59 protein-coding genes and 1 pseudogene (1 of these 60 cut by a window edge) are annotated in these 54,990 nt (G+C 71.3%); 35 read left to right on the forward strand and 25 right to left on the reverse strand.

Annotated features, from left to right (window positions below):
* The 3 genes in view from LV457_RS18345 to LV457_RS18355 are tightly spaced (at most 3 nt apart) and all read left to right on the forward strand, a layout consistent with a single transcriptional unit that may run on beyond the window.
* Window positions 1-410, forward strand: the final stretch of a protein-coding gene (locus LV457_RS18345; protein ID WP_232172964.1) for an amidohydrolase family protein. The gene continues 742 nt to the left of window position 1, outside the view; the window shows 410 of its 1,152 coding nt (coding positions 743-1,152); its start codon lies beyond the left edge, outside the window; the stop codon is at window positions 408-410.
* 3 nt (window positions 411-413) lie between these two features.
* Window positions 414-803 (forward strand): Rieske 2Fe-2S domain-containing protein, encoded by a 390-nt coding sequence (locus LV457_RS18350; protein ID WP_232172965.1) that lies wholly within the window; start codon window positions 414-416, stop codon window positions 801-803.
* A complete protein-coding gene (locus LV457_RS18355; protein WP_232172966.1) occupies window positions 800-1,714 on the forward strand; it encodes an alpha/beta fold hydrolase in 915 nt (304 codons plus the stop codon). Before LV457_RS18350 ends, LV457_RS18355 begins: the two co-directional genes overlap by 4 nt.
* A gap of 5 nt (window positions 1,715-1,719) precedes the next feature.
* Here LV457_RS18355 and LV457_RS18360 read toward each other — a convergent pair whose 3' ends face one another.
* Entirely contained in the window at window positions 1,720-2,193 is a 474-nt protein-coding gene (locus LV457_RS18360; protein ID WP_232172967.1) for a hypothetical protein, read from the reverse strand.
* Window positions 2,194-2,229: 36 nt separating this feature from the next.
* On the opposite strand from LV457_RS18360, the gene LV457_RS18365 reads away from it, so the two are divergent.
* The 9 genes from LV457_RS18365 (at window position 2,230) to LV457_RS18405 (ending at window position 10,370) form a co-directional block, all read left to right on the forward strand.
* Window positions 2,230-3,537, forward strand: a complete 1,308-nt coding sequence (locus tag LV457_RS18365; protein ID WP_232172968.1) for an NADH-ubiquinone oxidoreductase-F iron-sulfur binding region domain-containing protein — start codon at window positions 2,230-2,232, stop codon at window positions 3,535-3,537.
* Entirely contained in the window at window positions 3,534-3,761 is a 228-nt protein-coding gene (locus LV457_RS18370; protein WP_308192224.1) for a ferredoxin, read from the forward strand. Before LV457_RS18365 ends, LV457_RS18370 begins: the two co-directional genes overlap by 4 nt.
* A 112-nt stretch (window positions 3,762-3,873) precedes the next feature.
* A complete protein-coding gene (locus LV457_RS18375; protein WP_232173024.1) occupies window positions 3,874-5,505 on the forward strand; it encodes an OB-fold domain-containing protein in 1,632 nt (543 codons plus the stop codon).
* Window positions 5,502-6,407, forward strand: coding sequence for an alpha/beta fold hydrolase (locus LV457_RS18380; protein WP_232172969.1), 906 nt, complete (start codon window positions 5,502-5,504; stop codon window positions 6,405-6,407). The genes LV457_RS18375 and LV457_RS18380 overlap by 4 nt, the downstream gene beginning before the upstream one ends.
* Complete coding sequence (locus LV457_RS18385) at window positions 6,407-7,225, forward strand: NAD(P)-dependent oxidoreductase (RefSeq protein ID WP_232172970.1); 819 nt, start codon at window positions 6,407-6,409, stop codon at window positions 7,223-7,225. Before LV457_RS18380 ends, LV457_RS18385 begins: the two co-directional genes overlap by 1 nt.
* Window positions 7,222-8,040 (forward strand): NAD(P)-dependent oxidoreductase, encoded by an 819-nt coding sequence (locus LV457_RS18390; protein ID WP_232172971.1) that lies wholly within the window; start codon window positions 7,222-7,224, stop codon window positions 8,038-8,040. Before LV457_RS18385 ends, LV457_RS18390 begins: the two co-directional genes overlap by 4 nt.
* Entirely contained in the window at window positions 8,030-8,968 is a 939-nt protein-coding gene (locus LV457_RS18395; RefSeq protein WP_232172972.1) for an alpha/beta hydrolase, read from the forward strand. Before LV457_RS18390 ends, LV457_RS18395 begins: the two co-directional genes overlap by 11 nt.
* On the forward strand, window positions 8,965-10,167 hold the full coding sequence (locus LV457_RS18400) for a cytochrome P450 (protein WP_232172973.1): 1,203 nt from the start codon (window positions 8,965-8,967) through the stop codon (window positions 10,165-10,167). The genes LV457_RS18395 and LV457_RS18400 overlap by 4 nt, the downstream gene beginning before the upstream one ends.
* A gap of 2 nt (window positions 10,168-10,169) precedes the next feature.
* The gene (locus LV457_RS18405) at window positions 10,170-10,370 is read left to right on the forward strand and encodes a ferredoxin (RefSeq protein ID WP_232172974.1); all 201 of its coding nucleotides are present in this window, start codon (window positions 10,170-10,172) and stop codon (window positions 10,368-10,370) included.
* On the opposite strand, the gene LV457_RS18410 is transcribed toward LV457_RS18405, so the two are convergent.
* Both LV457_RS18410 and LV457_RS18415 read right to left on the reverse strand, forming a co-directional pair.
* Entirely contained in the window at window positions 10,357-10,959 is a 603-nt protein-coding gene (locus LV457_RS18410; RefSeq protein ID WP_374198891.1) for a TetR/AcrR family transcriptional regulator, read from the reverse strand. The two genes, LV457_RS18405 and LV457_RS18410, sit on opposite strands and share 14 nt — an antisense overlap.
* 106 nt (window positions 10,960-11,065) lie before the next feature.
* Window positions 11,066-12,064, reverse strand: a complete 999-nt coding sequence (locus LV457_RS18415; RefSeq protein ID WP_232172976.1) for an acyl-CoA dehydrogenase family protein — start codon at window positions 12,062-12,064, stop codon at window positions 11,066-11,068.
* A 164-nt stretch (window positions 12,065-12,228) separates the two neighbouring features.
* On the opposite strand from LV457_RS18415, the gene LV457_RS18420 reads away from it, so the two are divergent.
* The 3 genes and pseudogenes from LV457_RS18420 (at window position 12,229) to LV457_RS18430 (ending at window position 14,541) form a co-directional block, all read left to right on the forward strand.
* Entirely contained in the window at window positions 12,229-12,894 is a 666-nt protein-coding gene (locus tag LV457_RS18420) for a TetR/AcrR family transcriptional regulator (protein WP_232173025.1), read from the forward strand.
* A gap of 155 nt (window positions 12,895-13,049) precedes the next feature.
* A pseudogene (locus LV457_RS18425) lies at window positions 13,050-13,813 on the forward strand (SDR family NAD(P)-dependent oxidoreductase).
* 101 nt (window positions 13,814-13,914) lie between these two features.
* Window positions 13,915-14,541 carry a TetR/AcrR family transcriptional regulator gene (locus tag LV457_RS18430; RefSeq protein ID WP_232172977.1) on the forward strand — a complete coding sequence of 209 codons (627 nt, stop codon included), beginning with the start codon at window positions 13,915-13,917 and terminating at the stop codon, window positions 14,539-14,541.
* Here the strand turns inward: LV457_RS18430 and LV457_RS18435 are convergent, their stop codons facing one another.
* The 5 genes from LV457_RS18435 to LV457_RS18455 are packed head-to-tail and all read right to left on the reverse strand — an operon-like array spanning window position 14,542 to window position 19,633.
* Window positions 14,542-14,721: a bacterioferritin-associated ferredoxin gene (locus LV457_RS18435; RefSeq protein ID WP_232172978.1), complete on the reverse strand. Its 180-nt coding sequence runs from the start codon at window positions 14,719-14,721 to the stop codon at window positions 14,542-14,544. It lies immediately after the preceding gene.
* Between the two features lie 9 nt (window positions 14,722-14,730).
* Window positions 14,731-15,378 carry a fatty-acid--CoA ligase gene (locus LV457_RS18440; protein ID WP_232172979.1) on the reverse strand — a complete coding sequence of 216 codons (648 nt, stop codon included), beginning with the start codon at window positions 15,376-15,378 and terminating at the stop codon, window positions 14,731-14,733.
* Window positions 15,379-15,385: 7 nt separating this feature from the next.
* The gene (locus LV457_RS18445; RefSeq protein WP_308192225.1) at window positions 15,386-16,834 is read right to left on the reverse strand and encodes a FadD3 family acyl-CoA ligase; all 1,449 of its coding nucleotides are present in this window, start codon (window positions 16,832-16,834) and stop codon (window positions 15,386-15,388) included.
* Window positions 16,831-18,024: an amidohydrolase family protein gene (locus tag LV457_RS18450; protein WP_232172980.1), complete on the reverse strand. Its 1,194-nt coding sequence runs from the start codon at window positions 18,022-18,024 to the stop codon at window positions 16,831-16,833. Before LV457_RS18450 ends, LV457_RS18445 begins: the two co-directional genes overlap by 4 nt.
* A gap of 40 nt (window positions 18,025-18,064) precedes the next feature.
* Complete coding sequence (locus tag LV457_RS18455; protein WP_232172981.1) at window positions 18,065-19,633, reverse strand: AMP-binding protein; 1,569 nt, start codon at window positions 19,631-19,633, stop codon at window positions 18,065-18,067.
* Window positions 19,634-19,714: 81 nt separating this feature from the next.
* Between LV457_RS18455 and LV457_RS18460 the strand changes: the two genes are divergently transcribed.
* On the forward strand, window positions 19,715-20,443 hold the full coding sequence (locus LV457_RS18460) for an enoyl-CoA hydratase/isomerase family protein (protein ID WP_374198892.1): 729 nt from the start codon (window positions 19,715-19,717) through the stop codon (window positions 20,441-20,443).
* A 31-nt stretch (window positions 20,444-20,474) separates the two neighbouring features.
* Here LV457_RS18460 and LV457_RS18465 read toward each other — a convergent pair whose 3' ends face one another.
* Entirely contained in the window at window positions 20,475-21,101 is a 627-nt protein-coding gene (locus LV457_RS18465; RefSeq protein ID WP_232172983.1) for a TetR/AcrR family transcriptional regulator, read from the reverse strand.
* A 172-nt stretch (window positions 21,102-21,273) separates the two neighbouring features.
* Between LV457_RS18465 and LV457_RS18470 the strand changes: the two genes are divergently transcribed.
* Entirely contained in the window at window positions 21,274-22,551 is a 1,278-nt protein-coding gene (locus LV457_RS18470; RefSeq protein ID WP_232172984.1) for a cytochrome P450, read from the forward strand.
* 13 nt (window positions 22,552-22,564) lie between these two features.
* Here LV457_RS18470 and LV457_RS18475 read toward each other — a convergent pair whose 3' ends face one another.
* The 6 genes from LV457_RS18475 to LV457_RS18500 all read right to left on the reverse strand — a co-directional run bounded on the left by LV457_RS18475 (window position 22,565) and on the right by LV457_RS18500 (window position 28,780).
* The gene (locus tag LV457_RS18475; protein WP_374198893.1) at window positions 22,565-23,104 is read right to left on the reverse strand and encodes a hypothetical protein; all 540 of its coding nucleotides are present in this window, start codon (window positions 23,102-23,104) and stop codon (window positions 22,565-22,567) included.
* Window positions 23,105-23,304: 200 nt separating this feature from the next.
* The gene (locus LV457_RS18480) at window positions 23,305-24,453 is read right to left on the reverse strand and encodes an acyl-CoA dehydrogenase family protein (RefSeq protein WP_232172986.1); all 1,149 of its coding nucleotides are present in this window, start codon (window positions 24,451-24,453) and stop codon (window positions 23,305-23,307) included.
* Between the two features lie 12 nt (window positions 24,454-24,465).
* A complete protein-coding gene (locus tag LV457_RS18485; RefSeq protein WP_232172987.1) occupies window positions 24,466-25,611 on the reverse strand; it encodes a thiolase family protein in 1,146 nt (381 codons plus the stop codon).
* A 19-nt stretch (window positions 25,612-25,630) separates the two neighbouring features.
* Window positions 25,631-26,842 carry a CaiB/BaiF CoA-transferase family protein gene (locus tag LV457_RS18490; protein WP_308192226.1) on the reverse strand — a complete coding sequence of 404 codons (1,212 nt, stop codon included), beginning with the start codon at window positions 26,840-26,842 and terminating at the stop codon, window positions 25,631-25,633.
* A complete protein-coding gene (locus tag LV457_RS18495; RefSeq protein ID WP_232172988.1) occupies window positions 26,839-27,600 on the reverse strand; it encodes an SDR family NAD(P)-dependent oxidoreductase in 762 nt (253 codons plus the stop codon). The genes LV457_RS18490 and LV457_RS18495 overlap by 4 nt, the downstream gene beginning before the upstream one ends.
* A 13-nt stretch (window positions 27,601-27,613) precedes the next feature.
* On the reverse strand, window positions 27,614-28,780 hold the full coding sequence (locus tag LV457_RS18500) for an acyl-CoA dehydrogenase family protein (protein ID WP_232173028.1): 1,167 nt from the start codon (window positions 28,778-28,780) through the stop codon (window positions 27,614-27,616).
* Window positions 28,781-28,998: 218 nt separating this feature from the next.
* Between LV457_RS18500 and LV457_RS18505 the strand changes: the two genes are divergently transcribed.
* From LV457_RS18505 to LV457_RS18535, 7 genes are all read left to right on the forward strand, one after another.
* Complete coding sequence (locus LV457_RS18505; RefSeq protein ID WP_232172989.1) at window positions 28,999-29,532, forward strand: carboxymuconolactone decarboxylase family protein; 534 nt, start codon at window positions 28,999-29,001, stop codon at window positions 29,530-29,532.
* A 5-nt stretch (window positions 29,533-29,537) separates the two neighbouring features.
* Window positions 29,538-30,860 carry an aromatic ring-hydroxylating dioxygenase subunit alpha gene (locus tag LV457_RS18510; protein WP_232172990.1) on the forward strand — a complete coding sequence of 441 codons (1,323 nt, stop codon included), beginning with the start codon at window positions 29,538-29,540 and terminating at the stop codon, window positions 30,858-30,860.
* Window positions 30,853-31,197, forward strand: a complete 345-nt coding sequence (locus LV457_RS18515; RefSeq protein WP_232172991.1) for a hypothetical protein — start codon at window positions 30,853-30,855, stop codon at window positions 31,195-31,197. The genes LV457_RS18510 and LV457_RS18515 overlap by 8 nt, the downstream gene beginning before the upstream one ends.
* 79 nt (window positions 31,198-31,276) lie before the next feature.
* Window positions 31,277-32,527, forward strand: a complete 1,251-nt coding sequence (locus LV457_RS18520) for an amidohydrolase family protein (protein WP_232172992.1) — start codon at window positions 31,277-31,279, stop codon at window positions 32,525-32,527.
* Window positions 32,514-32,963, forward strand: a complete 450-nt coding sequence (locus LV457_RS18525; RefSeq protein WP_232172993.1) for a nuclear transport factor 2 family protein — start codon at window positions 32,514-32,516, stop codon at window positions 32,961-32,963. The genes LV457_RS18520 and LV457_RS18525 overlap by 14 nt, the downstream gene beginning before the upstream one ends.
* The gene (locus LV457_RS18530) at window positions 32,956-34,107 is read left to right on the forward strand and encodes an acyl-CoA dehydrogenase family protein (RefSeq protein ID WP_232172994.1); all 1,152 of its coding nucleotides are present in this window, start codon (window positions 32,956-32,958) and stop codon (window positions 34,105-34,107) included. The genes LV457_RS18525 and LV457_RS18530 overlap by 8 nt, the downstream gene beginning before the upstream one ends.
* Window positions 34,108-34,158: 51 nt before the next feature.
* A complete protein-coding gene (locus tag LV457_RS18535; protein WP_232173029.1) occupies window positions 34,159-34,899 on the forward strand; it encodes an acyl-CoA dehydrogenase family protein in 741 nt (246 codons plus the stop codon).
* 8 nt (window positions 34,900-34,907) lie between these two features.
* On the opposite strand, the gene LV457_RS18540 is transcribed toward LV457_RS18535, so the two are convergent.
* Genes LV457_RS18540 through LV457_RS18560 form a run of 5 tightly spaced genes read right to left on the reverse strand, consistent with a single transcriptional unit; the run spans window position 34,908 to window position 39,969 of the window.
* Window positions 34,908-35,777: a GTP-binding protein gene (locus LV457_RS18540; RefSeq protein WP_232172995.1), complete on the reverse strand. Its 870-nt coding sequence runs from the start codon at window positions 35,775-35,777 to the stop codon at window positions 34,908-34,910.
* 7 nt (window positions 35,778-35,784) lie between these two features.
* Window positions 35,785-36,546, reverse strand: a complete 762-nt coding sequence (locus LV457_RS18545; protein WP_232172996.1) for an enoyl-CoA hydratase/isomerase family protein — start codon at window positions 36,544-36,546, stop codon at window positions 35,785-35,787.
* Between the two features lies 1 nt (window position 36,547).
* Window positions 36,548-37,639, reverse strand: coding sequence for an acyl-CoA dehydrogenase family protein (locus LV457_RS18550; protein WP_232172997.1), 1,092 nt, complete (start codon window positions 37,637-37,639; stop codon window positions 36,548-36,550).
* Window positions 37,626-38,525 (reverse strand): acyl-CoA dehydrogenase family protein, encoded by a 900-nt coding sequence (locus LV457_RS18555; protein WP_232172998.1) that lies wholly within the window; start codon window positions 38,523-38,525, stop codon window positions 37,626-37,628. The genes LV457_RS18550 and LV457_RS18555 overlap by 14 nt, the downstream gene beginning before the upstream one ends.
* The gene (locus tag LV457_RS18560; RefSeq protein ID WP_232172999.1) at window positions 38,503-39,969 is read right to left on the reverse strand and encodes a class I adenylate-forming enzyme family protein; all 1,467 of its coding nucleotides are present in this window, start codon (window positions 39,967-39,969) and stop codon (window positions 38,503-38,505) included. Before LV457_RS18560 ends, LV457_RS18555 begins: the two co-directional genes overlap by 23 nt.
* Window positions 39,970-40,037: 68 nt before the next feature.
* Between LV457_RS18560 and LV457_RS18565 the strand changes: the two genes are divergently transcribed.
* Window positions 40,038-40,373 carry a 2Fe-2S iron-sulfur cluster-binding protein gene (locus tag LV457_RS18565; RefSeq protein ID WP_232173000.1) on the forward strand — a complete coding sequence of 112 codons (336 nt, stop codon included), beginning with the start codon at window positions 40,038-40,040 and terminating at the stop codon, window positions 40,371-40,373.
* On the opposite strand, the gene LV457_RS18570 is transcribed toward LV457_RS18565, so the two are convergent.
* Genes LV457_RS18570 through LV457_RS18585 form a run of 4 tightly spaced genes read right to left on the reverse strand, consistent with a single transcriptional unit; the run spans window position 40,361 to window position 44,359 of the window.
* The gene (locus LV457_RS18570; protein ID WP_232173001.1) at window positions 40,361-41,419 is read right to left on the reverse strand and encodes a CaiB/BaiF CoA-transferase family protein; all 1,059 of its coding nucleotides are present in this window, start codon (window positions 41,417-41,419) and stop codon (window positions 40,361-40,363) included. The two genes, LV457_RS18565 and LV457_RS18570, sit on opposite strands and share 13 nt — an antisense overlap.
* On the reverse strand, window positions 41,419-42,378 hold the full coding sequence (locus tag LV457_RS18575) for an LLM class F420-dependent oxidoreductase (RefSeq protein ID WP_232173002.1): 960 nt from the start codon (window positions 42,376-42,378) through the stop codon (window positions 41,419-41,421). Before LV457_RS18575 ends, LV457_RS18570 begins: the two co-directional genes overlap by 1 nt.
* A 1-nt stretch (window position 42,379) precedes the next feature.
* Window positions 42,380-42,778 carry a cobalamin B12-binding domain-containing protein gene (locus LV457_RS18580; protein ID WP_232173003.1) on the reverse strand — a complete coding sequence of 133 codons (399 nt, stop codon included), beginning with the start codon at window positions 42,776-42,778 and terminating at the stop codon, window positions 42,380-42,382.
* On the reverse strand, window positions 42,779-44,359 hold the full coding sequence (locus LV457_RS18585) for a methylmalonyl-CoA mutase family protein (RefSeq protein ID WP_232173004.1): 1,581 nt from the start codon (window positions 44,357-44,359) through the stop codon (window positions 42,779-42,781).
* Window positions 44,360-44,433: 74 nt separating this feature from the next.
* Between LV457_RS18585 and LV457_RS18590 the strand changes: the two genes are divergently transcribed.
* The 10 genes from LV457_RS18590 (at window position 44,434) to LV457_RS18635 (ending at window position 54,728) form a co-directional block, all read left to right on the forward strand.
* Window positions 44,434-44,946: a MaoC family dehydratase gene (locus tag LV457_RS18590; RefSeq protein WP_232173005.1), complete on the forward strand. Its 513-nt coding sequence runs from the start codon at window positions 44,434-44,436 to the stop codon at window positions 44,944-44,946.
* A complete protein-coding gene (locus LV457_RS18595) occupies window positions 44,946-45,758 on the forward strand; it encodes a CoA ester lyase (RefSeq protein WP_232173006.1) in 813 nt (270 codons plus the stop codon). Before LV457_RS18590 ends, LV457_RS18595 begins: the two co-directional genes overlap by 1 nt.
* Window positions 45,755-47,689: an acetoacetate--CoA ligase gene (locus LV457_RS18600; protein ID WP_232173007.1), complete on the forward strand. Its 1,935-nt coding sequence runs from the start codon at window positions 45,755-45,757 to the stop codon at window positions 47,687-47,689. Before LV457_RS18595 ends, LV457_RS18600 begins: the two co-directional genes overlap by 4 nt.
* Window positions 47,690-47,900: 211 nt before the next feature.
* Window positions 47,901-48,800: a LysR family transcriptional regulator gene (locus LV457_RS18605; protein ID WP_232173008.1), complete on the forward strand. Its 900-nt coding sequence runs from the start codon at window positions 47,901-47,903 to the stop codon at window positions 48,798-48,800.
* Window positions 48,801-48,913: 113 nt separating this feature from the next.
* Window positions 48,914-51,127, forward strand: coding sequence for an MMPL family transporter (locus tag LV457_RS18610; protein ID WP_232173009.1), 2,214 nt, complete (start codon window positions 48,914-48,916; stop codon window positions 51,125-51,127).
* Between the two features lie 29 nt (window positions 51,128-51,156).
* Complete coding sequence (locus LV457_RS18615; RefSeq protein ID WP_232173010.1) at window positions 51,157-52,038, forward strand: oxygenase MpaB family protein; 882 nt, start codon at window positions 51,157-51,159, stop codon at window positions 52,036-52,038.
* Window positions 52,035-52,532 carry a DUF427 domain-containing protein gene (locus LV457_RS18620; protein ID WP_232173011.1) on the forward strand — a complete coding sequence of 166 codons (498 nt, stop codon included), beginning with the start codon at window positions 52,035-52,037 and terminating at the stop codon, window positions 52,530-52,532. The genes LV457_RS18615 and LV457_RS18620 overlap by 4 nt, the downstream gene beginning before the upstream one ends.
* Window positions 52,533-52,571: 39 nt before the next feature.
* Window positions 52,572-53,363, forward strand: a complete 792-nt coding sequence (locus LV457_RS18625) for an SDR family oxidoreductase (protein WP_232173012.1) — start codon at window positions 52,572-52,574, stop codon at window positions 53,361-53,363.
* Between the two features lie 68 nt (window positions 53,364-53,431).
* Window positions 53,432-53,767: a hypothetical protein gene (locus LV457_RS18630; RefSeq protein WP_232173013.1), complete on the forward strand. Its 336-nt coding sequence runs from the start codon at window positions 53,432-53,434 to the stop codon at window positions 53,765-53,767.
* A 40-nt stretch (window positions 53,768-53,807) separates the two neighbouring features.
* Window positions 53,808-54,728, forward strand: coding sequence for a TIGR03619 family F420-dependent LLM class oxidoreductase (locus LV457_RS18635; RefSeq protein ID WP_232173014.1), 921 nt, complete (start codon window positions 53,808-53,810; stop codon window positions 54,726-54,728).
* Between the two features lie 10 nt (window positions 54,729-54,738).
* Here LV457_RS18635 and LV457_RS18640 read toward each other — a convergent pair.
* Window positions 54,739-54,990 (reverse strand): HNH endonuclease (locus tag LV457_RS18640; protein WP_374198889.1); only part of this gene is annotated, 252 nt, incomplete at its 5' end.

Here is a 54,990-nt window from a genome sequence, read left to right on the forward strand (position 1 = left end):
GCACCTTCGACCGGCACCCGACGCTGCGGATCGTGTTCGTCGAGCACGCGTTCACCTGGATCCTGCCGCTGATGTGGCGCATGGACAAGCTGTACGAGGCGCGCAAGGGCTGGCTGGACATCAAGCGCAAACCCAGCGAATACGTCAAGGACCACATCAAGTTCACCACCCAGCCGCTCGACTACCCCGAGGACAAGACGGAGCTGACGCGGGCGTTCGAGTGGATGGAGTGCGAGAAGATCCTGCTCTACAGCTCGGACTATCCGCACTGGACGTTCGACGATCCGCGCTGGCTGGTCAAGCACCTGCCCGAACACGCCCGGGAAGCCATCATGTTCCGCAACGGGCTGGCGACCTACCACCTGCCGGACACCGTCCCGGCACTCGAGGGTCAAGTCCGGGTTTTCTGACCGATGGACCAGCAGCAGACGCCCCGGCTGGCGCAGGGGCGGGAACACGTCGTGGCCACGGTGGACGAGATCCCGCCCGGGAAACACAAGTTGGTGCCGATCGGCCGTCACGGCGTCGGCGTCTACAACGTCAACGGCACGTTCTATGCGATCGCCAACTACTGCCCGCACGAGGGCGGGCCGTTGTGCGCCGGCCGTGCCCGCGGCCGCACCATCGTCGACGAGAACGTTCCCGGGGACGCGGTCATGGTCCGCGACATGGAGTACATCTACTGCCCGTGGCACCAGTGGGGCTTCGAGCTGTCCACCGGAACCACCGCGGTCAAGCCGGAGTGGAGCATCCGCACCTACCCCGTGCGCGTCGTCGGCAACGACGTCCTGGTGATGGCGTGAGCGCCGCACTGCAGCTGGGCTCGCCGAAGCTCAAGCGCGGCGAGAAGCTCGTCGAGATCAACGGCGGCAACGTGGTGTACGAGATCCTGGGCAAGGACGGCGACGTCATCGCGTTGACGCCGGGCGGCCGGTTCAGCAAGGACATCGACGGGCTGCGGCCGCTGGCGCAGGCGCTCGTCAAGGGCGGCTACCGCGTCCTGCTGTGGGACCGGCCGAACTGCGGCAAGTCCGACGTGCAGTTCTACGGCCAGAGCGAATCCCACATGCGCGCCGAGACGCTCTACCAGCTGATCACCACGCTCGGCGTCGGGCCGTGCATCATCGCCGGCGGCTCCGGCGGCGCCCGCGACTCGATGCTCACCACCATGCTGCACCCCGAGATCGTCACCAAGCTGGTGGTCTGGAACATCGTCGGCGGCGTCTACGGCTCGTTCGTGCTGGGCTCCTACTACGTCATCCCGAGCATCCTCGCGGTGCGGGGCGCCGGGATGGCGGGCGTCGCCGGCGTCGCCGAGTGGCGGGAGCGCGCCGAGGCCAACCCGGCCAACCGCGACCGGATCCTCGCGCAGGACCCGGGCGCTTTCCTGAAGCTGATGCTGCGGTGGCTCAACGCCTTCGTGCCCAAGCCGGGCCAGACCATTCCCGGCGTCGAGGACGAGATGTTCGACAACATCGCGGTGCCGACGCTCATCATCCGCGGCGGCGAGAACGACCTGGACCACCCGAAGCGCACCTCGCTGGAGGTGAGCTGCCTGATCAAGGGTTCGACGCTGATCGACCCGCCGTGGCCCGAGGACGCCTGGGAGCGGGCCAGCGAGCGGCGGGCGCAGGGAAAGGTCAAGCGGTTCAACATGTTCGACACGTGGGTGCAGGCCGCACCGGCCATCCTCGAGTTCCTCAGCCGCACGTGACTGCCTCACTCGGCCAGGATGCGCACCTCGGCGTTCAGGGACGCTTCGAGGGCCGTGTGGATGCGGCTCTCCGGAACGCGTGCGAGATCCGCCTTGCGCAGCGTCACCTCGACGACGTCGCAGCCGTCGTCGCCGGGCGTGCGCGCGATGCGGCCGGTCAGGCCGAAGCCGGCGAGCACGCCCGCCGCGTCCTCGTCGGTGCCGCGGCTGATCCAGGTCAGGACGCCGGCGGCGGGCTCGGTGCCGAATGCCTCGTGGCACAGCGACATCGCCGTGCGCTTGAGCGCCTCGGGATCGGTTCCCGCCATCAGCAACTCGACCTCGCGGCGGTGCGCCGGCATGGCCGTCAGGTCCGCGGCGAGCAGGTCGGCACCGGTTCCGCGCACCCGCTCGGCGAGCGCCGCCATGCCGGCCACGAGTTCGTCGGCGGCCAGTTCTCCGCCGGGGTCGACGTGGACGCGCACCACCGCGGTTCTCATGCGCCGAAGCTTAGTGATCGAGAAGGGGTGGCCTGAGTGACGGCAGCCAACACCGTGTCGACCGCGCTCCGGGTCGCCGGCTGGCCGGGGTTGCGCACCCGCCTGCTTCGCGACGGCACCGAGGACGCGGCGGCGTACCGGGCCGCCGGCGGATACCAGCCGCTCGCCGACCCCGACGCGTTGCTGGCCGAGGTGGAGCTCGCCGGACTCACCGGCCGGGGCGGCGCGGCGTTCCCGATGGCGGTCAAGCTCGCCTCGGTGCGCGCCGCGCGCCGCGCCGGCTGGCAGACCGTCGTCGTCGCCAATGGCGAGGAGGGCGAGCCGGCGTCGGTCAAGGACCGCTGGCTGCTGCGGCACCGGCCGCACCTGGTGATCGACGGGCTGCGGCTGGCGGCCGCGACGGTCGGCGCGCAGCGCGGCTACGTGTACGTCTCGGACCGCGACGGTGCCGCGGCGGTGCGGGCGGCGCTGGCCGACGCGGCGCTCGACGGGCCGGCCGTCGAGGTGGTCACCGTCGCACCCGGCTATGTGGCCGGCGAGGAGACCGCCGCGGTCCGGGCGATCAACGGCGGGCCCGCCAAACCGACGGACAAGCCGCCGCGCCCCTTCGAGGAGGGCGTCGACGGATTGCCGACGGTGGTCAGCAACGTCGAGACGTTGGCGAACCTGCCGGTCATCGTCCGCGACGGCGCACGCGAGTACCGCGCGGTCGGCACGTCGGGTTCACCGGGCACGTTCCTGGCGACGGTCACCGGCGGTGGCCGGCCGCCCGCGCTCTACGAGCTGCCGCACGGCGCGGCCTTCCCGGACCTGCTGGAACTGCACGGCGTGGCGCCGGAGCGGCTGCGCGGCGTGCTGATGGGCGGGTATTTCGCCGGGCTGCTCAACCGCGAGGTGCTCGACACGACGCTGGACCACGAGACCCTGCGCCGCCTGGGCAGCGGGCTCGGCAACGGCGCCATCGCGCTGATCGCCGACGAGTGCGCGGTCGGCGTGGCGGCGGCGGTGCTCGAGTACTTCGACCGGGAGAACGCCGGCCAGTGCGGGTCGTGCTTCAACGGCACGGCGGCGATGGCGGCGGTCGCGGCCGGGCTGCGGGACGGCACGGCCACCGCCGAGGACCTCACCCGGCTGGAGCGCTGGTCGGTGGTGCTGCGCGGGCGCGGCGCGTGCGCGACGCTGGACGCCGCCACCAACGTCGCCGCGTCCCTGCTGCGGGCGTTCCCGCAGGAGGTGGCACGGCACGTGCAGGGCGGGGAGGCCGGCGGCTGCGGCGCCGACTGCGGATCTCAGGTCTACCGCGCGGAACGTCCCTACGAGGTGGAGGCGGTGGTTCCGGCATGAGGATTCGGCTGGACCGCACGATGTGCGACGGGTTCGGGCTGTGCGCCAAGCACGCGCCCGACTACTTCTCGCTCGACGACTGGGGGTACGCGTCGCTGATCGGCAACGGCGACGTGCCCGAACCGGACCGAGACGCGGTGATGCGCGCCCTGCTCGACTGCCCGGTGCACGCCATCACCGAGGTGCGCGACCGTCGTCCGGCACCCGTTACGCCCGCCGACTAGCTTTACGCGCAAACACCGAACTGTAACGCCGAGCTGCGGTAGCGTGAGGCCCGGCGCACGCCGCACCGACCTTCCGGAGGACGTCATCGCACCCGACGCCGCGGGCCGACCCCTGCCCCTGCTGACGCTGGACACCGAGTTCTTCTGGACCGCCGGCGCCGACGGCGAACTGCGGTTCCTCGGCTGCGAGCAGTGCCGGGCGCTGATCCATCCGCCCGCGCCGGTGTGCCGCTACTGCCGCAGCCGCGATCTCGCCGTCCGCGCGGTGTCCGGCACCGCCACGCTGGCCGGGTTCACCGTCAACCACCGGTTCAGCCTGCCCGCGCTGCCGGCGCCCTACGTGGTGGCCGAGGTCGCGATCACCGAGGATCCGCGGGTGCGGCTCACCACCAACATCGTCGACGCCGATCCGGAGACCCTGGCGCTCGGCCAGCTGGTCGAGGTGGTGTTCGAGCAGGCCGAGGATGTGTGGTTGCCGCTGTTCCGGCCCGTCACCCCGGCGCGGACCGCGCCGCTGCCCGAGGACGCGATCGCCCCCGAGCGGTTCGCCGAGCACGTCCGGCCGATGGTCACGACGAAGAAGTTCGAGGACGCGGTCGCGCTCACCGGCATCGGCATGTCGGCGATCGGCCGCCGCCAGCTGCGCTCCCCGCTGTCGCTGACCCTCGACGCGTGCGAGGCGGCGATCGGCGACGCCGGGCTGCGTCTCGACGACATCGACGGGCTGTCGACGTACCCGGGGCCGCTGAAGGTGGCCGGCATGGGCGAGGGCGGCGTCACCGCCCTCGAGGCCGCGCTGGGCATCAAACCGACCTGGCACAACGGCACCATGGAGACGTTCGGCCCGGGCGGCTCGGTGATCGCGGCGATGCTGGCCGTCGCGGGCGGGCTGGCGCGCCACGTGCTGTGCTTCCGGACGCTGTGGGAGTCGACCTACGCCGAGCTGATGAAGCAGGGCAGGATCACGCCGTCGATGGGTCGCACCGAGAGCTGGCAGCAGCCGTTCGGCGCCACGTCGGCGGCCCACACGCTGGCGCAGAACGCCGGCCGGCACTTCCACCGCTACGGCACGACGCGCGAGACGCTCGGCCGCATCGCGCTCAACCAGCGCGCCAACGCCGCGCTCAACCCGACCGCGATCTACCGCGACCCCATGACGATGGACGACTACCTGTCCGCGCGGATGATCACGACGCCGTTCGGGCTCTACGACTGCGACGTTCCGTGCGACGGCGCCGTCGCGGTCATCGTGTCCGCGCGTGACGCCGCGGCCGACCTGGCCAAGCCGCCGGTGTTCGTCGAGGCCGTCGGCACGCAGATCATCGAGCGGCTCGACTGGGACCAGTCGACCCTCACCCACGAGCCGCAGGCGCTCGGCCAGGCCGCGCACCTGTGGTCGCGCACGTCGCTGCGGCCGGGCGACGTCGACGTCGCCGAGCTCTACGACGGGTTCACGTTCAACTGCCTGACCTGGCTGGAAGCGCTCGGCTTCTGCGGCATCGGCGAGGCGAAGGACTTCCTGGCCGACGGCACCGCCATCGCCCGCGACGGGACCATCCCGCTGAACACCCACGGCGGGCAGCTCTCGCACGGCCGCACGCACGGCATGGGGCTCATCCACGAGGCCGTCACCCAGCTGCGCGGCGAGGGCGGTGCGCGCCAGGTCGACGACGCCCGCGTCGCCGTGGTCACCAGCGGCGGGCTCACCCCCAGCGGCGTCCTGCTGCTGCGCGCCGGGACATGACCCCGCTCGCCGCCGCCGACCCGCAGCCCGTCGTCGCCGACGTCGACGGGGTGCCGATGTCGGGCCTGCGGGCCACGGCCGCCGCGCCGCGGGCCGCCGTCGTCGCCTTCCACGGCGGCGCCACGACGTCGGCCTACTTCGACTGCCCGGACCTCCCGCGGCTCTCGCTGCTGCGGCTCGGTGCGGCGCTGGGGTTCTCGGTGCTCGCGCTCGACCGGCCCGGCTATGGCGCGTCGGCCCCGCACGCCGAGTCGATGATGTCGCCGCAGTACCGGGTCGACCTGTCGTGGCGCGCCGTGGACGCGCTGCTGCCGCCGGCCGCGCGCGGCGCCGGGGTGTTCCTGCTCGGCCACTCGATCGGCTCCGAACATGCGCTGCGCCTGGCGACCGACCCGCGCGGTGCGACGCTGCTGGGCCTGGAGATTTCGGCGACCGGGCGCGCCCAGCAGCCTGCGGCCCGCCGGATCTTGGAAACCGCTGCGGTGCACGAGATCCCGAAGGGGCTGGGCGACCTGCTGTGGCGCCCCGACGCGCTGTATCCGCCGCAGAACGCCGGCGGGCGCCGCATCGCGTCGCGCGGCTGCCGCTGGGAAGGGCCCGTCGCGGCCGGGTGGCGCGAGGACCTGCCGGCCATGGCGGCCCGGCTCGACGTGCCGGTGCGCTTCAGCCTCGGCGACCACGAGCGGGTGTGGGAGAACGGTCCCGCCGCGCTGACCGCGGTGGCGGCGCTGTTCACCGCGTCGCCGCGGGCGGTGTGGCACGAACAGCACGAGGCCGGCCACAACCTGAGCCTCGGCCACACCGCCACCGCCTATCACCTCTCGCTGCTGGCGTTCGTCGAGGAATGCGTGGCGGCGGCCGGCCTGGAGCGCACCGCGGACCACGAACGGAAGGCAGGCTGATGCGCGTCGGATTCATCGGACTGGGCAGTCAGGGCGGACCCATGGCCCGCCGGATCGTCGAGGCCGGGCACCCCACCACGCTGTGGGCGCGCCGGCGGGCCTCGCTCGAGCCGTACGCCGACACCGCCGCCCGATACGCCGCCACGCCGGCCGAGCTGGCCGCCGCGTCGGACCTGGTGTGCCTGTGCGTGGTCGGCGACGCCGACGTCGACCAGGTGATCAACGGTGCGGACGGCGTGCTGTCGGAGCTCGCGCCCGGCGGCGTCATCGCGATCCACAGCACGGTGCACCCCGAGACCTGCCGGGCGCTCGCGGAGCAGGCGGGCGCGCGCGGTGTGGCCGTGGTCGACGCGCCGGTGAGCGGCGGCGGGCCCGCGGCGGCGGCCGGCACCCTGCTGGTGATGGTCGGCGGCGACGACGAGGTCGTCGAGCGCTGCCGGCCGGTGTTCGCCAGCTACGGCGACCCGATCGTGCACCTCGGCGGGGTGGGCGCGGGCCAGGTCGCCAAGCTGCTCAACAACCTGCTGTTCACCGCGAACCTCGGGTCCGCGGCCACCGCGTTCACCCTCGGGGAGCGGCTCGGCGTCAGCCGCGAGAGCCTCGCGGAGGTGCTGAGCCGCGGCAGCGGCGGGAGCTTCGCGCTGAACGTCATCGGCCGCAACGGCGGGCTGCTGGACCAGCTCGCCGGCCACGCCGGGCCGCTGCTGCAGAAGGACGTCCGGCTGGTGTCGGACCTCGCGGAGCGCGCCGGCGCCGAGCCGGGAGCCGTGCGCGACGCCGCCGACGCCGCCCTGACCCTGATGAACCACCCGCGATGACCCGCGTCGGCTTCGTCGGCGCCGGCCGGATGGGCCGGCCCATGGTGGCCCGGCTGGTCGCGGCCGGCCACGACGTCCGGGTGCTGGGCCGCCGCCCCGAGCAGCGCGCCGCGCTCGCCGAGCTGGGTGCCACGCCCGTCGCCGACACCGCCGACGCGGCGCGCGACGCCGAGGTGGTCGTCGTCTGCGTCTTCACCGACGACCAGGTGCGCGAGGTGTGCCTCGACGGCGGCCTGCCGGCGGCGATGCCGGCCGGCGCCACGCTGGTGATCCACACCACCGGCAGCCCGCGCACCGTCGACGCCGTTGCGGCTCAGGCGGCTCCGTGCGGAGTCACCGTCGTCGACGCGCCGGTCAGCGGCGGCCCCCATGACATCGCGGCCGGTCGGCTGACGCTCTTCGTCGGCGGCGACGACGACACCGTCGCACGCCTGCGCCCGGTGCTGTCGGCCTACGCCGACCCGCTGCTGGCGGCCGGCGCACGCGGCGACGGGCAGCGGATCAAGCTGGTCAACAACGCGCTGTTCGCCGCCCAACTCGGGCTCGTCGCCGAGGCGGTGCGACTCGGCGGCCGGCTCGGGGTCAACGAGGCGGCACTGCTCGCGGCACTGCCGCACGGCAGCGGCGCAAGCCGGGCGCTGGGCAGCATCGCCGCCGCGGGATCGGTGGCCGCGTTCACCGCCGCGGTCGCGGGCTTCGTCGGAAAAGACGTCGCGGTGCTGCGCAAGACCGTCGCCGACCTCGGCGGCGACCTCGGAATCCTCGACGCCGTGATCGACGCGGCCGCCTCCGAGAGCACCGGCGATGGCCACTGACGCCGCCGATCCGGTTCATCCCGACCTGCGCCGCATCGCCCGGCTGGTACCCGCCCAGCCGGTGCGGCCGGTCCTGTTGCCCCTGCTGCGCCGCGCCACCGGGCGCCTGACCGGGCGTCCCGCCCGCGGCGTGGAGGTGCTGCGGCTGTCGTCGGGCATGCGGGTGCGCGTGCACCGCCCGCCGACCGCCGGTCCCGGCGCCGCACTGCTGTGGATCCACGGCGGCGGCTACCTGCTGGGCAGCCCCGCGCAGGACGACCGGCTGTGCCGCCGGTTCGCAGACGCCCTCGGCATCACCGTCGCGGCCGTCGAGTACCGGTTGGCGCCGGCGCACCCGTATCCCGCGGCGCTGCAGGACTGCTACGCCGCCCTGCGGTGGCTGTCGACGCTGCCCGCCGTCGACCCGGCACGGATCGCGATCGGCGGCGCCAGCGCCGGCGGCGGCCTCGCGGCGGCCCTGGCGCTGTGGGCCCGCGACCACGCGACCCAGGGCGACGCCCCGGTCGCGTTCCAGTTGCTGGTCTACCCGATGCTCGACGACCGCAGTGCCACCGGCGATCCCCGCCACCGGCTGTGGACCGCCCGCAGCAACCGGCTGGGATGGGCCGCCTACCTCGGGGACGCCGACCCGGCGGTCGCCGTGCCGGCCCGCCGCACCGACCTCGCGGGCCTGCCGCCCGCCTGGATCGGCGTCGGGACGCACGACCTGTTCCACGACGAGGACCTCGCCTACTCCCAGCGCCTGCGCGCGGCCGGCGTGCCGTGCGACGTCGAGGTGGTGCCGGGCGCCTTCCACGGTTTCGACGCGATCGCGCCGCGCGCACACGTTTCGCGACTTTTCTTCGAGAAACAGTGCGCCGCAATGGCGTCGGCTCTCACACTCGACTACAACACCGCAGCCGCAGCACGTCGTAAGGAGCAACCATGACAGTGTCCGAAGTCCTGTTCGACCCGGTGTCGCAGGAATTCTTCGACGACCCGTACTCGGTCTTCCGCCGCATGCGGGAGGAAGCCCCGCTGTATTACAGCGAGCAGGAGGACTTCTACGCGCTGACACGCCACGCCGACGTCGCGGCGGCGTTCCGGGACTACGAGTCGTTCTCGTCGGCCCGGGGCTGCGACCTGGGCATGGTGCGCTCCGGCGAGGTGCCGCAGAAGTCGATCATCTTCATGGATCCGCCCGAGCACCGGCACATGCGCAGCCTGCTGAACAAGGCGTTCACACCCCGCGCCATCCAGTCGCAGCGCGACACCGTCGTCGAGCTGGTCCAGCACTACCTCGGCGCGTGTGATCCCGACGGCTTCGACCTGGTACAGGACTTCTCCGGGCCGTTCCCTGTCGAGGTGATCACCCGCATGGCGGGCGTGCCCGAGGCCTACCGCCAGCAGGTGCGGCACTGGATCGACACGAGCCTGCACCGCGAGCCCGGGCAGCTCGAGCAGAACGAGACCAACATGAAGGCCAACATCGACGCGGCGATGTACTACTACGGCCTCATCCAGGAGCGGCGCGCCGCCCCGCAGGACGACATGATCAGCCGGCTCATCCTCGCCGAGATCCCCGGCGAGAACGGCGAGCTGCGCAAGCTCGACGACATCGAGATCACCGGGTTCGCGGTGCTGCTGGGCGGCGCCGGCGCCGAGACGGTCACCAAGCTCCTCGGCAGCGCCGTGGTGGTGTTCGCGCAGCACCCCGACCAGTGGCAGAAGCTGCTCGACGACCGCAGCAAGATCCCCGCCGCCGTGGAGGAGCTGCTGCGCTACGTCGGACCGGTGCAGTACAACGTGCGCTACAGCCTCAAGGACGTCGAGCTGCCCAGCGGCACGGTCCCGGCGCACAAGCCGGTGTTCCTGTGCGGTGCGGCGGCCAATCGCGACCCGGCGGCCTTCACCGACGCCGAGACGTTCGACATCGACCGCGACCGCACGCAGGCGCAGAACCTCGGCCTCGGCTACGGCATCCACAGCTGCCTGGGCGCCGCGCTGGCGCGTATGGAGACCGCGATCGCGCTCGAGCACCTGCTCGACTTCATGCCCCGGTTCGAGGTCGACTTCGACGGGCTGCGGCGGGTGCACATGCAAAACGTCGCCGGCTTCAGCAACGTCCCGGTCAAAGTGGTGCGCTGACCATGACCCGCAAGATCGTCGTCGACTGGGACCTGTGCGAGAGCAACGGGGTGTGCATGGGCGTCGACCCCGAGATCTTCGACCTCGACGACAACGACGAATTGCACGTGCTGACCGAGGAGGTCACGCCCGAGAACGAGGCGCGGGTGGCCGAAGCCGTCCGGCAGTGCCCGCGCCAGGCGATCTCGATCAGCGAGCAGTAGGCGAGAGGTCCCGCCCCAGCGACGCGACGTAGGTGCCGAACGCGTCCTCCAGCGGAAGCCGGCGGTCGAGCAGCCACGCCATCTCCATGCCGCTGACGAACGCGGTGATCTCGGTGGCCTTGATCACCGGGTCGACATCCGCCCGGTAGTGGCCGTCGCGCTGGCCGCGGCGGATGATGCCGGCGACGATGTCGATCGCCGTGCGGTGCCGCAGCAGCAGCCGGTCGTGCAGCGGCGCCTGCGGATCGAGGTTCTCGATGAGCAGCACCGTGTACGTGCCCACCAGCTCCGGGGACCGGCGCATCCGGTCCGGCACGCGGGCCAGCTCCCGCAGCAGGTCGCCGGACCGGTCGGCGTGCGCGTCGTCGGCGGCGTCGCGCATGTCGAGCACGGCGTGCAGCAGCTGTTCCTTGGATTCGTAGTGGTGCAGCACGCCGGCCGCGCTCACCCCGGCCTCCGCCGCGATCTGCGCCAGTGTCGTGCTGCGCCAGCCGTTGCGGGTCAGGAGCCGCTGCGCCGCGGCGAGGATGCGCTGTTTGCGGTCTTCGCCCTTGGCGCGCAGCGCGGCGTACGGCCGCGCCGCGGTCACCCGGACCCCTCCATCGTTCGCCATGCGGTCATCGTCGCACCCGCACCGGCCCATGCGGCGGGCCGATGACGTTCCGCGTGGTCATCCGGTGAGCAGATCTCGACGGTCAAAAGCCGGCCGCACGGTATTCCCGGGCGATCACGGCGCGGTGGCTCGCCGCGTTGCCCAGCAGCAGCTCACCGGCCTTGGCGCGCTTCAGCGGGAATTGCAGGTCGTTCTCCCAGGTGAAGCTCATGGCGCCGAACAGCTGCATGCCGTGCCGGAACACCAGCGACTGGCATTCGCCGGCGGCCGCCTTGGCCATGGCGGCCGCGACCCGGCGCCGGGGGTCGTCGGCGGCGACGGTCAGGGCGGCGAAGTACGCCAGCGCCCGCGCCCGTTCCACCGCGACGTGCATGTCGGCGGCCTTGTGTGCCACCGCCTGGAAGGAGCCGATCGGCACGCCGAACTGGTGCCGGGTGCTGACGTGCTCCAGCACCATGTCGAGGATGCGCTGGCAGGCCCCGACCATCGTCAGTGCCAGGCCGGTGAGCGCCACGTCGCGGGCGCCCGCCACATCGGCGTCGCGCCGGTCGCCGGCCGCCACCCGCACGCCGGCGAAGGTGACCTCCGCGACGTGCAGCACCGGGTCGAAGACGTCGACCCGGCGGGTGCGCACCTGATCGGCCGGGACGACGAAGACGCCGGCGGGGGTGGCCACGGCGAGCGCGGCCGCGCGGTCCCCGTCGAGCACCGTCGTCGCCGTCCCGTCGAGCCGCCACGCGTCACCGTCGCGGTGCACCGCGATGCCCTCCCAGACCGCGGCGCCGGGTTGCGCCGCGTCGCGCCGGTCGCCGGCCAGCGGCGCAAACTGCGTCAGCGTCGCGAGGAACGGCGTCGGGTCGCACGCCCGCCCCAGCGCCTCACAGACGATGCCCAGCTCGACCATGTCGGCGGCCTCGCCCAGCTCGGTCCAGCCGAGGTCCACGAAGGTCTGCCACAGCGGGCGGCTGTCGGCGCCGTCCTGGGCCACCGACCGCACCAGGTTCGGCGGACACTCCTTCGCCAGCACCTCCCGGGCCGTGTCGGCCAGTAGCCGCTGATCGGCATCGAACTCCAGCAGCACGGGGCCTCCCTCGGACGACGGCAATTCGGAGAATAACATTCTCATCGCTAGCGAGCTGCCCTTTCGGTGCTCAGCATCACACCGCCGCCGACCGTACAATGCCGATCCGCCCTCGGTTACCATTCAGTAATGGCCATTTGCGCGCCGGCGAGACGGCGCACGCGGTGAACAGCCCGGGCGAAGAGCCGGCGTGGAAGCAGCGCGCGGTCGAACGCTCCATCCGCACCGCGAAGCTGCGCGCGGGTCAGCGGGTGCAGCGCTTCCTCGACGCGGCGCAGGCCATCATCACCGAGAAGGGTTCGACGGACTTCACCGTCCAGGAGGTCGTCGACCGCTCCAAACAGTCTCTGCGTAGCTTCTACCTGCAGTTCGACGGTAAGCACGAGCTGCTGCTGGCGCTCTACGAAGACGCGCTGAGCCGCGTGACCGACCAGATCCGCGCCGCCACGGCCGGCCACGGCGATCCGCTGGACCGGCTACAGGTGGCCGTCGAGCTGCTGTTCGAGCTCACCCGGCCCGATCCCGACGCGCGGCGTCCGTTGTTCACCGAGTTCGCGCCCCGCCTGCTGGTCTCCCACCCCGCCGAGGTGCGCATGTCGCACGCCTCGCTGTTCGGGCTGTTCTGCGAGCTGATGGAGCAGGCCGCCGCCGCGGGCGCGTTGCGCGACGACCTCGACCCGCGGCGCATGGCGGCCATGACGATGCAGACCGTCATGTTCATCGCACTGCCCAGCAGCACCGCCGGCGAGGGCGGCTCCGGCGCCGGAGCCCATCCGATCACCGCCGCCGAAGCATGGGCCTTCTGCTCCGGAGGCATCGCGCGCCGCTGACCCCCGGCTGATGTGAGCGCTGTGTACGCCCTTCGGCCACCAGGCGTACGCAGCCCTCACACCACCAGCCCGCCCCCTGCACCGCCACGCCGCATGTCCCGTAGAGAATGCTATTCTCTGTGAGACAGAACGTCGTTGTAACGCCAGGAGGCGCCGTGGACATCGCCGGAACATCCGCCATCGTCGTCGGGGGCGCGGGCGGCCTGGGCGAGGCGACCGTGCGCCGCCTGCACGCGGCCGGTGCGCAGGTGGTGATCGCCGACCTCGCCGACGAGAAGGGCGGCGCGCTGGCGAGCGAGTTGGGCGCCCGCTACGTGCGAACCGACGCGACGTCGGAGGAGTCCGTCAACGCCGCGATCGCCGAGGCGCAGTCGCTGGCCCCGCTGCGGATCTCGGTCGACACCCACGGCGGACCCGCCAGCGGTGGGCGGCTCGTCGGCAAGGACGGCACCCCGCTGGACCTCGACGGGTTCCGCAGGACGGTCGAGTTCTACCTGACGGCCGTCTTCAACGTGATGCGGCTGTCTGCCGCGGCCATCGCCACTCCGAGCCGCTGGCCGAGGGTGGCCGCGGCGTGATCGTCAACACCGCCTCGATCGCCGGCTACGAGGGGCAGGTCGGCCAACTGCCCTACGCGGCGGCGAAGGGCGGGGTGCTCGGCATGACGCTCGTCGCGGCGCGCGACCTGTCGCCGCTCGGTATCCGCGTGGTCACCATCGCGCCCGGCACCATCAACACGCCGGCCTACGGCAAAGCCGCCGATCAGTTGGAGCAGTACTGGGCGCCGCAGGTGCCGTTCCCGAAGCGGATGGGTCGGCCCGGCGAGTACGCCCAGCTGGCGCAGAGCATCATCGAGAACGACTACCTGAACGGCGAGGTCATCCGGCTCGACGGCGCGCTGCGCTTCCCGCCCCGCTAGCGGCGCCCGCGGCGGCGTACCCGCCGTTTCCTGCGGGGAGAATGGTATTTTCGCAGGATGCGCGCGATGAACACCGCCGTCGACACCTTCGGGGCCGTCCGATGCTGACCACCCGGGTGTCCGCCGCCGTCGACCGTGCGCTCGACGAACGGCAGCGGTGCTCCACCGAGGAGGTCGAACGCATCCTCGCCGCCGCGGTGCGGGTGATGGAGCGGGTGGCGCCCGAGCCGCCGCGGGTGAGCGACATCGTCGCCGAGGCCGGCTCGTCGAACAAGGCGTTCTACCGCTACTTCGCCGGCAAGGACGACCTGGTGCTGGCCGTGATGGAGCGCGGCATCGCGATCGTCATCTCGCGGCTGCAGCCGGAGATCGACCAGGAGAGCACCCCGGCGGCCAAGGTCGCTCGCTGGATCGAGGGGCTCTTCGCCCAGATGGCCGATCCGCACCTGCTCAGCATGTGCAGCGCCACGGTGGAGCAGTTGACGGCGATCACCAACCGGCAGGCCGCCGACGAGGAAATCATGGCCCCGCTGCGGGCGCTGCTGTCCGAACCGGTCGCGGCGATGGGCCGGCCGGACCCCGTCCGCGACGCCGACGCGGTGTTCTACTGCACCATCGGCACGCTGCGCCGCTACATCGGATCGGGACGCCGGCCACCCGCCGAGGACATCGACCACCTGGTGCGGTTCTGCCTGCAGGGGCTGGGCGCCGCGCCCGGCGCCAGCTAGTCAGCGGGCGCCCGCCGGCGACGAGCTGGCCTCGATGATGGCGCGCACGGTCTTGCGGCAGCGGCCGCACTCCGACCCCGCACCGCACGCGGCCGCCACCTCCTTGGAGGTCGAGGCGCCGGCCGCCACCGCCTCGGCCACCTCGTGGCTCGTGATACCGGTGCACAGGCAGACGTACATCGCGCGGGCTCAGCCGGCGGGTTCGATGCGGATGAGGTGTTCGAACCGGCCGACGAACAGCGGCGGATAGGCGCCCATCCCCGCACCGGCCATCCACTCGGCGGCCTCGTCGGGCCGCTTGATCCACGCCGACGCCCGGCGCTCGTCGACGATCTCGGTCAGGGTCAGCACCTCGTGGTCGTCGTCGAACGCCCGGAACACCCACATCGTCTGGATGCCCGCGGCCACGAAGCGGGGCAGCGCCCGGTGGACCGACGCCATCAGCCGCGGCACGTCATCGACCGCCGCGAACGCGGCCACCATCGTCGGCGGTGGCTGCGGCTCGGCGTGCTCGCCGACGTCGAGGCGTTCGACGAGCTCGCCGGCGAACACCGCGGGGATGTCGGTGACGCCGGCGTCGTCGAACCAGTCGAAGAACACCCGCGACCGCAGCAGGTCGACGACGGGCTCGCGGTTGCGCACGACGATCATCACCAGCACCCGGTCGGGCTCGCGCGTCGACAGGTAGACCAGCACATGGTGGGCGCCGATGTCGGCCAGCGCCGCCTGCCGCCGCCGCAGCAGCGGTATGACGCGGCTCGGGTCCGGCACGCGGTAGTCGGAGACGATCACGAACGACCGCGGCTGTCCCCCGGGGGCGGCAGTGGTCGGCGTCATGGCCGGCTCAGCGCAGCCGGTCTTTCATCACCTTGCCGCTGGCGTTCAGCGGCAGGGCGTCGACGAACTCGACGAACCGCGGCACCTTGTAGCCGGCCATGCGGTCGCGACTCCACGCGATCAGCTCCTGCTCCGAGACGGCGCCGCGGCGCACCCGCGGCACGATGAAGGCCTTACCGACCTGGCCGAGCCGCTCGTCGGGCACGCCGATCACCGCCGCCTGCGCGACGGCCGGGTGCTCGAGCAAGAAGCCCTCGATCTCGGCGGGGTAGGCGTTGAAGCCGCCGACGATGAACATGTCCTTCTTGCGGCCGATGATCTGCAGCCGGCCGGTGTCGGTGAACCGGCCGAGATCGCCGGTGTGCAGCCAGCCGTCGGCGTCGATCGCCTCGGCGGTCGCCGCGGGATCGTCGAGGTAGCCCTGCATCACGCTGTAGCCGCGCACCAACACCTCACCGTCGCCGGCGATCTGGACCTCCACACCGTCGCACGGCAGCCCCACCGTGGTGGCGATGTCGGCGAACGAGTCGCCCGGCCGCGACAGCGTCGCGGTGCCGCACTCGGTGAGCCCGTAGCCGGTCGCGAGCGTCTGGAACGGCAGCTCCTCGTGGACGCGACGGATGAGCTCGACGGGGATGTCCGCCGATCCGGTGACCCCGGCCCGCAGCGTCTTGAGCCGGTCCTTGTCGGCGACTGCCAGCAGCGAGTGGTACAGCGTCGGCGGTCCGGGCAGCATCGTGATGCGTTCGGCCGCGACGAGATCCACCACCCGGTCGACATCGAACACCGGCACCGGCACGATCGTCGCGCCGCGGATCAGCGAGGCGATGACGCCGGCCTTGTAGCCGAACGTGTGGAAGAACGGGTTGACCGCGAGGTAGCGGTCGCCGGGGCGCAGATCGGCGAGGTCACACCACTCGGTGTAGAGCCGCAGCGTCTGCGAATGGTTCATCATGACGCCCTTGGGCCGGCCGGTGGTGCCCGAGGTGTAGATGATGTCGGCGATGTCGGTGCCCTCGACCGCGCACTCGAATTCGCCGGCGCCGTCGAGAAATCCGGACGTCAGGTCGATCACCGGAATCCCCTGCGGCGCGGCGTACTGCACACCCAGAAAGCCCTGCACCACGAGCACCGCCTTGGCGCCGCTGCGGACGACGATGTCCGCAGCCTCCTCGGCCTTGAACCGCGTGTTCACCGGGACGACCACACCGCCGGCGGTGAGCAGGCCGAACGCCGCAACGATCCAGTGGACGGAGTTCGGCGCCCAGATCGCCACCCGGTCGCCCTTGGCGATGCCCAGCTCGTGAAATGCGCCCGCGGCCCGCCGAATGCGGCCGGCGAGTTCGGTGAAGGTGAGGCGCAGCGGACCGTCGACGACGGCCTCGGCGTCGCCGAAGCGGTCCGCTGCGCTTCGGACCATCTCGGGGATGGTCCGCCACTGCGGCTGGTAGGTCACACCGTGACGAGACGCCCGAGGTTGCCGCCCATGATCTTCGCCTGGTCCTCCACCGCGAGGTGCTCCAGCGCGGTGACGTAGTGCGTGGGCTCGGCCAGCCCTTCCGGATGCGGCCAGTCCGAGCCGTACAGCACCTGGTCCACGCCGATCAGGTTGATCAGGTCGTCGATACCCTCCTCGTAGAACGGGCTGACGTAGATGCGGTTCTTGATCTCCTCGACCGGGTGACCCATCGGGAAGCTCTCCGGGCTCTTCTTGTAGACCTCGGCGAGGCCGTCGAGCAGCGGGAACATCCACTTCGAGCCCGCCTCGACGATGCCGACCTTGAGCTCCGGGAAGCGGTAGAGCGCGCCGTGGATGACCCACGAGGCCACCGCGTCCTGGATGGGCCGCCACTCGTTGAGGATCGACATGGCGTTGGTCTGGAACGGCAGCATCTCCTGCGCGACGCCGTCCCACTCCGAGGTGTAGCGCGAGTAACCGCTGTCCGACGAGTGCATACCGATGAAGACGTCGTACTCGACGCACTTCTGCCAGAACGGATCGAACTCGGGCAGGGCGAACGACCGCGGGCCGCGGAAGCCGGGCACCGGCGCCGGGCGGATGAGGATGGCGCGGGCGCCGCGCTTGACGGCCCATTCCAGCTCCTCGATCGCCTTCTCGACGATCGGCAGCGTGATGACCGGTGTGGTGAAGATGCGGTTCTGGTAGTTGAAGCCCCACACCTCGTGCAGCCACTCGTTGAGCGAGTGGATGATGACGTGGATCGCGACCGGATCGTCGCGCAGCCGCTCCTCGATGAGACTGGCCAGCGTCGGGAACATCAACGACCGGTCGACGCCGAGCTCGTTCATGAGCTCCAGCCGCGGCGCCGGCTCGAAGAACGCCGGGATGGACCGCATCGGCTCGCCGAACAGCTCCCGCTTGCTCTTGCCGTCGGGGTTGCCGAACTTGAAGTACTCCTCCCAGGCGCCCGGCTTGGCGACGTGGGAGAAGGTGGGGTTCGGGATGTAATTGCTGATCTGGCCCTTGATCGCGATCTTGGTGCGACCGTTCACCTCGACGTACTGGACGACGTCCTTGTACTCCTTCGGGAGGTACTTGGTCATCGCCTCCGGCGGCTCGTACAGGTGATTGTCGGCGTCGAACAGCGGGAACGGGATGTCCACCCGGTGTGATAGTTGACCCATCGAAACACTCCTTATCTCGTTACAAGAATCCTATTCTCTGTCACGCGCGGGCCGCAATGCCCCCCGCGGTCGCGAGCCGGACGTTCTCGCGGACCCGGTACTTCTGCACCTTGCCGCTCGGGGTCCGCGGATAGTCCTGCCCCTCGGGCACCTCGATCACGAGCTCCGGCCACTTCTGGCGCGCCACCCCCGCCGCCTGGAAGTGCGCCCGCACCCGGTCGGTGTCGGGCATCGTCGCGCCGGGCCGCACGCGCAACACCGCGGCCACCTTCTCCCCCAGCCGGTCGTCGGGCGCCGCGACCACGACGGCCTCGGCCACCTCGGGCATCGCCAGCAGCACCTCCTCGACCGCGACGGCGCTGACGTTCTCGCCGCCGCGGATGATGACGTCGGCCTTGCGGTCGGTGATCGTGAGGTAGCCGTCCTCGTCGAGCTCGCCGACGTCGCCGGTGTGGTACCAGCCGTCGGCGTCGAAGGTCGCCGCGGTGAGCGTGTCGTCGGTGTAGCCCAGGCACAGGTCCGGGCCGCGCGAGCAGATCTCGCCGTCGTCGGCGAGCCGCAGCTCCACCCCGGGCATCGCCGAGCCGTCGGTGTAGAGCCGCTTGTCCTCCGGGGCGTCCCACGGCGAACCGGTGATCGACGGGTGCTCGGTGGAGCCGTAGGACCGGAACACCGCGATGCCCATGTCAGCCAGCCGGCGGGTGACCGCCGCGGGCACCGTCGCGCCACCCAGCCCGATGTTCCGCACGTACGCCAGGTGCTCGGGGCCGAAGTCGGGGTGGTCGAGCAGGCTGGTGACGAAGTACGGCGCGCCGCCGCCGACGGTCAGCCCCTCGTCGCGGATGAGCGCCAGCACCCGCGCCGGATCCCACAGGTCGATCATGTTCACGGGCATCCGGTCGAGCACCGGGATGAGCACCGAGTTGATCATGCCGATGAAGTGGCCGACCGGCGCGGCCGTCAGCTGCTTGCCGCGGTCGGCGTGCATGCGGGCGGCCAGCTGCCGGGTCTCGCAGATGAGCGTCTGGTGGCTGTGCACCACGCCCTTCGGCGCGCTGGTGGTGCCCGACGTGAACGCGATGAGCGCGGGCTGCGTGGCGTCGGCGGCCAGGTGCCCGGCGAGCGGCTCGTCGGCCAGCAGCTCTGCGAACGTGCTCCCGACCACCCCGACGACCGGGACGTCGGCGCTGACGGCGGGGTCGTAGGTGAGCCGCCCGAAGCGCTCGGCGGTGACGAACGCCTTGGGCCGGCTCGCGGCGAGGATGTAGCGCAGCTCCGCCGGGCCGTAGAAGTGGACGACCGGCACCACCACGGCGCCCAGCAGCGCCGCCGCCCAGAAGGTGGCCGCCGCCTCCATCCAGTTGGGCAGCTGGAACGCGATCGCATCGCCCGGACCGACGCCGCGGGCGTGCAGGCCCGCCGCCAACCGGCGCGCGACGACCTCGACGTCGCCGAAGGTGCCCTCGTAGGGCCGCACCGCCGAGTGCACCCGGAACTCGACGCCGGGCGCCGCGGCCAGGCCGGCGTCGACCAGGTCGCCGAGCGTCTCGGGCGTCCACCACCCCTCGGCGGTGTACCGGTCGACCAGCTCGGCAGGAATGGTCCGCATGGGTCTCGCTCCCGTCGTCGCCTGCGCTGAGGATGCTATTCTCCGAGAGCGAGAATGCCAATATCAGAACAGGTGGCCGCGGTGGTGGATCTGGAGTTCGACCAGCAGTCCGGCGGTGCGCTGGCCGTCATCACCATCAACCGGCCGCAGGCGCGCAACGCGATCGCGCCCGACACCATGGACCAGCTCGACGAGGCTCTCGACGCCGCCAAGGACGCCCAGGCGCTCGCCATCACCGGCGCGGGCGACCGCGCCTTCGTCTCCGGCGGCGACCTCAAGGAGCTCGCGGTACTGCGCACCGAGGACGAGGCCGCGGCGATGGCGTGGCGCATGCGGGCCATCTGCGACCGGCTGGCCGACTTCCCGGGCCCGGTGATCGCCGCGCTGAACGGCCACGCGCTCGGCGGCGGCGCCGAGGTGGCGGTGGCCGCCGACATCCGGCTGGCCGCCGACGACATCAAGATCGGCTTCAATCAGGTTTCGCTGGCCATCATGCCGGCGTGGGGCGGCGCCGAACGGCTCGCGACGCTGGTCGGCCGCGGGCGCGCGCTGCTGCTGGCCGGCAGCGGGACCGTGCTCGACGCGGCCCAGGCGCACGAGGTCGGGCTCGTCGACCGGGTCCTGCCGCGGGCGAGTTTCGACGAGGCGTGGCGGACGGTGGCCCGCGCGCTGGCGACGCCGGCCGCCGGCCAGATCAAGCGGGTGGTCGGCGGCGTCACCCCCGCGGAGGCGGTCGCCGCCTTCGCCCAGCTCTGGGTGGACGACGCCCACTGGGCGGCCGCGGACAAGGTGCTGAACCGGGTGCGCTGAGGTGAGCGCAGACCGGGCCGGGCCCGCCGCGTCAACCGGCGTCGGCGGGCATCTCGCCGCCTTCGAGGCCGCCTTCGAGCCGGCACAGCCACCGCTCCACGAAGGCCAGCGTCTCGTCGTGACCGGTCGCCACGCCGATCTCGCTCTCCATCACCAGCACGCTGGAGATGCCCGTCGCGAACACCGTCCACACCACCGGCGGCACCTCGCTCGCCGCCACGCCGTAGCGCTGCAGTGCCGCGACCATCGCGCGGGTCTGCTCGCGGCGCGCCCGCTCGCCGTAGTGGGCGATCTCGGCGCGCAGGGCCTTCCGGTGATTGGCCAGCGCCATGAACTCCAGCGTCAGGCGGGCGCCGGCCGGGTCGGTGGTGAAGCGCCACAGCGCCCGCAGCGGGGTCGGCGACTGCAGCGCCTGCGCCTGCAGCGCGAGGCCCTGCTCGGCGCGCCGCCGGAACATCGCCGCGAACAGGTCGTCCATCGCGCGGAAGTAGTAGTGGACCAGCTGCGGTTTGAGCCCCGCCTGCGCGGCGACGCGACGCGACGTCACCGCCGCGTATCCCTCGGCGAGCATCAGCTGTTCGGCCGCGTCGAGCAGCCGCGCGCGGTTGGTCGCATCGGGCGCGCCGATACGTCGCGGTGCCCCTACCGGACCTGCCATGACGTCCATCCCGTCGACTCGCTCGCATCCGACCCCGGCAGCCTAGCGAGCGCGGCAACCGTCCTTGACCCCTCGTGACCACCATGCTAAGCAAGTGCTCAGCATCCGCGCCTGTGACAGCGCCCACACCGGGCCGCGGCGCCGACGACACCCATCAGAAAGGGCCGCACCGATGACAGACCTGACCGAACGCGACTACTTCACGGATCAGTCGCTCATCCCCGATCCGCACCCGTACTTCGACACGCTGCGCGAGAAGGGCCGCGTCGTGCGGGAGCCGCACTACGGCGTCGTCGCGATCACCGGCTACGAAGAGGCCAACGCGGTGCTGAAGGACACCGACACGTTCTCGTCGTGCATCGCCGTGGGCGGGCCGTTCCCGCCGCTGCCGTTCGCCGTCGAGGGCGACAACATCACCGAGCTCATCGAGAAGAACCGGCCGCTGCTGATCATGCACGAGCACATGGTCACGATGGACCCGCCGCAACACACCAACGCCCGCTCGCTGCTGAACCGGTTGCTGACACCCAACCGGCTCAAGGAGAACGAGGACTTCATGTGGCGGCTCGCCGACGAGCAGCTCGACGAGTTCGTCTCCGCCGGCAGCTGCGAATTCCTCACCGCCTACGCCAAGCCGTTCTCGCTGCTGGTGATCGCCGACATGCTCGGGGTGCCGGAAGAGGACCACGAGGAGTTCCGCAACAACCTCGGCGTGCCGAAGCCGGGCGCCATCGTCGGTTCGCTCGAGGGCGAGACGTTGGCGATGAACCCGCTCGCCTGGCTGGACGAGAAGTTCTCCGCCTACCTGGAGGACCGCCGGTGCAGCCCCCGCGACGACGTGCTGACGTCGCTGGCGACGGCGAAGTACCCGGACGGCTCGACGCCGGCGATCATCGACGTGGTGCGCTCGGCGACGTTCCTGTTCGCCGCCGGCCAGGAGACCACCACCAAGCTGCTGAGCGCCGCCATGCGGGTGCTCGGCGACCACCCGCACCTGCAGGACGTGTTGCGCAATGACCGTACCCGCATCCCGGTCTTCGTCGAGGAGACGCTGCGGATGGACGCCCCGGTGAAGAGCCAGTTCCGGCTGGCGAAGAAGGCCACCAAGGTGGGCGACGTCGAGATGGCGCCGGGTGAGATCGCCATGGTGTGCCCGGGCGCGGTCAACCGGGACCCCACCCGGTTCGAGAACCCGCACGAGTTCCAGATCGACCGCCGCAACGCCCGCGAGCACCTGGCCTTCGGCCGCGGCGTCCACTCCTGCCCCGGCGGCCCGCTGGCACGGGTCGAGGGCCGGGTGTCGCTCGAGCGGATCCTCGACCGGATGCGCGACATCGCCATCGACGAAGAGCACCACGGCCCGGCCGGCGAGCGGCGCTACAACTACGAGCCGACCTACATCCTGCGCGGCCTGACCGACCTGCACATCACGTTCACCCCGGCGGGCTGACGCCGCACGGCTCTCAGCCGGCGGGCACCAGGTCCGGAAGCCCGGCGTAGCAGGGCACCACGTGCCCGCTGCGGAACCGTTCGGTGTCGGCGCACGCCCCCACACCGGTGGCCGCCACCATGGCCTGCCGCTTGAACGCGCGGGCCGCCACACTGAGCCGGTGCTCGACGGGCGTCACGTGCTCGTCGAGCTCGCTGGGCCAATGGTCGCCCCACATGGTCACCTCGGTGATGCCCATCTCCAGCTTGTCCAGCACGCCGCGACGGACCCGGTCGTCGCGCTCGTAGAACTCGGCGGACACCGCGATGGCCTGCGGCCGCGGACCCGGGGTGCGCAGCGCGAGCGCCGAGGCGAGGTCGATCGGCTCGGCGCCGAGCACCCGCAGCGGCCGCTCGTCGTGCAGCTCGCCGACGATGGCCGTGACGTCCCAGCCGCCCATCACCCGGTCGAAGACCCAGCCACCGGTCGCGGTCACCAGCTCGGCGACGGTCGGGGCGATCACCACCAGTCGGTACCGGACGTAGGGGTTCGGGGTGTCGTCGCCGATCGGCATCAGCGACAACACGGACAGGTCCAGACAGTCGGGGTCGAACGGGTCAGCGGGCATGGGATTTCCTATCCGGTCGTGTACTGCGCAGCCGGCCGGTTCGGGCCGGGGCCAGGTGGTACGACGCGACCAACCTAGTGAACACACAGTAGGTTGGATCCGGCGGATGTGACAAGGGTCTCAGCCAAAATGCCGGGAGACAGGTTTCACAGCCCCAGCGACTTGGCGACGATCACCTTCATGACCTCGCTGGTGCCGGCGTAGATGCGGGTGACGCGGGCGTCGGCGTAGAGCCGGGCGATCGGATATTCGAGCATGTAGCCGTAGCCGCCGAACAGTTGCAGGCACCGGTCGACCACCCTGGCCTGCATCTCGGTGCAGAACAGCTTCACCCGCGCCGCGTCGGCGCCCGACAGCACGCCGTCGACGTGGTCGCGCACCGCGCGGTCGAGCATCGCCTGGGCGGCTTCGACCTCCGTGGAGCACGCCGCCAGCTCGAACTTGGTGTTCTGGAACGACGAGACCGGCGTCCCGAAGGCCTTGCGCTGTTTGACGTAGTCGATGGTGGCGTCGACCGCCGAGCGGGCCTGGGCGACCGCTCCGACGGCGACGGTGAGCCGCTCCTGGGCCAGGTTGTGGCCCAGGTAGCTGAACGCCTCGCCGTCGGCGCCCAGCAGGTTGGCGGCGGGCACCCGGACGTCGGCGAAGGACAGCTCGGCGGTGTCCTGCACCTTGCAGCCGAGCTTCTCCAGCTCGCGGCCGCGCGTGAACCCGGGCATGCCGTCCTCGACGACCAGCAGCGACAGTCCCTTGCGGCGATTCTCCGGATCGGACGACGTGCGGGCGACGACGACCACCAGGTCGGCCTGGATGCCGCCGGTGATGAACGTCTTCGCGCCGTTGAGCACATAGCTTTCGCCGTCTTTGACCGCGGTGGTGCGCACCCCGGCGAGATCGGAGCCGGTGCCGGGTTCGGTCATGGCGATCGCGGTGAGCAGGGTGCCGGCGGCCAGGCCGGGGAACCAGCGGCCGCGCTGCTCGTCGCTGGCGTAGTGCAGGAAGTACGGCAGGATCACCTCGAGCTGGGTGCGCACCGTCGACAGCGTCACCAGCGCCCGGGCGGCCTCCTCCTGCAGCACGACGTTGTAGCGGTAGTCGTCGACGCCGGCGCCGCCGTACTCCTCGGGGATCGCCATGCCCAGCAGCCCGAGCGCGCCCATCTGCTTGAAGACGTCGCGCGGCATCCGGCCGCCTTTCTCCCACTGCGGGTACTGCGGCACGACCTCCTTGATGACGAAGTCGCGAACCAGCGACCGGAACGCCTCGTGGTCGTCGGTGAACAGGTCTCGGCGCATGGGTGCTCCTCCTCAGGACAGCAGTTCGACGACGGTCGCGTTGGCGGTTCCGCCGCCTTCGCACATGGTCTGCAGCCCGTAGCGGATGCCGCCCGCCCGCATGTGGTGCAGCATCCGGGTGAGCAGCACGGCGCCGGACGCGCCGAGCGGGTGGCCGAGCGCGATCGCGCCGCCCAGCGGGTTCAGGCGGGCCTCGGCGGCGCCGGTCTCGGCGAGCCACGCCAGCGGCACCGGCGCGAACGCCTCGTTGACCTCGAAGACCCCGATGTCGCCGACGTCGAGGCCGGCCTTGCGCAGCACCTTCTCGGTCGCCGGGATCGGCCCGGTGAGCATCAGCACCGGGTCGGCGCCCGCAACCGCGCCGGCGACGTAGCGGGCGATCGGCCGCATGCCCAGCTCCGCGGCCTTGTCGGCGGTCGTGACCAGCACGGCGGCCGCGCCGTCGGAGATCTGCGACGAGTTGCCGGCGTGGATCACGCCGTCTTCGCGGAACGCGGGCTTCAGGCCGGCGAGCGTGTCGACGGTGGTGCCGCGGCGGATTCCCTCGTCGGCCGTCACGGTGGCGTCGCCGGTGTCGACGGCCACGATCTGGTCGGTGAACGCACCGCCGTCCTGGGCCGCCGCGGCCAGTTCGTGGGAGCGGGCGGAGTACTCGTCGAGCCGGGTGCGGGAGAAGCCCCAGCGCTCGGCGATCAACTCCGCGGAGAGGCCCTGGTTGAACGAGAAGCCGTCGTAGCGCTCCAGCACCTTCGGCCCGTAGGGCGTGCCGGTGGCGCGCGCCGAGCCCAAGGGCACCCGGCTCATCACCTCGACGCCGCCGGCCACCACCACGTCCTGCTGGCCGGACATCACCGCGTGGACGGCGAAGTCGACGGCCTGCTGGCTGGATCCGCACGCCCGGTTCACGGTGGTCCCCGGGATGGCCTCGGGCCAGCCGGCCGCCAGCACGCTGAACCGGCCGATGTTGCTCGACTGGTCGCCCACCTGGGATACGCAACCCCACACCACGTCGTCCACCAGCTGCGGGTCCAGTCCGGTGCGGGCTGCCAGCTCGCCCAGCACCACCGCGGACAGGTCGGCGGCGTGCATGCCCGCCAACCCGCCGTTGCGCTTGCCCACCGGCGTGCGGACGGCGTCGACGATGACGGTTTCGCGCATGGCTCTCGATCTCCTCGACTCAGGGGTATGCGGGGCCGATGGCGCCGCGGTCGCGCAGCGCGGCGATCTCCGCCGCGGTGTAGCCGAATTCGCCGAGCACGCGGTCGGTGTGCTCGCCCAGCCCCGGCACCGCGCCCATCGGGAACTCGAACCCGGCGATCACCGGCGGCGGCAGCAGTGCCGGCACCGCGCCGTTCGGGGTGTCGACGTCGCGCCAGCGGTCGCGCGCCGCGAGGTGCGGATGGGCGATCACCTCGCTGGGCAGGTTGTAGCGCGAGTTGCCGATCCCGGCGGCGTCCGCCGTCGCCTGGATGTCGGCCAGGTCGTGGCGGGCGCACCAGTCGGCGATCGCCTCGTCGAGCACGGCGCGGTGTTCGACGCGGCCGGCGTTGGTGGCGAACCGGGGATCGTCGGCGAGGTCGGGACGCGCCACGATGTCGCGGGCCAGCCGCTGCCACTCCCCGTCGTTGGTGGTGCCGAGCACCACCTGCTGGCCGTCGCGGGTGCCGAATGCCCCGTAGGGCGCCACGGCCGGCGAGCTCATGCCCAGTGGCTGCTGGTCGATCCCGGAGTGCAGCGTGTAGTTCAGCTGGTATCCCATGACCTCGGTCATGGTGTCGAAGAGGCTGACGGCGGCGGAGTTCCCGGTGTTGGGGCCGTCGGGCCGGCGGTCGCGGGCATACAGCAGCGCCATGATCGACAGCGCCGCGTACAGCCCGCTGCTCACGTCGGCCACCGGCGGGCCGGGTTTGGCCGGCGCGCCGGGATATCCGGTGACCGCGCAGGTGCCCGATTCCGCCTGGATGAGCAGGTCGTAGGCGCGTTTGTGCGACAGCGGGCCGCCGGGCCCGTAGCCGTCGATCTCGACGCAGATGACGTCGGGATGGCGCTCGGCCATGTCCGACGGCGACACCTTCAGCCGCGCCGTCGAGCCCGGGGCGAGGTTCGACACCAACGCGTCGGCGCCGTCGAGCAGCCGGTGCAGCACGCCGATCCCCTCGGCCGACTTGAGGTCCAGCGTCACCGACTCCTTGCCGCGGTTGCACCACACGAAGTGCGCGGCCTGCCCCTTGACGACGTCGTCGTAGTGGCGGGCGAAGTCGCCGCCGCGGGGGTTCTCCACCTTGATGACGCGCGCCCCGAAGTCGGCCAGCGTGCGGGTGCACATCGGCGCGGACACCGCCTGCTCCAGGGTGACGACGGTGACGCCGCTCAGCGGTGCGGTGGTCACATCACCATGCCGCCGTCGACCGGCAGCACCTGCCCGGTGACGTAGGACGCCGCGTCCGACGCCATGAACACGAACGCGCCCGCGACCTCCTCGGGATCGGCCCACCGCTTCATCGGGATCCGGTTCATCATGTTCGCGGCGAACTTCTCGTTGGTGCGGATGGTCTCGGTCATCGGCGTCGCCGCCAGCGGCGCGAGTGCGTTGACGCAGATGCGCTGGGTGGCGAGCTCGCGGGCCAGCGACTTGGTGAACCCGATGATCCCGGCTTTCGCCGCCGAGTAGTTGACCTGCCCGAGCGTGCCGGTGAGGCCAGCCGCCGAGGTGACGTTGATGACGCGGCCGGTGCCGTCGGTCGGCAGGTGCGGCAGCGCCGCCTGGGTGACGGTGAATGCGCCGAGCACGTGGACGTCGAACAGCAGCCGCATCGACTCCGGTGTCGTCTTGGCGAACATCGCCGGCTTCGTCACGCCGGCGTTGTTGACGACAATGTGCAGGTGGTCGCCGCCGAGTGCGGCGGCGCGCGCGGCCGCCGCCTGCGCGGACTCGGGGTCGGTGACGTCGAGCGCGGCGCCTTCGGCCGTGCCGCCGGCATCGGTGATCCGCCGCGCCACCGCCGCGGCGGCCTCGGCGTCGAGGTCGGTGACCAGTACCGCGGCGCCGGCGGTCGCGAGCGCCTGGGCGACGGCCGAGCCGATGCCGCCCGCGGCGCCGGTGACCAGGGCGGCGCGGCCGCCGAGATCGAAGTAGGTGCGTGTCATGGTTGCTTTCGGGTCAGTAGCTGCGGGGCAGGCCGAGGACGTGCTCGCCGAGGAAGTTCAGGATCATCTCCTGGCTCACCGGCGCGATCTTCATCAGCCGCGACTCCCGGAAGTACCGCGACACGTGGTACTCCTCCGAATAGCCCATCCCGCCGTGCAGCTGCAGGGCGCGGTCGGCCGCCCCGAAGCCGGCGTCGGCGCACAGGTACTTGGCGGTGTTCGCCTCCCGGCCGCAGGGTTTGCCGTGGTCGTAGAGCCAGGTGGCCTTGCGCAGCACCAGCTCGGCGGCGTCGAGCCGGGCCAGCGAGTCGGCGAGCGGGAACTGCAGGCCCTGGTTCATGCCGATCGGCCGGTTGAACACCACGCGCTCGTTGCCGTAGCGCACCGCCTTCTCGAGCGCGACGCGGCCGATGCCCAGCGCTTCGGCGGCGATGAGCATGCGTTCGGGGTTGAGCCCGTCGAGGATGTACTTGAAACCCTTGCCCTCGTCGCCGACGCGGTCCTCGACCGGCACCATCAGGTCGTCGATGAACAGCTCGTTGCTGCTGACGGCGTTGCGCCCCATCTTGGTGATCGGCCGGATGTCGACGTGGTCGCGGTCGAGGTCGGTGAGGAAGAGCGTCATGCCGTCGGTCTTCTTCTCCACCTGGTCGAACGGCGTGGTGCGGGTGAGCAGCAGGATCTTCTCCGACTCCAGCGCCTTGGAGATCCACACCTTGCGGCCGTTCACGCGGTAGTGGTCGCCCTCGCGGCGGGCGAAGGTGGTGATGCGCGAGGTGTCCAGTCCCGCACCGGGTTCGGTGACGCCGAAGCACACGTGCAGGTCGCCGTCGACGATGCGCGGCAGGGTGCGGGCCTTGAGTTCGTCGGAGCCGTGCTTCACCACCGGCTGCATCCCGAAGATTGTCAGGTGGATGGCGCTCGCGCCGTTCATCGCCGCCCCGGACCGCGCGACCTCCTCGAGCAGCAAGGTGGCCTCGGTGATGCCGAGGCCGTGCCCGCCGTACTCCTCCGGGATCGTCATGCCGAGCCAGCCGCCCGAGGCGATCGCGTCGTAGAACTCCTGCGGGAACTCGTGCGCCTGGTCCTTGCGCATCCAGTACTCGTCGTCGAACTTGCGGCACAGCTCGGCGACCGACGAGCGGATGATCTGCTGGTCTTCGGTCAGCTCGAAGTTCATGCCGTCCGACACATCTGCCTCCCGTTGTCCGGCCGGACCGCGAACCCGCAGGACGACCCCGTTCTCCGCTGTGGAGAGTACGCTTCTCGGCGCGGAGAATCGCAACGGGGTCGACGGTCCCGGCTCCGGCCCTGCGTCCTGCATTGACTAATTCCGTCCGCTCTGGAAACCTACTACTCGCAACGGAGAACACGATTCTCGCATGACAGGAGTGGGCTATGCGGTTGGCACCGCTGCCGGCGGACGAATGGGACGACGAGGTCGTCGACTCGCTTCGAGGGTTCCTCCCTCGCGCCCGGCAGAACCCGGACGGCGCCGGCAACGCGATGTCCACGCTGGTGCGGCATCCGGCGCTGACGAAGGCGTTCATGCCGCTGAACCTGCACCTGCTGTTCAGCTCGACGCTGCCGCCCCGGTGGCGTGAGCTGGCCATCCTCCGCGTGGCCCACCGGCGCCGAAGCGCCTACGAGTGGGAGCACCACAAGGAGATGGCCGCGTTCCTCGGCCTCACCGACGAGGAGGTGGCCGCCGTGCGCGACGGCCAGGCCGCCGACGACTTCGAGCGGCTGCTGCTCGCAGCGGTCGACGAACTCGACGACAACAACGGATTGACCGACGAGACGTGGCACGCCCTGGGTGAGCGGCTCGACGACCGGCAGCGCATGGACTTCGTCTTCACTGTCGGCACCTACAACATGCTGGCCATGGCGTTCAACACGTTCGGCATACAGCTCGACAAGCACGAAAGGTAAGTACGGTGGCGCATTTCCCGAAACCCGCGGCGGGCAGCTGGACCGAGAACTGGCCCGAGCTCGGCACCGCACCGGTGGACTACACCGACTCGATCGATCCCGAGCAGTGGAAGCTGGAGCAGCAGGCCATCTTCCGCAAGCTGTGGCTGCACGTCGGACGTGTGGAGCGGCTCCCCAAGACGGGCAGCTACTTCACCCGCGAGCTGCCGTCGGTCGGCGCCGGCACGTCGATCATCGTCAACAAGGACAAAGACGGCACCATCCGGGCCTTTTACAACATGTGCCGCCACCGCGGGAACAAGCTGGTGTGGAACGACTACCCGGGCGAGGAGGTCTCCGGGAGCTGCCGCCAGTTCACCTGCAAGTACCACGCCTGGCGGTACGCGCTCAACGGCGAACTGACGTTCATCCAGCAGGAGGACGAGTTCTTCGACGTCGACAAGGCGGACTACCCGCTCAAGCCGGTGCGCTGCGAGGTGTGGGAAGGCTTCATCTTCGTCAACTTCGACGACGACGCCGAGCCGCTGGAGGACTACCTCGGCGAGTTCGGGCAGGGCCTCAAGGGCTACCCGTTCCACGAGATGACCGAGGTCTACAGCTACCGCGCGGAGGTCAACTCGAACTGGAAGCTGTTCATCGACGCCTTCGTCGAGTTCTACCACGCACCGATCCTGCACATGAAGCAGGCGACGCCGGAGGAGGCCGCGAAACTGGCCAAGGTGGGCTTCGAGGCGCTGCACTACGACATCAAGGGTCAGCACTCGATGATCTCGTCCTGGGGTGGCATGAGCCCGCCGAAGGACCTCAACATGGTGAAGCCGATCGAGCGGATCCTGCACAGCGGCCTGTTCGGCCCGTGGGACCGGCCCGACATCAAGGGCATCCTGCCCGACGAGCTGCCGCCGGCCGTCAACCCGGCGCGCCAGCCGACCTGGGGCCAGGACTCGTTCGAATTCTTCCCGAATTTCACGCTGCTGCTGTGGGTTCCGGGCTGGTACCTCACCTACAACTACTGGCCGACCGCCGTGGACAAGCACATCTTCGAGGCCAACCTGTACTTCGTGCCGCCGAAGAACACCCGGCAGCGGCTCTCCCAGGAGCTCGCCGCGGTGACCTTCAAGGAGTACGCGCTGCAGGACGCCAACACGCTCGAGGCCACGCAGACCCAAATCGGCACGCGGGCGGTCACCGAGTTCCCGCTGTGCGACCAGGAGATCCTGTTGCGCCACCTGCATCACACCGCCCACAAGTACGTCGACGCCTACAAGGCGAGCCTGGCCGAGCAGGCCGCCAGCAACGGCAACGCGAGGAGCACCGTCAATGTCTGAGTCGCAGGAACGGCTGCTGCCCGAGGAGTTCGCCGACCTCGAGCGCTTCAAGGACTGGATCCTCGCCACCGAGCCCGAGCGGTACGCCAAGCGGTTGGCGTCGACGATGGAGGAGATGCAGGAGCTCTACGACGTCGGCATGGCGCGGCTGGAGGAGGTCATGGAGTATCTCGACGCGCGGTTCCCCTTGCACGACATGCCCGATGACGCCAAGCGGCTCATGCATCTGATGCAGTCCGTGGTGATGGTCAGCTTCCCCGTCGAGGTGTGGAAGCAGCCCCGCGTGCTCGACAGCGGCGCCGCCTGGGTGGAGCTCGTGCGCGAGCCGGTGGTCTAGTGCCGCACCCATCGCCGAGAACACCGTTCTTGACGCGAATCGGCCGAAATCCGTCGACAACCGTCGTGTCGGTGGCCCCATGCTGACCCTGCGGGCTGCCGGCTTGCTGGACGTCGATGCCGGGGAGATCGTCCGCCCCGGCATCGTCGTTGTCGACGGCGACCGGATCACCGCCGTCGGCGGAGCCGACAATTCGACCGCCGTCGGCGGCCGACCCGGGCCCGACGACGAGGTCATCGATCTCGGCGACGCGATCCTGCTGCCCGGGCTGATGGACATGGAGGTCAACCTGCTCATGGGCGGCCGCGGCGAGAACCCCGGGCTGTCGCAGGTGCAGGACGACCCGCCGACCCGGATGCTGCGGGCGGTCGGCAACGCCCGCCGCACGCTGCGCGCGGGGTTCACCACCGTGCGCAACCTCGGGCTGTTCGTCAAGACGGGCGGGTATCTGCTCGACGTCGCGCTCGGCAAGGCCATCGACGCGGGCTGGATCGACGGGCCGCGCATCGTCCCGGCGGGCCATGCGATCACCCCGACCGGCGGCCATCTCGACCCGACGATGTTCGCCGCGTTCATGCCCGGCGCGCTGGAGCTGACCGTCGAGGAGGGCATCGCCAACGGGGTCGACGAGATCCGCAAGGCGGTGCGCTACCAGATCAAGCACGGCGCGCAGCTGATCAAGGTGTGTGTCTCCGGCGGCGTCATGTCGCTCACGGGTGAGGCCGGCGCGCAACACTATTCGGACGAGGAACTGCGGGCGATCGTCGACGAGGCGCACCGGCGCGGGTTGCGCGTCGCGGCGCACACCCACGGCGCCGAGGCGGTCAAGCACGCGGTGGCCTGCGGGATCGACTGCATCGAGCACGGTTTCCTGATGGACGACGAGGCCATCCAGATGCTCGTCGACCACGACCGCTTCCTGGTGACCACCCGGCGGCTGGCGCAGGCGATGGACGTCTCCCGGGCGCCGAAGGAGCTGCAGGACAAGGCCGCCCAGATGTTCCCGAAGGCGGAGACCTCGATCAAGGCGGCCTACGAGGCGGGGGTGAAGATCGCGGTCGGCACCGACGCGCCGGCCATCCCGCACGGCCGCAACGCCGACGAGCTGGTGACGCTGGTCGAGTGGGGCATGCCGCCCGCGGCGGTGCTGCGCGCCGCGACCACGGTGGCCGCGGAGCTCATCAACGTCACCGACCGCGGCCGGCTCGCCGAGGGGCAACTGGCCGACATCATCGCGGTGCCCGGCGATCCGCTCGCCGACATCCGCGTTACGCGAGACGTCAACTTTGTAATGAAGGGCGGTAGGGTCTTCCGACATGACGACGCCTGAGAGCCGGGTGCGCACCGAGGACCTGCTGGAGATCCAGCAGTTGCTGGCGCGCTACGCCGTGACCATCACGCAGCAGGATCTCGACGGGCTGGTGTCCGTCTTCACCCCGGACGGCACCTACAGCGCATTCGGCGAAACCTATCCGCTGCAACGGTTTCCGGTGCTGGTCGAGGCCGCGCCGAAGGGCCTGTTCCTCACCGGCACGGCGCTGGTCGATTTCGACGCGAACGATCCCGACGCCGCGTCGGGCACGCAGCCGCTGTGTTTCATCCAGGACTCCACGCACGACATGCGGATCGGCTACTACCGCGACACCTACGTGCGCACCGAGCAGGGCTGGCGGCTGAAGACCCGCGCGATGACATTCATCCGCCGCAGCGGCGTCCACGACTCCGGTCGGCCGCACGCGATCGGGCGGCCGAGCGCCCATGAGTGAGCTCTTCGAGCCGGGTGCCTTCCGGGCGGCGCTGCAGCAGTGGCTCGGCGAGAACGACCTGACGCCACGTCCCGATGTCGCCGCCGGAGCGGCTCCGACGGCGGACGACTCGCTGGACGCGCACCAGGCGCAGCACCTGCGGGTGCTCGCCGCGCTCTACGACGCCGGCTTCATGCGGTACGGCTGGCCGGAAGCCGTCGGCGGGCTGGGCGGCCCGGACATCCTGCGCGCGATCGTCGGCGAGGAGATCGTCGGCCGCGGGCTCGACCATCCCGGCCCGTATTCGATGATCGAGACGCTCGCGCCCACGATGATCGACTACGCCCGCCCCGAGCTGGCCGCCGAGATGGTGCCGCGGCTGCTCTCCGGCCAGGAGACCTGGTGTCAGGGGTTCTCGGAGCCGGGTGCCGGCAGCGACCTGGCGTCGCTGTCCACCCGGGCCGTTGCGCGCGGTGACGAGTGGGTGGTCAACGGCCAGAAGGTGTGGACCAGCTACGCGCAGTACTCCACCCGGTGCGTCCTGCTCACCCGCACCGGGGACGCCGAGACCCCGAACCATCAGGCCATCACCGCGTTCTTCGTCGACCTCGACACCCCCGGTGTGACGGTGCGGCCGCTGCGCACCATGCACGGCGTCGACGAGTTCTGCGAGGTGTATTTCGACGACGTGGTGGTGCCGGGCGACCGTATGCTCGGCGGGATCGGCGACGGCTGGCGGCTGGCGATGGACCTGCTGCCCTATGAGCGGTCGTCATGCTTCTGGCAGCGGATCGCCTACCTGTACCGGCAGTTCGACACCCTTGTCCGGGACGTCAAGCACCTCGAGGCGGCCGGCGACGACGAGATCGGCGCCACCTATCTGGCGCTGCACACGCTGCGGTGCCGGTCCCGCGACACCCAGCACCGGCTCGGCGACGGCGCGAAGCTGGGCCCGGAGACGTCCATCGACAAGGTGCTGCTCGCCGGCGCCGAACAGCTTCTCTACGACACCGCCCGCGAGTTGCAGCCCGGTGTCGTCGAGCTCGACGGCGGCCACTGGCGCACCGAGTACCTCTACTCGCGGGCCGCCACGATCTACGGCGGCACGGCCGAGGTGCAGCGCAACATCATCGCCCGCCGGCTGCTCGACCTCGGGAAGGAGTGAGGAGTGGACACCGAGTCACTCGTCCTGCTGGAGGACGGCCTGCGCAAGACCATGCTGTCGACGTCGGGGGCCGAACTGGAGGCGGCGCTCGCCGAGCTGGGCTGGGCCGACATGCTCTCCGACATGCCCGACGCGGCCATCCCGCTGGTGTTCCGGCTGCTCGGCGAAACCGGCTCCCACGCGTCGGTGGTCAACGACGTGCTGCTGGAGACCATCGGCGGCGTGCCCGGTGGAACGCCGCCGATGCCCTATGCCGGCGGCGGCTGGGTGGTGTGGAGCCGCACCCCGGTGGACGCCCCGACGCTCGGCGGCCTGCCGCTGCACCGGGTGCCCGACGGCCAGCTCATGCGGATGGGGGAAGCGCGCCGGGCCATCGGCTGGTGGCTGGTCGGCTCGGCCCGGGCGATGCTCACGCTGGCCCGGCGCCACGCGCTCGACCGGGTGCAGTTCGGCAAGCCGATCGCGTCGTTCCAGGCGGTGCGGCACCGGCTCGCCGAAACCCTGGTGGCCATCGAGGGCGCCGAGGCGGCCCTGGGCCTGCCGGGGCTGGAGAGCCCCGACCTCACCGCCATGCTCGCCAAGGCCGCGGCCGGCAAGGCCGCGCTGTTGGCGGCCAAGCACTGTCAGCAGGTGCTCGGCGGCATCGGCTTCACCGCCGAACACGAGCTGCACATCCACGTCGAGCGTGTCCTGGTGCTCGACGGATTGCTCGGCAGTTCCCGCGAACTCACCCGCCGGGCGGGCGCGGGCCTGCGCGCCCGCGGCTCCGTCCCGCGGCTCGCGCACCTGTAGGTCAGCGCTCAGTCAGCCGAGCGCCGCAGCAGCGCCTCGGCGGCGGCGTAGGCGTCGGACTCGCCGCGCGCGACGCCGGCCGCCAGGTCACCCAACGCCGGGTCGGCGCCGAGCCGGGTCTGCGCCAGCGACAGGATCTGCGCGCGGGCCCGCGCGGTGCGGCGCGGCAGCGTGTCGTCGCGGCGGTGGGCGTCGATCGCGGCCACCAGCTCGGCCACGCCGTCGCCCGTCACGGCGATCATCGTGAGCACCGGGGCGTGGGTCTCGGCGCGCAGGTCGCGGGCGGTCTGCTCGGCGCCCTCGCGGTCGGCCTTGTTGACGACGACGAGGTCGGCCACCTCCAGCAGCCCGGCCTTGGCGGCCTGCACCGCATCTCCCGCACCGGGATTCAGCACGACGACGGTCGGGTCCGCGACGGCCGCGATCTCGATCTCGGACTGCCCCACGCCCACCGACTCCAGCAGGATCAGCCCGTAATCGAGCGCCGTCAGCAGCCGGATCGCGGCGGGCACCGCGGCGGCCAGCCCGCCGAGGTGGCCGCGCGTGGCGACCGACCGGATCAGCACGTCGTGGTCGTTGATGTGCGCCGCCATCCGCACCCGGTCACCCAGCAGCGCGCCGCCGCTGTACGGCGACGACGGGTCGACCGCGAGCACCGCCACCCGCGTGCCCCGCGCGCGGTAGGCGCTGACCAGGGCGGCGACGGTGGTCGATTTGCCCGCGCCGGGCGGTCCGGTGATGCCGACGACGGGTGCCGCGGCGGTGCCGACCTGCGCCATCACCTCGGCGCGGCGCTCGCCTTCGACGAGGCTCAGCAGCCGCCCCGCCGCCCGCGTCGACCCGCCCCGCGCGGCGGTCATCAGCTCCGCGATGTCCACTCGGCGGCTACTTGGCGGTGAGCCGCGCGACGATCGCCCGGAAGTCCTCGGTCTGGAAGGTCTGGTTCTCCTGGCTGAGCGCGTAGTCCAGCGTCGCCAGCACCGCCCGCTCGAGGTGGACGTTGAGCAGCCGCTTGGTGCTCTCGACCGCCAGCTGCGGCAACTCGAGCATCCGCTGCGCGGCCGCCAGCGCCTCGGCCACCGGGTCGGCGACGAAGTGGTTCGCCAGCCCCAGCTCGACTGCCTTGGCCGCGGGGATGCGGGCGCCGGTGAGCGCGTACTCCTTGGCGAGCAGCAGGCTGGTGTGCAGCGGCCAGGTCAGCGGGCCGCCGTCGGCGGCCACCAGCCCGACTTGCACGTGCGGGTCGGCGAGATAGGCCTTCTCGGCGATGTACACCAGGTCCGACAGCGCGACCAGGCTGCAGCCGAGCCCCACGGCGGGGCCGTTGACCGCGGCGATCACCGGGACGCGGCAGCGCACCATCCCGAGCACGATGTCGCGGCCGTCGGCGATGGTCTTCGCGCGCAGCTCGTCGTCGCGCCCGAGTTCGGCGAGGTAGTCGAAGTCGCCGCCGGCGGAGAACGCCCGGCCCGCGCCCGTGAGCACCGCCACCCGCGCCGAGCGGTCCCGCGACAGCCGGTCCCACAGCCGGGCCAGCCCGACGTGCAGGGCGTCGTTGACGGAGTTCAGCGTGTCGGGCCGGTTGAGGGTGACGACCCGCACGGGCCCCTCGGCGCGGACGTCGATCTCGGCGGGCATGTCGTACATGTCAGGACACTCCGAGCTTCAGGATGCGCTGCGCGATGATGTTCTTCTGGATCTGCGATGTCCCGCCCATCACGCTCTGCGCGCGGCTGTACAGGTAGGCGCCGAGCATCTCGTCGTCTCCGGTTCCGACGGTCGCGAGCGCCGCGTGGCCGACGGACTGTTCGGTCCAGGTCATCAGCAGTTTGTCCAGCGAGCCGTCGGGGCCGTGCGTGATCCCGTCGAGCTGCTCGGAGAGCCGCCGCCGCACGTGCAGCCGCAGCATCTCGGTCTGCACCCACGCCCAGGCCAGCTCCTCGGGCGCCTCCCCGTCGCGGCGGGCGGCCAACTGCCGCACCAGCTTTCCGTACCGCGCGGAGAAGCCGAGCGTCGACGGCTCGCGCTCGTGGCTCACCACGGTCATGGCCAGCCGCCAGCCGTCCCCGGGCGCCCCGACCATGTTGTCGGCCGGCACCCGCGCGCCGTCGAACGCCACCTGGCCGAACTCCTTGGTGACGCCGCTGATCATCTTCAGCGGCCGCTGCTCGATGCCGGGCTGGTGCATCGGCACGATGAACGCCGAAATGCCCTTGTGCTTGGGCACCTCTTTGTCGGTGCGCGCCAGCAGCAGGCACCAGTCGGCGACGTCGGAGTAGCTGGTCCAGATCTTGTGTCCGGTGATGACGTACTCGTCGCCGTCGCGCACCGCCGTGGTGGTCAGCGACGCCAGGTCAGAACCCGCACCGGGCTCGGAGAACCCCTGACACCAGCGCTCGGTGCCGTTGATCATGCCGGGCAGGAACCGGCTGCGCAGCTCCTCGCTGCCGTGGTGGCTCAGCCCGACGACGAGGTAGCCGAGGCTCGGCCGGGCCGGCGCGCCGGCCTTGGCGATCTCCTCGTCGACGATCACGTCGTAGACCGGCGGCAGCTCCTGTCCGCCATACTGTTTCGGCCACGACGTGCCGAAGAAGCCGGCGCGGTAGAGCGCCTGGTGCCACTCGCCCTGCCGGGCCCAGTACTCGTCGCCCGACGTCGGGAACTCGCCCTGGTGCGCGGTCAGCCAGTCGCGCAGCCGCGCCCGGAACGCCGCTTCGTCCGGTGAGTCACGAAAGTCCAATCTGCACCTCTTCCCACGACACCGGCCACAGCTCGGTGCTGACGAGCACGCGGCGCAGGTAGACGTGCGCCAGGCATTCCCAGGTGTTGCCGATGCCGCCGTGCACCTGGATCGACGTCTCGCAGATGGTCCGCGCGGCCCGCGCACAGTAGATCTTCGCCACGCGGGCGGCCGCCACGGCCTCGGCGGGGGACAGTTCGTCGACCGCCCAGGCGGCGTGGCGGGCCACGCTGACCGAACCCTCGATCAGCGCCTGCGATTCGGCGAGCAGGTGCGCAACGGCCTGATAGGAACCGATCGCGTGGCCGTACTGCTCCCGGATCCGCGCGTAGTCGACGGCGAGCGCCTGCGCGCCGCGGGCGGCGCCGACGAGGTCGGCCGTGGTAACCGCCAGCGCCAGCGCGTACCACCGCTGCTGCTGGGAGTCGTCGACCGTCCCCGCGGACAGCCCGGTGTCGACCCGGCCCTGCCGCCGGGTGAGATCGACTCCGACGGTTCGGGGTTCGACGGCACCGGTCACCACCTCGGCACCGTCGAGCCACAGCGCCCGGTCGTAGCCGCGCGCGTCGGGCGCCACCCCGTCGACGGCGATGGTCGCCGGCCCGCCGTCCCCGACCAGCCGGCCCAAGTCGTCGGCGAGCACCGGACCGAGGAACGGCACGTCGACCAGCCCGCGCGCGAATTCCTCTGCCACCACCGCGACCTCGACTCCGGAGGCCCCGTCGGAGCGCAGCGACCGCCAGCCGGTGCCGGCGACCGTTCTCTCCAGCCGGGCGACGCGGCCGTCGTCGTCGAGGTCGGCGACGGTGCCCGGCCCCAAATCGTCGGCCAGCTTCCCGGCCGCATCGCGCAGCTGCTGCTGCTCACTTGTCAGACGGGCGTCCATGAGCCTCCTTGAGCACTCGCCGCAGCGCCTTGCCCGACGGCAGGCGCGGGATCTCGGGCACGAAGCGAACCTCGCGCGGCCGCTTGTACGACGCCAGCCGGGTGCCGACGAGGTCGATCAACTCCGCTTCGGTGACCGGCTCCGACGCCGTCACCGCGGCGACCACCGCCTCGCCGTCGGCGTCGTCGGGGATGCCGTAGACCGCGCAGTCGGCGACCGCGGGATGGCTGTGCAGCACGCGCTCGATCTCGGCGGGCGCGACCTGGAAACCGCGCACCTTGATCATCTCCTTGCAGCGGTCGGTGATCCGCAACCAGCCGTCGCCGTCGAGCGTGCCGACGTCGCCGGTGCGGTACCAGCCGTCATGGAACGCGCCCGGCGTGGCGTCCGCGGGCAGGTAGCCGGCCATCACCGACGGGGAGCGCACCTCGATCTCGCCGGTCTCGCCGGATGCCACCGGTTCCCCGGTCGTCAGCGACACCACCCGGATCTCGACGCCCGGCGCCGCCTTGCCGACGCTGTCCAGCCGCGGGGCGTCGAGCGGGTTGCAGGCGATGACGGGCAATTCGCTGGCGCCGTAGGCGGGCACCCAGCGCACGCCGGTGCGGCGGGTGACGGCGTCGGCGACGCTGGGGGCCACCGGGGTGGCGCACCACACGATGTAGCGCAGCGACGACAGGTCGAAGTCTTCGAGCGCCGGGTGCGAGGCGATTGCCAGCGCGATGGGCGCGACCGCCATCTCGACGGTGATCCGGTCGGCGGCGATGTGGCGCAGCATGGTGTCGAGGTCGAACCGACGGTGCAGCCGCAGCCAGGCGCCGGTCTCCAGGAGCGTGACGATGTTGAGCAGGCCGAGGATGTGCGACGGCGGCGTCACGATCTGCAGCCGGTCGGCCGACGTCAGCCCCAGCACCGCCCGCCACTGCCCGACCGCGGCCGCGAACGACCGGTGCGTGTGCCGCACCGCCTTCGGCAGCCCGGTGGTGCCCGAACTGAAGACCAGCACCGCTTCGGCGTCCGGATCGGGCGGCTGGAATGCGCTGTCCGACAGCGGGATCGGCTCGTCGAGGTGGAGCATCGGCGCGGCGAGGCCGGTCACCTCCGCCAGCACCGGATGGTCTCCGACCCCGTGGCGGGCGCCGGTGACCGCGAGCGCGTGCGCCACCTCGGCCGGCTTCCACGCCGGGCTGAGCAACACCACCGAACCGCCCAGCCGCCACACCGCCCGCAACGCGACGACGAACTCCGGCCGGTTCGACGTCATCAGCGCGACGCGGGTCCCGGGCCGCACCCCCCGGTCGGCGAGTGCGTCGGCCATGCCGTTGGTGAGCCGCTCGAGGTCCGCCCGGGTGTAGCTGCGATCCTCGAACGCCAGCACCTCGGCCGTACCATCCACGGTGACGCCGGGTGCCGCCACAGCGGCAGCAGGCTTCAGCGCGGGCATGGAGAGCATCCTATCCTGTATGAGAGAATAATATTCTCCGCACCCCGGAAAACCCGAAGGAGCACGGAATGGCCATACCTCCCGAGCCCGGAGTCACCACCGACCAGCCGGCGACTGCCGAGGCCGTGCGGGCCGAGGTCACCATCCTGCTCGACCGCAAGAAGGTCACCGTGACCCACGCACCCGGCGACGTGCTGCTGGAGACGGCCCGCCGCGCGGGCTTCACCCCGCCGTTCTCGTGCGAGGCCGGCAACTGCGGTACGTGCATGGCCAAGCTGCTCGACGGGCACGCGACGATGCGGGTCAACGACGCCCTCACCGACGAGGAAGTCGAGGAGGGCTACGTGCTCACCTGCCAGGCCGAACCGGTCACCGCGACGGTCACGGTGGACTACGAGACCTGATCGCGCAGGTCGCCGTGCTCGCCCAGCGCGGGCGGTGGCCGGTACTCCGGGGAGTAGCCGCCGACGCGGATCGGGCTCCCGACGAGCCGGCGATCGCCCGCCTGCACCACCACGTCCGGGGTGTCGGCCAGTGCTTCCGGTAGTCCCCGCACCGCCGCGACCGGCACCCCCAGCGGCTTGAGCCGGGCCTCCCAGTGCGCGGCGGTGTCGGTGGCCAGCGCGGCCACCACCACCGCGAGCACGTCGTCGCGCCGCGACACCCGCTCCGCCATGGTCTCGAAACCGGCGATCCCCGCCTCGGCGGCGAAGCTGCGCCAGAAGCCGTCGTGGGTGATGAACAGCGCGAGGTAGCCGTCGGCGGTCGGGAACATCTGCGCCGGAACGTAATACGAGTGGGCGCCGAACGGCCGCCGCTGCGGCACCACGCCCTCGTTGAGGTAGGCGGCGGCGTGGTAGTTCAGCTGCGAGAGCATCACGTCGCGCAGGCAGACGTCCACCTGGCCGCCCTGGCCCGAGATGATCATCGCGAGCAGGCCCAGCGCCGCCGTCATCCCGGTCGAATTGTCGGCCGACGAGTAGCCGGGCAGCGTCGGCGGCCCGGCCGGATCTCCGGTGAGCGCCGCCACCCCGGTCGCCGCCTGGATGACGTAGTCGAACGCCGGGTCGTCCCCGCCGTAGAGCCCGTAGCCGGTGATCGCCACGCAGACGATCCGGTCGTTGTGCACCCGCAGCGCGTCATAGGTGAGCCCGAGCTTGTGGATGGCCGACGGCTTGAGGTTCACCAGCAGCGCGTGCGCGTCGGCAACCAGGCCCCCGAGCGCGCGCTGCCCGGCGTCGGTCGTGAGATCCACGATCACGCTGCGCTTTCCGCGATTGAGGCTCGCGAAGTAGCTGTCGCCGACCTTGCGGGAGATGTCCCCGCCCGCCGGTTCGATCTTCGTCACCTCGGCGCCCAGATCGCTCAGCAGCATCGTCGCGTACGGGCCGGCCAGCATGGTGCCGACCTCCAGGACCTTGATCCCGGCCAGCGGAGCTTCAGCGCTCATCACTGCACCGACTTTGCCAGCTCCGCGATCACCTCACGCGTCCGGTACTTCGACGCCACCAGCTCGTCGCGGGTGTCGCCGATCGGCAGCAGCCGCACCGACAGGTCGGTCACCCCGGCGTCGGCGAACTGCTGGAACCGCGCCAGGATCGACTCCTCGTCGCCGGCGGCGCAGAGGTCGCCGACGTCGCGGGCGTCGCCGCGGTCGAGCAGCCGCTGATAGTTCGGCGACGTCTCGGCCTCGGCGAGGATGCGATTCGCCCGGTCCTTCGCCGCCTCGATCTCCGAGTTCGCGCACAGGCACACCGGGATACCGGCGACGATGCGCGGGGCCGGGCGGCCCGCGTCGGCGGCGGCCTTGGTGATCTTCGGCGCGATGTGCTCGCCGATCGCCTTTTCGTCGGCCATCCACAGCACGGTGCCGTCGGCCCGCTCGCCGGCGATCTGCAGCATCACCGGCCCGAGCGCCGCGACCAGCACCGGCAGGGGCTTGCCGTCGGTGCCCAGCACCGTCGGGTTGTGCACCGTGAAGCTGTCGTTTTCCACGTCCACGTCACCGGGGCCGGCGAGCGCGGTGTTCAGCACCTCCAGGTAGTCACGCGTGTAGGCGGCCGGCTTCTCGTAGGGCAGGCCGAGCATGTCGCGGACGATCCAGTGGTGCGACGGCCCGACGCCCAGCGCCAGTCGGCCCTGCGCCATCGCGTGCACCGAGAGCGCCTGACGGGCGAGCGCAACCGGGTGCTGCACCTGCAGCGGCACCACCGCCGTGCCCAACTCGATGCGCGACGTGTGTGCGGCCATCAACGCCACCATGGTCAGGCAGTCGAAGTCGTTCGGCACCTGCGGCATCCACGCCGTGTCCAGTCCGGCGCCCTCCGCCCACTGGATGTCGGCCACCAGCTTCGAGACCTTGCGGGCCATGTCGCCGCGCTCGGCCCCGATCATCACGCCGAGGCGCATCTCAGCCCACCTTCTCGGTCAGTGCCCGCACGTCGCGCACCAGGTCCTCCAGCGGCGTGCCGGTCGGGAACACCGCGGCCGCACCGGCGTCGAGCAGCTTCGGCACATCGTCGGCCGGGATCGTCCCGCCCACCACGACGGCGATGTCGCCGGCATCCGCGGCGCGCAGCGCGTCCACGGTGCGCCGGGTCAGCGCGACGTGCGCCCCGGAGAGGATCGAAAGCCCCACCAGCGCAACGTCTTCCTGCAGCGCGATCGACACGATGTCCTCGATCCGCTGCCGGATTCCGGTGTAGATCACCTCGAAGCCGGCGTCGCGCAACGTGCGCGCCACGATCTTGGCGCCGCGGTCGTGGCCGTCGAGGCCCGGCTTGGCGACGAGCACCCGGATGGGAGACAACTAGAACACCACCGGCTGGCAGAATTCGCCCCAGACCGCCTTGAGCGTCGCCACCATCTCCCCCACCGTGCAGTAGGCGGTGGCGCAGTCGATCAGCTTGTGCATCAGGTTGTCGGTCCCCTCGGCTGCCCGCGCCAGCTCGGCCAGCGCGCCTTTCACCGCGACGGGATCCCGGTCGGCCTTGACCTGCGCGAGGCGCTTCAACTGCAGGTCGCGGCCCTCGGCGTCGAGCTCGTAGGTCGAGATCTGCGGTGGCGGTTCGTCCTTCGCGACGAACCGGTTGACGCCGACCACCGGCCGCACACCCGATTCGATCTCGTTGTGGATCTTGAACGCCTCGTCGGCGATGAGTCCCTGCAGGTAGCCGTCCTCGATCGCGCGCACCATGCCGCCGTGGCGCTCGAGGTCGGCCATGATCTCGACGATCCTGGCCTCGGTGGCGTCGGTGAGCGCCTCGACGAAGTAGGACCCGCCGAGCGGATCGGCGACGCGCGTGACGCCGGTCTCGTAGGCCAGGATCTGCTGCGTGCGCAGTGCGAGCGTCGCCGACTCCTCGCTGGGCAGCGCGAACGGTTCGTCCCAGGCGGCCGTGAACATCGACTGCACGCCGCCCAGCACCGAGGCCATCGCCTCATACGCCACGCGCACCAGGTTGTTCTGCGCCTGCGGCGCGAACAGCGAGGCCCCGCCCGAGACGCAGCCGAACCGGAACATCGACGCCTTGTCGGTGGTGGCGCCGTAGCGCTCGCGGACGATGGTCGCCCAGCGACGCCGTCCCGCACGGTATTTGGCGATTTCCTCGAAGAAATCGCCGTGGGTGTAGAAGAAGAACGAGATCTGCGGGGCGAACGTGTCGATGGTCATCCGCCCGCGCTCGACGACGGTGTCGCAGTAGGTCACGCCGTCGGCGAGCGTGAACGCCATCTCCTGCACCGCATTGGCGCCGGCATCGCGGAAGTGCGCGCCCGCCACCGAGATCGCGTTGAAGCGGGGCACCTCGGCGGCGCAGAACTCGATGGTGTCGGCGATCAGCCGCAGCGACGGCTCCGGCGGCCAGATCCACGTCCCGCGAGAGGCGTACTCCTTGAGGATGTCGTTCTGGATGGTGCCGGTGAGCTTGTCGCGCGGCACGCCCGCCTTCTCCGCGGCGGCGACATAGAACGCCAGCAGGATCGCGGCGGTGCCGTTGATCGTGAAACTCGTGCTGATCTTGTCGAGCGGGATGCCGTCGAACAGGATCTCCGCGTCCGCGAGGGTGTCGACCGCCACCCCGACCCGACCCACCTCCTCGCCGTACTCGGGGTCGTCGGAGTCGTAACCGCACTGCGTCGGCAGATCCAGCGCCACCGAGAGGCCGGTGCCGCCCTGCTCCAGCAGATAGCGGTAGCGGCGGTTGGACTCCTCGGCGGTGCCGAAGCCGGAGTACTGCCGGAAGGTCCACAGCCGGCCGCGGTAGCCGGACGCGAAGTTGCCGCGGGTGAACGGAAATTCTCCCGGCGCGGGCGGTGCTTGGGGGACGTCCGCGGGCGTGTACACGGGGTTCAGCGGTATGCCGGAGGACGTTGTCACGGGGTCGGTCATCAGGGGATACGGTAATTCCCCAAATGGAGAATGCCAATACCCGGGTACGATGACGCCCGCAGCGACGGAGGATCATGACCGACCAGTCAGCCGAAGAACAGCCTCACCGCACCGTGCTCCAGCGCGGCCTGTGGTTCGACGAGCTCGAGGTGGGCGTGCGCTATCTGCACCGCCCGGGCCGCACGATCACCGAGGCCGACAACGTGCTGTTCACCACGCTCACCATGAACACCCAGGCGCTTCACCTCGACGCCGCCTGGTCCGACGCCCAGCCGCCGTTCCACAGCCGGCTGGTGAACTCCATGTTCACGCTGTCGACGCTGGTCGGGCTCTCGGTCGCCCAGCTGACGCAGGGCACCATCGTCGGGAACCTCGGTTTCTCCGACGTCGCCTTCCCGCATCCGCTGTTCCACGGCGACACGCTCTACGCCGAGACGGTGGTCACCGACAAGCGGGAGTCGCGCAGCCGCCCGGGCGAGGGCATCGCCACCTTCACCCACACCGGCCGCAACCAGGACGGCGTGATCGTCGCGACCGCCACCCGCAAGACGATGATGCGGTTGCGGCCCGAGGAAGGAACCGACTGATGGCGCTCACGTCCGCCGGTCCCGGCTGGTTGTTCTGCCCCGCCGACCGGCCCGACCGCTACGCCAAAGCCGCCGCCGCGGCCGACGTGGTGATCCTCGACCTGGAGGACGCCGTCGCCGCCGAGCACAAGGACGCCGCCCGGCAGGCGCTCGTGGCCACCCCGCTGGACCCGGCGCGCACCGTGGTGCGGGTCAATGCCAACACCACCGCCGACTATCCGCGCGACCTCGAGGCGCTGCGGCAGACCGACTACACGACGGTGATGCTCGCCAAGACCGAAACCCCGGACGCCGTCCGCAATCTCGCACCGCTGGACGTCGTCGTGCTCATCGAATCGCCGCTCGGCGCGGTCAACGTCGCCGAGTGCGCGCGCTGCGACAACACCGTCGCCGTGATGTGGGGTTCGGAGGACCTGTTCGCCGCGCTGGGCGGCACCGCGAACCGCCGGGCCGACGGCTCGCTGCGCGAGGTGGTGCACCACGTGCGCTCTTCAGCGCTGCTCGCCGCAAAGGCCTACGGGCGGCTGGCACTGGACTCGGTGTTCCTCGACATCAAGGACCTCGACGGCCTGCGGGCCGAGGTCGAGGAGTCGGTCGCGGTCGGTTTCGACGCCAAGGTGGCGATCCACCCGTCGCAGGTTCCGGTGGTGCGCGCCGGCTACCGGCCCGACGACCAGCAGGTCGCGTGGGCGCGGCGGGTGCTGGCGGCCGCCGAAAACGCCCGCGGCGTGTTCGAGCTCGACGGCATGATGGTCGACATGCCGATCCTGCGCCGCGCCCAGCGGATCGTGAGCCGCAGCGAGTCGGCGTGACCTACCAGTGGCAGCGCTTCGCGGCGGCCGTCGGGCTTCCCGACCCCACCGACTACACCGCGCTCTGGCAGTGGTCGGTCGATCACCCCGCGCGGTTCTGGCGGGCGGTCTGGGAGCACTTCGACGTCCGCACCGCCGACGGGTCCGCGCTGCCCGACGGTGACGCCGCCGTGCTCGCCGACTCGACGATGCCCGGCGCGCAGTGGTTTCCGGGCATCCGGCTGAACTATGTGCAGCAGGTGCTGCGGCACACCGACCAACCGGGTGCGGCCATCGTCGGCATCGACGAGGACGGCGCGCACAGCGAGATCTCGTGGCGGGAGCTGCCCGGCCAGGTCGGTGCGGTCGCCGCCGCGCTGCGTGACCTCGGCGTGGGTCCGGGCGACACCGTCGCCGCCTACCTCCCCGACGTGGCCGACGCCATGGTCGCGTTCCTGGCGACCGCGTCGCTCGGCGCCGTCTGGTCGGCGTGCGGCCAGGACTACGCCCCCGAGGGCGCGGCGGCGCGGCTCGCACAGCTGGAACCGAAGGTGCTCTTCACCGCCCTGGGCTATCACCACAACGGCCGCTGGATCGACAAACGCGCCCACACCGCGCAGCTGCGGTCGCTGCTTCCCGGGCAGCCGCCGGTGATCGTCATCGGCGGCCCGGGTGGCGACGACACCACCGCCGCGCACAGCTACTCCGACATCATCGCCGCGCCGGCCGACCCTCGCGTCGAACCGGTGCCGTTCGACCACCCGCTGTGGGTGCTCTTCAGCTCCGGCACCACCGGCCGCCCCAAGGGCATCGTCCACGGTCACGGCGGCGTGGTGCTCGAGCACCTGAAAGCCGCTGCGCTGCACGGTGATCTGGAGCCGGGGGACGTGTTCTTCTGGCACACCGCGCTGTCGTGGATGATGTGGAACTTCCGGCTCGCCGGACTGCTCCTCGGCTCGACGGTGGTGTGCTACAGCGGACATCCCCTGTACCCGGACGCCGACCGGCTCTGGCAGCTGGTCGCCCAGCAGCGGGTGACCTATTTCGGCACCAGTCCCGGCCACCTGCTCGCCTCGCGCAAGGCGGGCCTGACGCCCGGCGCCACCCACGACCTGAGCCGGCTGCAGACCGTCGGCAGCACCGGGTCACCGCTGGCCGCCGACCTGTTCGACTGGGTGCGTGACGCGGTCGGCGAGCACGTCGAGGTGTCGTCCATCAGTGGCGGCACCGACGTGGTGACGGCCTTCGCCGGCGGCACCCGCGGCGTGCCCTACCGGCCCGGCGAGCTGGCGACCCGCTACCTCGGCGTCGCGCTGGCCAGCTGGGCGCCGGACCGCACCCCGCTGGTCGGTGAGGTCGGCGAGCTGGTGATCACCGCGCCGATGCCGTCGATGCCGGTCGGTTTCTGGCGTGACGACGACGGTTCCCGGTACCGCGCCGCGTATTTCGAGCACGAGTGGGCCGACGGCCCGGCACCCGGGGTGTGGCGGCACGGCGACTGGGTGACGGTCACCGACCGCGGCTCACTGGTGGTGCACGGCCGCAGCGACGCCACCCTCAACCGGCACGGCATCCGGATGGGATCGGCGGACATCTACGAGGTGGTGGAGGCGATCGACCAGGTCGCCGAGGCGTTCGTGGTCGGCGTCGACGGGCCCGACGGCGCCTACTGGATGCCGCTGTTCATCACCACGCCGCCCGGCAGCACGCTCGACGACGCCCTCGCCGACACCATCAAACAGCGGATCCGCGAACGGCTTTCGCCGCGCCACGTCCCCGACGAGATCATCGAGGCACCCGGCGTCCCGCACACCCGCACCGGCAAGAAGCTCGAAGTGCCGGTGACCGGGCTGCTCGCCGGGCGCGACGACGTGAACGTCGACCCCCGCTCCGTCGACGACCCGTCGCTGCTCGACTGGTACCGCGACCAGGGCCGCAACCACCGCTGGTAGCGGCGGTCCGGCCGGCGCGTGAGCTGGCATGTGTCGCAGCGGAATCGGACACCGGCCGACGGGGCACACCGGGCGAAGCACCGCACGGGCAGAACCGTCGCCGTACTCTTCGGCGGCAACGTCGATCCCGCTGTTGGCGGACGTGGTGAGCTGACCGGAGCACACTGGTGTAGTACGCGGGAACCAACGACGACGTGAGGAACGGCCCGACATGGTGAACGTGCAAATCCGGGATCTGCGCTATTTCCTCGCCGTCGCCGACGAGCTGCACTTCACCCGCGCCGCCGAAGCGTTGGCCGTGAGCCAGCCGGCGCTGTCGAAGCAGTTGCGGGCGCTGGAGACCGTGTTGGGCGCGTCGCTGTTCGCCCGCAACCAGCGCACGGTGCAGCTCACCGAGCTCGGCGCGGCGCTGCTGCCCCACGCCCGGGCCATCGTGGCCGAGTGGGAGGCGGCGGCCGGCACCATCGCCCGGCTGGTCCCCGACGCCAGCCGGACCCTGACCGTCGGCATCGGCGCGACGCCCGCCGCCGAGCTGTGGGAGCGGGTGGCCGCCGCGGTGGCACGCCGGGCACCCGACCTGGCCCTGCGGGTGCGGACGGTGCCGGCGACCGATCCGGCCGGCGGGCTGGCCGACCCGCATTCGGGCATCGACGCGGCGCTGGTGTGGCTGCCGATCCCCGACGAGCGACGATTCGCCTGGCAGCCCGTCGCCTCGTGGCCGCGGGGCGTGGCCCTGCCCGCCGGCCACCGGCTGGCCGATCGCGAGAGCATCGCCTTCCAGGAGCTGCTCGACGAGCCGTTCATCGCGATGCCGGCGGTCGCCGGGACGTTGCGCGACTTCTGGCTGGCCCGCGAGCACCGCGGCGGGCGGGCCATGCGCATCGCCGGCGAGGCCGCCACCGTCGCCGAACTGCAGCAGGCCGTCGCCGACGGTGTCGGCATCGCCCTCGTCCTGGCGGACGAGCCGCTGATGGCGACCTACCCCGGTGTGGTGGTGCGGGCCGTCACCGGCGTGGGTCCGGCGCAGCTCGCGCTGGCGTGGCGACGCGGAGACGACCGTGATCCGGTGACGCTGCTGCGCGCCACCGTGAGCGAGATCGCCCCCGGCTGACGCCTGCGAGCTTGGTCACCTCTGACGTCAGGAGCGTTTACCGCCGGATCGACCGGGATAACGCTACGGCCGACCTCGTAATCGGCCAACCTCGTCTCGAAAGGGTCTGCCGCATGGCGACTTTCCTGTATCGGGTAGGCCGTTTCGCCTACCTGCACCGCGCGCTGGTCGTCGGCGTCTGGGTGGCGCTGCTGCTCGGTGCGCTGGCCACCACCACGCTGGCCAAGCCGTTCCACACCGACTTCTCGCTGCCCGGTTCGGAATCCGAACGGGCCACCGAGCTGCTCGACGCCAAGTTCCCGGGCCAGGGCGATCTGGACCAGCTGGCGCAGGCGCAGGTGGCGATCAAGGCTCCGGCGGGCACCACGCTGGACGATCCCGCGAACGTCGCCAAGGTCGACGCCGTGGTCAACGGGCTGCGGCAGCTTCACGACGTGGCGGCGCAGGCCATCGCCAACCCGCTCACCACCCCGCCGCTGGCCGCGCAGGTCAGCCCCGACCGCACCATCACCTACCTGGCCGTCAACTGGAACAAGAAGTTCGTCGACGTCTCCAAGGACGAGATCGCCGCCTTCGACAAGGTGCTGCAGCAGGGCCGCGACAGCGGGCTCACCACCGAGGCCACCGGCACCGTCTACAACGGCCAGCCGCCCGCCAGCGGGCTGAGCGAGGGCATCGGGTTCGGTGTCGCGCTGATCGTGATGGTGATCGCGTTCGCATCGGTCGTGGCGGCGGTGCTGCCGATCCTCACCGCCCTCGTCGGCGTCGGCATCTCGGTGTCGGTGATCACCGGCGCCACCGCGTTCGTCGACATGGACACCTCCGCGCTGATGATCGCGTCGATGATCGGTATCGCCGTCTCCATCGACTACGCGCTGTTCATCGTGTCGCGCTACCGCACCGAGCTCGCCGACACCGACGACCGGGCCTTCGCGGCGGGCCGCGCCGTGGGCACCGCCGGATCGTCGGTGGTGTTCGCGGGCCTGACGGTCGTGATCGCGCTGCTGGCATTGGCGGTCACGAACATCCCGCTCATCACCACCATGGGCTTCACCGCGGCGCTGGCCGTGGTGATCGCGGTGCTCGCCGCGGTGACCCTGCTGCCGGCGATCCTCGGCCTGTTCGGCGCGCGGGCGTTCCGCGGGCGCATCGAACGGCTGCGCCACATCGGCGAGCCGGAGCTCAAGCCGAGCGCCGGCCTGCGATGGGTCAAGGTGATCGTCAAGCACCCGCTTCCGGTCCTGCTGGTGGGCGTCGTCGCGCTCGGCGTCGTCGCCGCCCCGGCCACCAAGCTCGAACTGGGCATGGACCTGTCGAAGGGCAACCAGAAGGCGGCCGTCGACCTGATCGGCCAGGGCTTCGGCGAGGGCGTCACCGGCCCGCTGATGATCGTCGCGGACGCGAGCCGCGCGGGCGATCCGCCGGCCGCCTACCGCGCGCTCACCGACGCCGTGCGCGGCGACGCGGACGTCCTGGCCGTCACGCCTGCGCAGCTCAACGCCGACGGGACCGGCGCGCTGATCAGCGTCATCCCGCGCAGCGGCCCCACCGCGCCCGAGACGCAGGAGCTGGTGGACCGCATCCGGGCGCTCGAACCGGGCCTCGCGGAGCGCACCGGGCTGCAGTACGGCATCACCGGGCAGACCGCCATCCTCGCTGACCTGTCGGAATCGCTGATGTCGGCGCTCGTGCCCTACCTCGCGCTGGTGCTGGGGCTGGCGTTCCTCGTGCTCATGGTGGTGTTCCGGTCGCTTTTGGTGCCGCTGACCGCGACGCTGGGGTTCCTGCTGTCGATCGGCGCCACGTTCGGCGCCACGGTGGCCGTGTTCCAGCTCGGCTGGTTCGGCCTGGTGTCCGACCCCGGACCGATCATCAGCTTCCTGCCGATCTTCCTCATCGGCATCGTGTTCGGTCTCGCGATGGACTACCAGGTGTTCTTGGTGACGCGGATGCGCGAACGCTTCGTCCTCGGCGACGGCAGCCGCGCCGATGCCCGCGAGGCGGTGGTGTCGGGGTTCCGGCAGAGCGCCCGCGTGGTGACGTCGGCCGCGCTGATCATGATCTCGGTGTTCGCCGCATTCACGCTGTCGCCCGACTCGGTGGCCAAGTCGATGGGCTTCGCCATGGCCGTCGCGGTGCTGTTCGACGCCTTCGTCGTCCGCATGATGGTGATCCCCGCCGTCATGGCCCTGCTGGCCGAGCGGGCCTGGTACATCCCCCGCTGGCTCGACCGGGTGCTGCCGAACGTCGACGTCGAGGGCAAGAACATGCGCGCCGAGATCGACGCGCCGGCCGACGACCGGGATCTGGTGGCGCAGAGCCGCTGACCCCCGCGCCGCGTCGTACCGTCGTAGGTATGACGCTTCTCGCCAACGGCTTCGGCGCCGTCCAGGCCGCACTGGGCCGGGCACTGTTCGGGATGGTGGCCGGGCCGGACGGGCCCGCCAACCGGACGCGCATCCACCAGACGCCCGGCCCGCGGTGGTTCACCGAGGACCGGCCGATCCGGCGCGTGCACGGCGACGCATCGATGTTCGTCGGCGGGTTGCGGGCGCTGCTGCTGCAGTCACTGCATCCGTTGGCGATGGCCGGCGTCGCCGAACACTCCGACTACCGCGGCGACCCGTGGGGCCGGTTGCAGCGCACCAGCACCTTCCTGGCCGAGACCACCTTCGGCCCGGCCGCCGACGCGCAGCGCGCCGTCGACAAGGTGCGCGGCATCCACCGCCGCGTGCACGGCGTGGCCCCCGACGGCCGGCCGTACCGAGCGTCGGACCCGCACCTGCTCGAGTGGGTGCACATCGCCGAGATCGACAGCTTCCTGCTGGCGCACCAGCGCTACGGCGCCCAGCCGCTCGACCGCGACGGCCGCGACGGCTACGTGGCCGACACCGCCCGCATCGCCGAGGCGCTGGGCGTGCCGAACCCACCGCGCACCGAACGGGAACTGCGGGCGCGCATCGCGGCGTACCGGCCCGAGCTGCGCAGCACCGCGGCGGCCCGCGACGCCGCCCGCTTCCTGCTGATCACGCCGCCGCTGCCGCTCGCCGCCCGCGCTCCCTACGGCGTGCTCGCGGCGACGAGCGTGGCGATGCTGCCGCCGTGGGCGCGCATCCCGCTGCGGCTACCGTATCTGCCGCCGGTGGAGGCCACCGCGATCGCCTGGGCGGGGCGGGCGGTGGTGGGCACCATCCGCTGGGCGCTCACCGCGGACGCCGACGACCGCGTGCCCGCGTGAGCCGTCCACAACCCGTGCGCCCCGGGCCGGGACAGGAATCGGTCTGGGACTATCCGCGTCCGCCGCGGCTCGAAGATTTCCGCGGGACGCTGACCGTCGAGCTCGGCGGCCAGGTCGTCGCGTCCACCGACCGCGGCTGGCGCGTGCTGGAGACCAGCCACCCGCCCACCTACTACCTGCCCGCCGCCGCCTTTGCACCTGGTGTGCTGCGCCCGACGGCCGGCGCGTCGCTGTGCGAGTGGAAGGGGCAGGCCAGCTACTTCGACCTGGTCACGCCCGCCCGGGTGGCGCCGCGGGCCGCCTGGACGTACCGCAGCCCCACGCCGGCGTTCGCGGCGATCGCCGGGGCGGTCGCGGTGATGCCCGGCGCCGTCGACCGCTGCACCGTCGACGGCGAGGAGGTGACGCCGCAGCCCGGCGGGTTCTACGGCGGCTGGATCACCAGCGCGGTCGTCGGCCCGTTCAAGGGTGATCCCGGAACGCTTGCCTGGTAGGGCCGCTGAAATCGACCCGGAATGGGTAGAGCAGTTCCCATGAGCGACAAAGCCGTCTTCATCACCGGAGCAGCCGCCGGCATCGGGCGGGAGACCGCGCTGCAACTCGCGGCGCGCGGCTACACCGTCGGCGCCTACGACATCGACGAGGCGGGCTGCAAGACCCTCGTCGAGGAGATCACCGCCCGGGGCGGTACTGCGATCGCCGGCCACCTCGACGTCACCGACTTCGACGAATTTACCGAGCGCATGGCGGAATTCACGGCCGCCGTCGGGGATCGGCTCGACGTGATGATCAACAACGCCGGCATCCTGCGCGCCGGGCGGTTCGAGGAGATCGGCGTCGAGACCCACATGACGGAGATCGACATCAACGTCAAGGGTGTCGTCAACGGCTTGCACGCGGCCTTCCCGTACCTGCGCAAGACCCCGCGCTCGGTCGTGGTCAACATGTCCTCGGCGTCGGCGATCTACGGGCAGAAGGAACTCGCGAACTACAGCGCCACCAAATTCTTCGTCCGCGGCCTGACCGAGGCGCTCGACCTGGAGTGGGGCGAGTACGGCATCCGGGTGATCGCCATGTGGCCGCTGTTCGTGCAGACCGGCATGCTGCAGGGCATCAAGACCGGCACCACGCAGTCGCTGGGTATTCGACTCACCGCCCAGGACGTCGCGCAGGCCATCGTCGCGGCGATCGAGCCGCCCACCGTCCGCCAGGCCATCCACCAGGTGCACTTCCCCGTCGGGCCGCAGACCAAGGCGCTGGCCCTGGCGTCGCGGTTCTCGCCGGCATGGCTGACCCGGTTGGCGAACCAGTACTTCGCGCACTGACCGATTCGGCACTGACCGTTTCGCGCACTGACCGTTTCGGCGCTGTCCGCTCGGGTATCGCTTTTCCCATGGCGAAGACTGACGACCTGCCGCTGCCGGACTACGACCAGCTGTCCGTCGGTGACCTGCAGCACCGGATCCGATCGCTCGACAGCTCGCAGCTGCTGACGCTGATCGCCTACGAGGATGCCCATGCCGGACGTCCCGCCGTGCTGGACATGCTGGCCGCCCGGCACCAGGAACTCGACGAGGGCGCGGAGCCGTCGGGCGGCGATCCGGCGAACACGCCGCCGGTCAGCGGCAGCGCCGGCTCCTCCCCGGTCTCCCAGTCCACCGCCGCGCAGGGCAACACCCCGCTGCGCCACGGTGTCGCCTACCAGACGCCGGCCCGCGGCAAGCCCTGACCGGGTGCGGGGTGCGCGGTCGGCGGATCACCATGGGCAGATGAAGCTGGCCTTCCCACTCCCCGGCGTCATGCGGATGCCCGCCCTGATGCAGCCGTGGGAGGCCCACCTCACCGGCGCGGACGTGGTGGCGATGGCGCGGCGCGCCGACGAGCTGGGCTTCGACATGATCGCCGTGCCGGAGCACTTCCTGATTCCCGCCGACCAGGCCAGCGCGTCCGGAGCGCACTGGCTGCACTCGACTACCGCACAGGCGTTCCTCGCGGGCGCCACGAAGCGCATCGCGTTGAACTCGTGCGTCTCGATCCTGCCTGCGCAGCATCCCGTCGTGACCGCGAAGGCGCTCGCGACCGCCGACTGGCTCAGCGGGGGCCGTATGATGGTGACCTTCGGCGTGGGTTGGCTGGCCGCCGAGTTCGACGCGCTCGGCGTGCCGTTCTCCGAGCGGGGCCGGCGGGCCGACGAATATCTCGCCGCGATGGTCACGCTGTGGACCAGCGACGCGCCGGCCTTCGACGGACACCACGTGTCGTTCCGCGACGTCGTGTTCGAGCCGAAACCGGTGCAGCGGCCGCATCTTCCGGTGTGGATCGGCGGTGACGCGGACGCTGCCCTGCGGCGGGTCGCGCGGTTCGGCTCCGGTTGGTGGCCGTTTCTCACCGACCCGGCCGAGTTCCCCGCCAAGCTCGACCGGATCACGAGCCATCCCGACTATGACGGCCGGCCGCTCGACGTCATGTACGGCCTGGCGACCTCGCGGGTCGGCGCTCACCACGAGACCGTCGACTCCCCGGTGTCGCGGCCCGGGCGCAGTGCCGAGGAGCTGGTCGACCGGCTCGGCCGCCTCACCGAGCTCGGCGTGACCGCCAGCTCGGTGCCCGCACCGCGCGTCGCCGGCGTCGAGGGCTACCTCGACTACGCGCAGTGGGTGATCGAAGAGGTGCGGCCGAAGCTGCCGTGAGGACGCCCGACTAGTTCGCGGACGTCTGTCGGTTGGGCTGGAACGGTTCGTACCACCACCAGTTGGCGCGTTCTCCTGATGGCCCGTTCCAGGGTGGGACGTCGGGTGGGGGTTCGGTGGGTGGGCGGGCCAGTGATGCCGAGGTCAATCGTCGGCCGGTGCTGTCGGTGACGCTCGGGGTGGTGGCGGGTCCGGTGATGGTGATGTGGCCGCGGTGGTGCAGCCGGTGGTGATGTGGACAGAGCAGCACGAGGTTGTCCAG

It is taken from the genome of Mycobacterium sp. MYCO198283, assembly GCF_021213805.1.
Lineage (GTDB): Bacteria > Actinomycetota > Actinomycetes > Mycobacteriales > Mycobacteriaceae > Mycobacterium.

Excerpts from the sequence above, each read along its gene's own strand:
- LV457_RS18395 (WP_232172972.1), top strand. The coding sequence starts at position 8,030 with ATGGCCACTGACGCCGCCGATCCGGTTCATCCCGACCTGCGCCGCATC.
- LV457_RS18595 (WP_232173006.1), top strand. The coding sequence starts at position 44,946 with ATGGCGCTCACGTCCGCCGGTCCCGGCTGGTTGTTCTGCCCCGCCGAC.
- LV457_RS18545 (WP_232172996.1), bottom strand. The coding sequence starts at position 36,546 with ATGTACGACATGCCCGCCGAGATCGACGTCCGCGCCGAGGGGCCCGTG.
- LV457_RS18515 (WP_232172991.1), top strand. The coding sequence starts at position 30,853 with ATGTCTGAGTCGCAGGAACGGCTGCTGCCCGAGGAGTTCGCCGACCTC.
- LV457_RS18635 (WP_232173014.1), top strand. The coding sequence starts at position 53,808 with ATGAAGCTGGCCTTCCCACTCCCCGGCGTCATGCGGATGCCCGCCCTG.
- LV457_RS18565 (WP_232173000.1), top strand. The coding sequence starts at position 40,038 with ATGGCCATACCTCCCGAGCCCGGAGTCACCACCGACCAGCCGGCGACT.
- LV457_RS18615 (WP_232173010.1), top strand. The coding sequence starts at position 51,157 with ATGACGCTTCTCGCCAACGGCTTCGGCGCCGTCCAGGCCGCACTGGGC.
- LV457_RS18605 (WP_232173008.1), top strand. The coding sequence starts at position 47,901 with ATGGTGAACGTGCAAATCCGGGATCTGCGCTATTTCCTCGCCGTCGCC.
- LV457_RS18495 (WP_232172988.1), bottom strand. The coding sequence starts at position 27,600 with ATGACACGCACCTACTTCGATCTCGGCGGCCGCGCCGCCCTGGTCACC.
- LV457_RS18575 (WP_232173002.1), bottom strand. The coding sequence starts at position 42,378 with ATGCGCCTCGGCGTGATGATCGGGGCCGAGCGCGGCGACATGGCCCGC.
- LV457_RS18470 (WP_232172984.1), top strand. The coding sequence starts at position 21,274 with ATGACAGACCTGACCGAACGCGACTACTTCACGGATCAGTCGCTCATC.
- LV457_RS18485 (WP_232172987.1), bottom strand. The coding sequence starts at position 25,611 with ATGCGCGAAACCGTCATCGTCGACGCCGTCCGCACGCCGGTGGGCAAG.
- LV457_RS18400 (WP_232172973.1), top strand. The coding sequence starts at position 8,965 with ATGACAGTGTCCGAAGTCCTGTTCGACCCGGTGTCGCAGGAATTCTTC.
- LV457_RS18455 (WP_232172981.1), bottom strand. The coding sequence starts at position 19,633 with ATGCGGACCATTCCTGCCGAGCTGGTCGACCGGTACACCGCCGAGGGG.
- LV457_RS18360 (WP_232172967.1), bottom strand. The coding sequence starts at position 2,193 with ATGAGAACCGCGGTGGTGCGCGTCCACGTCGACCCCGGCGGAGAACTG.
- LV457_RS18630 (WP_232173013.1), top strand. The coding sequence starts at position 53,432 with ATGGCGAAGACTGACGACCTGCCGCTGCCGGACTACGACCAGCTGTCC.
- LV457_RS18380 (WP_232172969.1), top strand. The coding sequence starts at position 5,502 with ATGACCCCGCTCGCCGCCGCCGACCCGCAGCCCGTCGTCGCCGACGTC.
- LV457_RS18520 (WP_232172992.1), top strand. The coding sequence starts at position 31,277 with ATGCTGACCCTGCGGGCTGCCGGCTTGCTGGACGTCGATGCCGGGGAG.
- LV457_RS18450 (WP_232172980.1), bottom strand. The coding sequence starts at position 18,024 with ATGGGTCAACTATCACACCGGGTGGACATCCCGTTCCCGCTGTTCGAC.
- LV457_RS18440 (WP_232172979.1), bottom strand. The coding sequence starts at position 15,378 with ATGACGCCGACCACTGCCGCCCCCGGGGGACAGCCGCGGTCGTTCGTG.
- LV457_RS18570 (WP_232173001.1), bottom strand. The coding sequence starts at position 41,419 with ATGAGCGCTGAAGCTCCGCTGGCCGGGATCAAGGTCCTGGAGGTCGGC.
- LV457_RS18480 (WP_232172986.1), bottom strand. The coding sequence starts at position 24,453 with ATGCGCCGAGACCTGTTCACCGACGACCACGAGGCGTTCCGGTCGCTG.
- LV457_RS18465 (WP_232172983.1), bottom strand. The coding sequence starts at position 21,101 with ATGGCAGGTCCGGTAGGGGCACCGCGACGTATCGGCGCGCCCGATGCG.
- LV457_RS18585 (WP_232173004.1), bottom strand. The coding sequence starts at position 44,359 with ATGACCGACCCCGTGACAACGTCCTCCGGCATACCGCTGAACCCCGTG.
- LV457_RS18500 (WP_232173028.1), bottom strand. The coding sequence starts at position 28,780 with ATGAACTTCGAGCTGACCGAAGACCAGCAGATCATCCGCTCGTCGGTC.
- LV457_RS18610 (WP_232173009.1), top strand. The coding sequence starts at position 48,914 with ATGGCGACTTTCCTGTATCGGGTAGGCCGTTTCGCCTACCTGCACCGC.
- LV457_RS18505 (WP_232172989.1), top strand. The coding sequence starts at position 28,999 with ATGCGGTTGGCACCGCTGCCGGCGGACGAATGGGACGACGAGGTCGTC.
- LV457_RS18350 (WP_232172965.1), top strand. The coding sequence starts at position 414 with ATGGACCAGCAGCAGACGCCCCGGCTGGCGCAGGGGCGGGAACACGTC.
- LV457_RS18560 (WP_232172999.1), bottom strand. The coding sequence starts at position 39,969 with ATGCCCGCGCTGAAGCCTGCTGCCGCTGTGGCGGCACCCGGCGTCACC.
- LV457_RS18435 (WP_232172978.1), bottom strand. The coding sequence starts at position 14,721 with ATGTACGTCTGCCTGTGCACCGGTATCACGAGCCACGAGGTGGCCGAG.
- LV457_RS18405 (WP_232172974.1), top strand. The coding sequence starts at position 10,170 with ATGACCCGCAAGATCGTCGTCGACTGGGACCTGTGCGAGAGCAACGGG.
- LV457_RS18370 (WP_308192224.1), top strand. The coding sequence starts at position 3,534 with ATGAGGATTCGGCTGGACCGCACGATGTGCGACGGGTTCGGGCTGTGC.
- LV457_RS18555 (WP_232172998.1), bottom strand. The coding sequence starts at position 38,525 with ATGGACGCCCGTCTGACAAGTGAGCAGCAGCAGCTGCGCGATGCGGCC.
- LV457_RS18535 (WP_232173029.1), top strand. The coding sequence starts at position 34,159 with ATGCTGTCGACGTCGGGGGCCGAACTGGAGGCGGCGCTCGCCGAGCTG.
- LV457_RS18525 (WP_232172993.1), top strand. The coding sequence starts at position 32,514 with ATGACGACGCCTGAGAGCCGGGTGCGCACCGAGGACCTGCTGGAGATC.
- LV457_RS18430 (WP_232172977.1), top strand. The coding sequence starts at position 13,915 with ATGCTGACCACCCGGGTGTCCGCCGCCGTCGACCGTGCGCTCGACGAA.
- LV457_RS18385 (WP_232172970.1), top strand. The coding sequence starts at position 6,407 with ATGCGCGTCGGATTCATCGGACTGGGCAGTCAGGGCGGACCCATGGCC.
- LV457_RS18590 (WP_232173005.1), top strand. The coding sequence starts at position 44,434 with ATGACCGACCAGTCAGCCGAAGAACAGCCTCACCGCACCGTGCTCCAG.
- LV457_RS18390 (WP_232172971.1), top strand. The coding sequence starts at position 7,222 with ATGACCCGCGTCGGCTTCGTCGGCGCCGGCCGGATGGGCCGGCCCATG.
- LV457_RS18475 (WP_374198893.1), bottom strand. The coding sequence starts at position 23,104 with ATGCCGATCGGCGACGACACCCCGAACCCCTACGTCCGGTACCGACTG.
- LV457_RS18530 (WP_232172994.1), top strand. The coding sequence starts at position 32,956 with ATGAGTGAGCTCTTCGAGCCGGGTGCCTTCCGGGCGGCGCTGCAGCAG.
- LV457_RS18625 (WP_232173012.1), top strand. The coding sequence starts at position 52,572 with ATGAGCGACAAAGCCGTCTTCATCACCGGAGCAGCCGCCGGCATCGGG.